At 73.2% G+C, this 57,671-nt stretch carries 37 protein-coding genes (1 of these 37 only partly in view); 11 read left to right on the top strand and 26 right to left on the bottom strand.

The features are described 5' to 3' along the window. The 5 genes from ACZ4NB_RS13135 to ACZ4NB_RS13155 form a co-directional block, all read right to left on the bottom strand. A protein-coding gene (locus ACZ4NB_RS13135; protein WP_467660897.1) for a nitrosuccinate lyase crosses the window boundary here: on the bottom strand, positions 1 to 1,379 show its 5' portion. The gene continues 70 nt to the left of window position 1, outside the view; only the first 1,379 of its 1,449 coding nucleotides appear in the window; it begins with the start codon at positions 1,377 to 1,379; its stop codon lies off the left edge, out of view. A 199-nt stretch (positions 1,380 to 1,578) separates the two neighbouring features. Further along, a complete protein-coding gene (locus ACZ4NB_RS13140) occupies positions 1,579 to 2,796 on the bottom strand; it encodes an MFS transporter (protein ID WP_467660899.1) in 1,218 nt (405 codons plus the stop codon). Positions 2,797 to 2,882: 86 nt separating this feature from the next. Further along, positions 2,883 to 4,436 carry a class I adenylate-forming enzyme family protein gene (locus tag ACZ4NB_RS13145; RefSeq protein ID WP_467660901.1) on the bottom strand — a complete coding sequence of 518 codons (1,554 nt, stop codon included), beginning with the start codon at positions 4,434 to 4,436 and terminating at the stop codon, positions 2,883 to 2,885. 23 nt (positions 4,437 to 4,459) lie between these two features. After that, complete coding sequence (locus ACZ4NB_RS13150; RefSeq protein WP_467660903.1) at positions 4,460 to 4,927, bottom strand: acyl-CoA thioesterase; 468 nt, start codon at positions 4,925 to 4,927, stop codon at positions 4,460 to 4,462. A gap of 151 nt (positions 4,928 to 5,078) precedes the next feature. Further along, positions 5,079 to 6,047 (bottom strand): helix-turn-helix transcriptional regulator, encoded by a 969-nt coding sequence (locus tag ACZ4NB_RS13155; protein ID WP_467660905.1) that lies wholly within the window; start codon positions 6,045 to 6,047, stop codon positions 5,079 to 5,081. Between the two features lie 1,105 nt (positions 6,048 to 7,152). Here ACZ4NB_RS13155 and ACZ4NB_RS13160 point away from each other — a divergent pair. After that, entirely contained in the window at positions 7,153 to 7,914 is a 762-nt protein-coding gene (locus ACZ4NB_RS13160; protein ID WP_467660907.1) for a thioesterase II family protein, read from the top strand. Positions 7,915 to 7,956: 42 nt separating this feature from the next. Here ACZ4NB_RS13160 and ACZ4NB_RS13165 read toward each other — a convergent pair whose 3' ends face one another. From ACZ4NB_RS13165 to ACZ4NB_RS13185, 5 genes are all read right to left on the bottom strand, one after another. Then, complete coding sequence (locus ACZ4NB_RS13165) at positions 7,957 to 8,721, bottom strand: GNAT family N-acetyltransferase (RefSeq protein ID WP_467660909.1); 765 nt, start codon at positions 8,719 to 8,721, stop codon at positions 7,957 to 7,959. Between the two features lie 245 nt (positions 8,722 to 8,966). Next, on the bottom strand, positions 8,967 to 9,596 hold the full coding sequence (gene grpE / locus ACZ4NB_RS13170; RefSeq protein WP_467660911.1) for a nucleotide exchange factor GrpE: 630 nt from the start codon (positions 9,594 to 9,596) through the stop codon (positions 8,967 to 8,969). Beyond that, positions 9,593 to 11,482, bottom strand: coding sequence for a molecular chaperone DnaK (gene dnaK / locus ACZ4NB_RS13175; protein ID WP_467660913.1), 1,890 nt, complete (start codon positions 11,480 to 11,482; stop codon positions 9,593 to 9,595). The genes grpE and dnaK overlap by 4 nt, the downstream gene beginning before the upstream one ends. A 173-nt stretch (positions 11,483 to 11,655) precedes the next feature. Further along, positions 11,656 to 12,720 carry a type III polyketide synthase gene (locus ACZ4NB_RS13180; protein WP_467660915.1) on the bottom strand — a complete coding sequence of 355 codons (1,065 nt, stop codon included), beginning with the start codon at positions 12,718 to 12,720 and terminating at the stop codon, positions 11,656 to 11,658. Positions 12,721 to 12,909: 189 nt separating this feature from the next. Then, positions 12,910 to 14,115: a cytochrome P450 gene (locus ACZ4NB_RS13185; RefSeq protein WP_467660917.1), complete on the bottom strand. Its 1,206-nt coding sequence runs from the start codon at positions 14,113 to 14,115 to the stop codon at positions 12,910 to 12,912. A gap of 366 nt (positions 14,116 to 14,481) precedes the next feature. On the opposite strand from ACZ4NB_RS13185, the gene ACZ4NB_RS13190 reads away from it, so the two are divergent. The 5 genes from ACZ4NB_RS13190 (at position 14,482) to ACZ4NB_RS13210 (ending at position 19,797) form a co-directional block, all read left to right on the top strand. Next, positions 14,482 to 15,291: an S-methyl-5'-thioadenosine phosphorylase gene (locus ACZ4NB_RS13190; protein WP_467660919.1), complete on the top strand. Its 810-nt coding sequence runs from the start codon at positions 14,482 to 14,484 to the stop codon at positions 15,289 to 15,291. Between the two features lie 105 nt (positions 15,292 to 15,396). Further along, positions 15,397 to 16,614 carry a PP2C family protein-serine/threonine phosphatase gene (locus ACZ4NB_RS13195; RefSeq protein ID WP_467660921.1) on the top strand — a complete coding sequence of 406 codons (1,218 nt, stop codon included), beginning with the start codon at positions 15,397 to 15,399 and terminating at the stop codon, positions 16,612 to 16,614. A gap of 133 nt (positions 16,615 to 16,747) precedes the next feature. Further along, positions 16,748 to 17,716 (top strand): quinone oxidoreductase family protein, encoded by a 969-nt coding sequence (locus ACZ4NB_RS13200; RefSeq protein WP_467660923.1) that lies wholly within the window; start codon positions 16,748 to 16,750, stop codon positions 17,714 to 17,716. Between the two features lie 161 nt (positions 17,717 to 17,877). Further along, complete coding sequence (locus tag ACZ4NB_RS13205) at positions 17,878 to 19,002, top strand: oxidoreductase (RefSeq protein ID WP_467660925.1); 1,125 nt, start codon at positions 17,878 to 17,880, stop codon at positions 19,000 to 19,002. A gap of 192 nt (positions 19,003 to 19,194) precedes the next feature. Beyond that, entirely contained in the window at positions 19,195 to 19,797 is a 603-nt protein-coding gene (locus tag ACZ4NB_RS13210; protein WP_467660927.1) for a CGNR zinc finger domain-containing protein, read from the top strand. A gap of 83 nt (positions 19,798 to 19,880) precedes the next feature. Here the strand turns inward: ACZ4NB_RS13210 and ACZ4NB_RS13215 are convergent, their stop codons facing one another. Beyond that, the gene (locus tag ACZ4NB_RS13215; RefSeq protein ID WP_467660929.1) at positions 19,881 to 20,414 is read right to left on the bottom strand and encodes a hypothetical protein; all 534 of its coding nucleotides are present in this window, start codon (positions 20,412 to 20,414) and stop codon (positions 19,881 to 19,883) included. A gap of 63 nt (positions 20,415 to 20,477) precedes the next feature. After that, on the bottom strand, positions 20,478 to 21,545 hold the full coding sequence (locus tag ACZ4NB_RS13220) for a hypothetical protein (RefSeq protein WP_467660931.1): 1,068 nt from the start codon (positions 21,543 to 21,545) through the stop codon (positions 20,478 to 20,480). A 459-nt stretch (positions 21,546 to 22,004) separates the two neighbouring features. Between ACZ4NB_RS13220 and ACZ4NB_RS13225 the strand changes: the two genes are divergently transcribed. The 4 genes from ACZ4NB_RS13225 to ACZ4NB_RS13240 all read left to right on the top strand — a co-directional run bounded on the left by ACZ4NB_RS13225 (position 22,005) and on the right by ACZ4NB_RS13240 (position 25,050). Further along, positions 22,005 to 22,145 (top strand): hypothetical protein, encoded by a 141-nt coding sequence (locus ACZ4NB_RS13225; RefSeq protein ID WP_467660933.1) that lies wholly within the window; start codon positions 22,005 to 22,007, stop codon positions 22,143 to 22,145. Next, positions 22,142 to 23,077, top strand: coding sequence for an ATP-binding cassette domain-containing protein (locus ACZ4NB_RS13230; RefSeq protein WP_467660935.1), 936 nt, complete (start codon positions 22,142 to 22,144; stop codon positions 23,075 to 23,077). Before ACZ4NB_RS13225 ends, ACZ4NB_RS13230 begins: the two co-directional genes overlap by 4 nt. Then, positions 23,037 to 23,900 (top strand): ABC transporter permease, encoded by an 864-nt coding sequence (locus tag ACZ4NB_RS13235; RefSeq protein WP_467660937.1) that lies wholly within the window; start codon positions 23,037 to 23,039, stop codon positions 23,898 to 23,900. The genes ACZ4NB_RS13230 and ACZ4NB_RS13235 overlap by 41 nt, the downstream gene beginning before the upstream one ends. A gap of 124 nt (positions 23,901 to 24,024) precedes the next feature. Continuing rightward, positions 24,025 to 25,050 (top strand): threonine aldolase family protein, encoded by a 1,026-nt coding sequence (locus ACZ4NB_RS13240; RefSeq protein ID WP_467660939.1) that lies wholly within the window; start codon positions 24,025 to 24,027, stop codon positions 25,048 to 25,050. A gap of 118 nt (positions 25,051 to 25,168) precedes the next feature. On the opposite strand, the gene ACZ4NB_RS13245 is transcribed toward ACZ4NB_RS13240, so the two are convergent. Beyond that, a complete protein-coding gene (locus ACZ4NB_RS13245) occupies positions 25,169 to 25,882 on the bottom strand; it encodes a TetR/AcrR family transcriptional regulator (RefSeq protein WP_467660941.1) in 714 nt (237 codons plus the stop codon). 123 nt (positions 25,883 to 26,005) lie between these two features. Between ACZ4NB_RS13245 and ACZ4NB_RS13250 the strand changes: the two genes are divergently transcribed. After that, entirely contained in the window at positions 26,006 to 27,535 is a 1,530-nt protein-coding gene (locus ACZ4NB_RS13250) for an MFS transporter (protein ID WP_467660943.1), read from the top strand. Between the two features lie 260 nt (positions 27,536 to 27,795). Here ACZ4NB_RS13250 and ACZ4NB_RS13255 read toward each other — a convergent pair whose 3' ends face one another. The 13 genes from ACZ4NB_RS13255 to ACZ4NB_RS13315 form a co-directional block, all read right to left on the bottom strand. After that, positions 27,796 to 31,656, bottom strand: coding sequence for a non-ribosomal peptide synthetase (locus ACZ4NB_RS13255; protein ID WP_467660945.1), 3,861 nt, complete (start codon positions 31,654 to 31,656; stop codon positions 27,796 to 27,798). After that, on the bottom strand, positions 31,653 to 32,699 hold the full coding sequence (locus tag ACZ4NB_RS13260; RefSeq protein WP_467660947.1) for a TauD/TfdA family dioxygenase: 1,047 nt from the start codon (positions 32,697 to 32,699) through the stop codon (positions 31,653 to 31,655). The genes ACZ4NB_RS13255 and ACZ4NB_RS13260 overlap by 4 nt, the downstream gene beginning before the upstream one ends. Beyond that, positions 32,696 to 33,745, bottom strand: coding sequence for a TauD/TfdA family dioxygenase (locus ACZ4NB_RS13265; protein ID WP_467660949.1), 1,050 nt, complete (start codon positions 33,743 to 33,745; stop codon positions 32,696 to 32,698). Before ACZ4NB_RS13265 ends, ACZ4NB_RS13260 begins: the two co-directional genes overlap by 4 nt. 60 nt (positions 33,746 to 33,805) lie before the next feature. Then, positions 33,806 to 34,612, bottom strand: a complete 807-nt coding sequence (locus ACZ4NB_RS13270; RefSeq protein ID WP_467660951.1) for a thioesterase II family protein — start codon at positions 34,610 to 34,612, stop codon at positions 33,806 to 33,808. A gap of 103 nt (positions 34,613 to 34,715) precedes the next feature. Then, on the bottom strand, positions 34,716 to 36,047 hold the full coding sequence (locus tag ACZ4NB_RS13275) for an aminotransferase class III-fold pyridoxal phosphate-dependent enzyme (RefSeq protein ID WP_467660953.1): 1,332 nt from the start codon (positions 36,045 to 36,047) through the stop codon (positions 34,716 to 34,718). Continuing rightward, complete coding sequence (locus tag ACZ4NB_RS13280; RefSeq protein ID WP_467660955.1) at positions 36,037 to 37,833, bottom strand: fatty acyl-AMP ligase; 1,797 nt, start codon at positions 37,831 to 37,833, stop codon at positions 36,037 to 36,039. Before ACZ4NB_RS13280 ends, ACZ4NB_RS13275 begins: the two co-directional genes overlap by 11 nt. After that, on the bottom strand, positions 37,830 to 38,039 hold the full coding sequence (locus ACZ4NB_RS13285) for an MbtH family protein (protein ID WP_467660957.1): 210 nt from the start codon (positions 38,037 to 38,039) through the stop codon (positions 37,830 to 37,832). Before ACZ4NB_RS13285 ends, ACZ4NB_RS13280 begins: the two co-directional genes overlap by 4 nt. Further along, positions 38,036 to 38,878 (bottom strand): methyltransferase domain-containing protein, encoded by an 843-nt coding sequence (locus ACZ4NB_RS13290; protein WP_467660959.1) that lies wholly within the window; start codon positions 38,876 to 38,878, stop codon positions 38,036 to 38,038. Before ACZ4NB_RS13290 ends, ACZ4NB_RS13285 begins: the two co-directional genes overlap by 4 nt. Further along, positions 38,875 to 43,272 carry a non-ribosomal peptide synthetase gene (locus ACZ4NB_RS13295; RefSeq protein WP_467660961.1) on the bottom strand — a complete coding sequence of 1,466 codons (4,398 nt, stop codon included), beginning with the start codon at positions 43,270 to 43,272 and terminating at the stop codon, positions 38,875 to 38,877. Before ACZ4NB_RS13295 ends, ACZ4NB_RS13290 begins: the two co-directional genes overlap by 4 nt. Then, on the bottom strand, positions 43,269 to 46,235 hold the full coding sequence (locus ACZ4NB_RS13300) for a type I polyketide synthase (RefSeq protein WP_467660963.1): 2,967 nt from the start codon (positions 46,233 to 46,235) through the stop codon (positions 43,269 to 43,271). The genes ACZ4NB_RS13295 and ACZ4NB_RS13300 overlap by 4 nt, the downstream gene beginning before the upstream one ends. Further along, positions 46,219 to 52,725, bottom strand: coding sequence for an amino acid adenylation domain-containing protein (locus tag ACZ4NB_RS13305; protein ID WP_467660965.1), 6,507 nt, complete (start codon positions 52,723 to 52,725; stop codon positions 46,219 to 46,221). The genes ACZ4NB_RS13300 and ACZ4NB_RS13305 overlap by 17 nt, the downstream gene beginning before the upstream one ends. After that, positions 52,722 to 57,038: a type I polyketide synthase gene (locus ACZ4NB_RS13310; protein WP_467660967.1), complete on the bottom strand. Its 4,317-nt coding sequence runs from the start codon at positions 57,036 to 57,038 to the stop codon at positions 52,722 to 52,724. Before ACZ4NB_RS13310 ends, ACZ4NB_RS13305 begins: the two co-directional genes overlap by 4 nt. 162 nt (positions 57,039 to 57,200) lie before the next feature. After that, positions 57,201 to 57,623 carry an ester cyclase gene (locus ACZ4NB_RS13315; RefSeq protein WP_467660969.1) on the bottom strand — a complete coding sequence of 141 codons (423 nt, stop codon included), beginning with the start codon at positions 57,621 to 57,623 and terminating at the stop codon, positions 57,201 to 57,203. Positions 57,624 to 57,671: the final 48 nt, after the last annotated feature.

Raw genomic sequence — 57,671 nt, forward strand, 5'->3', positions numbered from 1 at the left:
GTCGGGTCGGTGAGCGCGGTGAGCGCCGCACCGTCCAGATGGTCGGCGACCTGCGGGAACGTCAGCAGGGCGGTGGCGAGCGAACAGCCCCGTTCACCGGCCAGCCGCGAGGCGTCGGTCAGCACCTTCTTGGCCTCGGCCTTGCCGAGGTGGGGCGCGAGGACCGCGGCGACGCGCTCCGAGACGATCCGGCTGCCGGTCAGGCCGAGGTTGCGCAGCATCCGTTCCGGCTTGACGCGCAGGCCCTCGGTCAGTTCGACGGCGGTGTGCGTGGCACCGGCGGTCAGCCGCAGGCACTCGCGCAGCAGCTCCCATTCGGCGTGCCAGGCGCCCGCGGAGCGCTCGTCCTCCGACAGCAGGCTCTGCGTCAGCCCCAGCGCCATCGGCGGGACCTGCAGGGCCGCGGACCGCAACAGCGTGGCCAGGACCGGATTGTGCTTGTGCGGCATGGCGGAGGAGGCGCCGCGGCCCGCCACCGGCGCCTCCTCGACCTCGGCGATCTCGGTCCGGGTGAGGGTCTGCACGTCGATGGCGAGCTTGCCCAGGGCCGCCGCGGTGAACGACAGCGCCGCGCCGAGATCCGCGAGGGGGGTGCGCAGCGCGTGCCAGGGCAGCGCCGGCCGGGCCAGTCCGGTCTCCCGTGCGAAGGCGTCGGTCAGCTCCTCGGCGTACGACCGGGAAGCCGGGCGCGCGTCCGCCTCGGCGGTGTCGATCCGCGCGTACTCCAGGTACCCGGCCAGGGTGCCCGCCGCGCCGCCGAGCGACACCGGCAGGCCGCCGTCCTCCAGCAGCCGCCGCAGCCGTTCGTCGGCGTCCAGCAGCAACTGCCGCCAGCCGGCGGCCTTCAGGCCGAAGGTCGTGGGCACCGCGTGCAGCGCGAGGGTGCGCCCGGCCATCGGGGTGGCGCGGTGGTGCAGCGCGAGGCGGGCCAGCGCCGTGGCCGCGCGCCGCAGGTCCGCGCGCATCAGGCCGAGGGACCGGCGCGCCACCAGCATGCACGCGGTGTCGAGGATGTCCTGGCTGGTCGAACCGCGGTGGACGTACTCGGCCGCCCGCGGGTCCCTGGCGGCGACCTCGCGGGTGAAGGCGGCGACCAGGCCCACCACCGGGTTGGCGGTCTCGCGCGCCGCGAGGGCGAGGGCGCGCGGGTCCAGCAGCTCCGCCCGCGCGGTGTCGGTGATCGCGGCCGCGGCGCCGGCCGGCACCACGCCCAGGCTCGCCTGGGCCCTGGCGAGCGCCGCCTCCGCGTCCAGCATCGCCTGGAGCCAGGCCCGGTCGCCGACCACCCGCTCGACGGGGGTGCCGGCCCGCACCGGCGAGAGCAGCCCAGAGTCGGTCTCGCCGGCCGCCTCCGCGGTCACGGATGTCGTGTCGGTCATGCGCCGCCCTCCCTGGGATCTGTGCACCGGCCGCTCCCACTGTGCGTGCCGAGTGCGGTGTGATCGCCGCGGGCGGCAACTTGTTGCCGGATTACGGTCAAACCTGGCAACTTGCTGTTGCACATTACTTGCATCAGCCGAAGACCGGGCCGGTTTTCCGGGTCCGCTCGGCCTCGCAGCAGGTCGGCGTCGAGATGAGTCAGGCCACCGCCCTGGTCCGGGTCGCGACGGTGACCGTGATGCTGAGCGCGGCGAGCAGGCTGATGATGATCGCGAAGACCACCGCCGCGGTGAGCATCGGCAGCTCGGTGACCATCACGCCGATGCCGAGGACCGGCAGGGTCAGGCCCAGGTACGCGGCGGCGAAGTAACTGGAGACGACCTGGCCCACCCGGTCGGGCGGGGCCTGGTGGGACACCAGGGCCAGACCCGCGCGGAAGGCGAGGCCGCTGCCCGCACCGCCGATCACCGACCCCGTCAGGAACAGGGCGAGCGAGGCCGCCGGCAGCGCGGCCACGAACAGCCCCAACCCGACCGGGACCGCCACCATGCCGAGGACGGATCCCACCCTGGGCGCCAGCCGGGCGCCCAGCAGTTGGGCGAGCCCCGCGGAGCCGAACGCGCTGAAGGCGACCACGCCCACCATCAGATGGCTGCTGATGTGCAGCCCGCTCGTGAGGAACTTGCCGGCCAGCGCCGCGAGCAGCCCCAGCAGGGCGAAGGCCCCGAAGACCGCGACGGCCATGGCGGTGAACACCGGCCGCATCTGTGCCGGAACCCCGAGCCGCTGCGGCCGGAACCGCGCCCTGCCCTCCCGCCGCACGGTCTCGGGGAGCAGCAGCAGCGCGAACCCGGGCAGCAGCAGACCGCCCAGCACCAGGTACGAGACGGTCAGCGGCGCGGGGACGTACTCCACCAGCGCCCCGGACAGCAGCGCCCCGACCCCCAGGCCCAGCATGTTGGCGGCCGACGACGTCAGCGCGGCCCGCCCGCGGTCCTGGAGGAGTTCACCGAGGTAGGCGGTGGCGGCACCGTTGGCCAGGCCCACCGACAGACCGCACAGCAGACGCCCGGCGATGATGCCGGGCAGTGTGGGGGAGAGGGCGAAGGTCGCGCAGCTGCACACGGCCAGGCACAGCGCCGGGGCGATCGTCGCCCGCCGTCCGATCTGGTCGGACAGCGAACCGAACAGCACCAGGGAGGACAGCGCGCCGACCGCGAAGGCGGCGAAGACCGCGGAGACCGTGACCGGCGAAAGATCGAGCCGCTGCGCGTACATCGAGTACATCGGGGTGGGCACGGTCCCCCCGAGCAGCAGGGTGAACACGATGTAGGTGACCGTCCAGGCCGCCGCCGTACGGGGCTCGGTCCTGGCGTGCGCGCTGCCCACCCGGGTGCGCAGCTGGGGTGTCGGCATAGTGCTTCTTTCCTTACCTGAACGTAACGAAAAGGGCCCGGGCGCGCCGTTGGGGGGTGGGCGGCGCGCCCGGGCGGGCGGAGGTGTCACACGCTCTGGTAGGCATCCCGCATGGTGCGCTTCAGGGCCTTGCCGGTGATGCCGACGTGGTCGTCCGACTCCTTGACCACGATCCGGTCGACGACCGGGAGCCGCGCACGGGACAGCGCCGCGTTGATCCGCGTGCGCAGCGCCTCCAGGTCTGCCCCGGCCGACGGCAGGTCGACGGTGAGGACCAGGCGCCGCGGCGCGTCGGCGGTCGCCGAGGAGTGCACCAGGGAGCAGTCGAACACCTCGGGGATCTGACGCAGGATCAACTCTTCGATCTGGCAGCTGTAGATGGTGCCCCGCGGCGTGGTGATGCTGTCGGAAGTGCGGTCGACGTGGTAGAAGCGGCCCTCCTCGTCGCGGTAGGCGAGGTCACCGGTGAGCCAGTAGCCGCGCACCCGGTTCTTCTCGCTCAGCAGCGAGTTGTTCCAGTAACCCGCCGTGACGGTGGGGGACTTCAGCGCCAGCCGCCCCACGGTGCCGTGCTCCGCGGGCTGGTCGGTGTCGTCGAAGACCTGGGCGTCGATCCAGTCGAAGGGCCGCCCTATGCACCGGCCGTAGCGGTCCGTGGCCGGCGAGTGGACCTGCCGGAACATCGCGAAGCCGAACTCCGAGGAGCCGAAGTTGTCGATGAACAGGGAGCCGGGGGCCATGGTGCCGCTGCGGTCGCGGTGGTTGCCCAGCCGGACCAGCCGCCGGATGTGCCGCTCGTGGTTGGCGTCACCGGTGGACATCCAGCGGGCGACCGACCCGAAGTCGTAGCGGTCCAGGTCGAGGCGGCACAGATCGACGAAGACCTTCGGGAAGGCGGCGACCAGTTCGGGCCGGAACTCCTCGATGCACCCCGCCAGTTGCTCCGGCTCGCGCCCGGTGGCCAGCCGGACCCGGCTGCCGCGTGCCACGCAGGACATCAGCACCGAGATCGCCGACGCATGGCTCTGCGGGAGCGCGGAGAGCACGCGGGCCCCCAGCTCCGCGCCGATCTGCTGCCGGATGCCGAAGAAGAAGCCCTGGTGGTTGAACTGGACGGCCTTCGGTACGCCGGTGGTCCCGGAGGTGTGCGCGATCAGGACGGGGTCGTCGTCGGCGTGGGTGAACACCCGGAAGGGGCCGTCGGCATACGGGTCGGCGTCGTAGCGGGGGATGTCCGGCGCGCCCTCGCCGAGCCTGCCGTCGCAGACCACCGCCACCGCGCCGACCCGGGAGATGAACGTGGCCGCGATGTCCGGCGGCAGCAGGCTGTTGAGGAATACCGGAATGGCGCCGATCTTCGTCAGGGCGATGTAGTGGATCAGATAGCGCACGCTCTCGTCCAGGAAGACCGCCACCGGGTCCTTGGGCCCGATGCCGTCGCGCTGGAATCCGGCGGCCACCCGGTCGGTGAGCGCGTCGAGTTCGGCGAGCGTGAACTCCCGGACCGTGTGGCCCTCGGGGTGGTGGTAGTCCTTGTCCAGCTCGATGACGCTCTTGCCGGCGACCGCGCCGGCCGCGGCCGCGATGCGGAAGAAGTTCCCCGCTCCCACGCCCTCGGTGAGCACCAGTTCGTCTGCCATCTCTCGCTTCCGTCCTTCCCCTGTCACGTGGTCGCCGGGTCGGCCGCCGGGTTCAGCCATTCCTGCATCGCGGTACGGATGTCGTCGGGAATCGGCACCGGCCGGTGGGAGTCGAGCGACATGCACACCAGGACGGCCTTGATCCGCACGCGTACGTCGGCCGGATCGGCGCCGGTGCACGAGAACGCGAGGTGGAACGAGCTGGTCTTGATCCGGTCCACCTCAAGGGCGAACCGCACGGTGTCACCCAGCCGGCTCGGCGCGAGGAAGTCGCATTCCAGCCGCACGGTCGGAATGCCGAGCCGCCGCTTCTGGAAGAGCCCGGCGTAGTCGGTCCGCAGTCCGGTTTCGAACCATTCCTGGAGGATCTCGTTCATCAGCAGCAGGTACTGCGGATAGAACACGATGCCGGCCGGGTCGCAGTGGTGGAACCAGATGGTCTTGTCCCGCGCGAATATCGGCGTCGCTTCGTCGGCAGCTGTGGTGTGCACGGTCCCCGATCACTTCCGTCGCGTCGTCTGCGCCCTGCCCTGCAGGGGAAACCCCTCGGGGAACCCCTCCTGGGAAGCGTAGGCCGGGCCCGCTCCGCCCCCGCCCGCGAGGCAGCAAGCTGCCATCGCGGTGGGCGGGGGCGGAGCCGGATCACCTCGGGCACCAGCGGGCGGCGGCCCAGGGAGCGGTGGGGGCGCCACTGCGGCGGGGCCGCCGCAGCGCCAGGGAGGCGACGCCGCAGCCGGGTTGCTCGTCCGACGGGTCGCGGTCGCTGGTGATCTCCGGGGCGGCACCGGGGCCGCCCCGCTGGGCCGGGACCGCCGGCACCGCCCCGCGCCCGGGCGGCGCGGCGGGACGGGGCGAGCCACCGCGGATGTCGACGCCGATGAGCCCGAGCGCCGCCGCCTTCACCCCGGCCTCGAACCGGGACTCGGCACCCAGCATCTCCATCAGGCTCGCGACATGCCGGCGGTAGGTCCGCACCGAGACGCCGAGCTGGCGGGCGGCGACCTCGTCCTTGCGGCCCGACCCCAGCAGCCGCAGGATCTGCGGGGTCTTCTCGTCCAGGATGTTCTGGTGGTAGCGGACGAACGTCTCCAGGTCGCACGCGCTCTCCCAGCTGGCGTCGAGCAGGGTGAGCAGCGGTTCGACGAGGACCGGGGAGTGCACCAGGAGGCAGTTGCGGCCGTGCTTGGCCGGCCACATCAGCACGCGCCTGCGGTCGATGACCAGCATCCCGTGCAGGTCCACGGGGCTGATCCGGGTCTGCGCCCCGTGCTCCCGGCCGATCCGCTCCAGGAACTCCTGCCGCCCGTGCCCGTCGAGCTCGTCGGGGTGGCAGATCACGGACACGGCGATCGACCGCTCGCCCAGGGCGGCGAGACCGGCGCGGAAGCGGTCGATGTCCTCCCGGCGGAAGCCGTTCATCTGGCCGTTGACGAGCAGTACTTCCCTGCGGGCGGTCCGGAACAGGTGGTCCGCCAGCTCGAAGTACTCGACGCCGGAGTGCCGGTCGGCCAGCTCCCCTCTGGTGGGCGGTCCGGCGACGCTCTCGATCGGCGGTCCGATGCGGCGGTCGGCCCGACGCAGTAATTCCTCGACCTGCTGTATGCCAGTCACTGGATACCTCTCTTCAACGTGCGCAGTGCGACCGTCCGGACCGTCCGTCAGTCGGCGTACGGGGGCCCGGCGGTCCTGTTCAGTTGAGCGGAAAGCAGTGGGGGGACTGGTGGTTCACACGGGCGCGCCCATCAGGTGGTGGCGTGTGGGGGGAGGCGGAGATGACATGCGTGGCGGTAGGTGGAAAACACACTGCGAGGTAGTTCGGTAACCCCGCAGGGCAGCGCTTCTCGCAGGTGTCAGCAGTCGGCCGAGTTCATTTCAAGTCCCCCGTCGAGTTCTTGTGAGCAGGTGCGCCGGCCACCGGCGGCGCGGCCACGTGCGGAAAATGCGGCGACGTCCGGAAAGGCGGCCGCATCGGGAGTGGAAAAGAAATGTGTAACGCGCGGAAATGCGCGGAGCGGAAAGCGGTTTCCGCAGTACTGGACCGTGCCCTGCGGCACACACGTCAGCGGGGTGTCCACCCCGTCCCGCACCCCCGTCACGCCTTCCCCCAGAACCCCGTTGACACGGACTCGCCGCGGGCCGCGCGGCCGGCCCGGGCGCGCGGCCCGGGCCGGCTCCACGTCAGCCACCCCCATCGGCCGCGCCGCCCCACAAGATCGTGCGGCTTTGCGGCAGCCCTGAAGCTATCTTCGGCTCAGTAATGTCGTCAAGATTATTCCGGCGCGATGCATTGTGAGTCGGAACTCAGCAGGTGGGAGCCGTGGTGAAGCCGCTCACCTGCAGAGAATTGCACCCCGGATGCAGCTGCAAAAAATTTCACCTCGGGCCCTGCGGTGTTTATCCGCCGGGCGATGTGCAAAAAATTGCAGTCAAGCTTTGGGAAAGTCCGGGGCGGCCCGCGGACAGCCCCTGGGCGATGCCGGATCGCGGGGTGTGCGGCCGGCCGCGCAGTGCGCGTTTTCGATAAACGCGGCACGCCGCTCACGCACGGAACGTACACTCCACGGCGCGGAGTTGTACGCCGCTCACCGCGGCCTTCCCGGATCGATCCCGGAACCCCTCTCGGCGCCCGGCGCACACGAAGTCCGCCGTGCGCCCTGTCGGCACCTGGCCGACCCGAGCAGTCCGAGCGAGCGAAGAGACAAAGGAGTTGCGGTCGATGAACACCACCGAGGACAACGAGCTGTGGGTGCGGCGCTTCCACCCGTCCCCGGAAGCCGGCGCCCGCCTGGTCTGCCTGCCGCACGCCGGCGGCGCGGCCAGCTTCTACTACCCGGTCTCGGCGGCCCTGGCCCCCCGCGTCGATGTCCTGGCCATCCAGTACCCCGGCCGCCAGGACCGCCGCCGGGAGCCGTGTGTCGACTCCCTCCCCGAGCTGGCCCGGCAGGTCGTCCGCCGGTTGCTCCCGTGGACCGACCGCCCGCTGGCCCTGTTCGGGCACAGCATGGGCGCCTCGCTCGGCTTCGAGGTCGCCCGGCTGCTGGAGCACCAACACGGCGTCGTCCCGGCCGCGTTGTTCGCCTCCGCGCGGCGGGCGCCGTCCGTGCACCGGGACGAGTTCGTGCACCGGCAGAGCGACGATCAGCTGATCCGCGAGGTCGAGGAGCTCAGCGGCACCGACTCGCAGCTGCTGCGGGATCCCGAGATGCGCAGCATGGTCCTGCCGGCCCTCCGCGGCGACTACAAGGCCGCCGAGACCTACCGCTATGCGCCCGGCCCCGACCTCGACTGCCCCATCACCGCCCTGATCGGTGACACCGACCCCCGGGTGACGGTGGAGGAGGCCCGCGCGTGGGCCGCCCACACCACCGGGCAGTTCGCGCTCAAGGTCTACGGCGGCGGGCACTTCTACCTCAACCAGCACAGCGATGCCGTCGTCCGGGAGATATCCGGCCGACTGCCGTCCGCCACCGGCGTGTAGGGCGCCCCGCCGGCCGACCGCCGCCCGAGGGCGGCCCCGGCCTCAGGCCGCGCCGATGCGGGCGGCCACGCAGGGGTCCTCGTTGCGGTATCCGAGGCGGGTGTAGAGGCGTTCGGCCGGGGTGTTGTCGGCGAGCTGCCACAGGGTGCAGAACCCGTGCCGGCGCACCGCGAGCCGGGTCAGCCAGGCGGTCAGCGCGGCGCCGAGCCCCTGGCCGCGCAGCGCGGCGTCGGTGGCCACCGACGCCATCAGCGGGGCGCCGCTGTCCCGCAGGCTGCTCAGGGCGCCGCAGGCCACCAGCCGCCCGTCGGCGTCGTCGCGGATGCCGGCCCACAGGCTGACCTCCGAGGAGCCGGGGCCGGTGGAGTGGGCCGGGCTGTGCTCGCCGAGGAAGGCGACGAGCTCGTCGTGGTGGGTCTCGTCGAGCGCGGCCACCCGCTCCTCGCCCCGTTGGACCGGCGGCTCTTCCAGCGTCCAGCGGAAGACCCACTCGACGGCGTCGGTCACCGCCAGGTGGCGGCCGACCAGGGCCTCGGTGCCGCGCGGGCCGGTGAACTCCCGCACATCGTCGGCGAGCCCGTGTGCGGCGCGCAGGACGAGTCCGGCGGCGGCGTCCGGTGTGCCGACGCTCCATACGTGGCCGCGGGGGCCGTCGAGCCAGGCGGCGGCGCCGTCGCCGGACCAGCTGACCCGGTCGGCCGGGCGCTGCCGCGCGGCGCCGAAGCGCAGCAGGGCGGACCCGGCCTGGCGCTCCAGGCCCTGGTCGAACAGGTCGGCGTTCCGGGGGACGAGGGTCGTTGCCTGCATCGCTCTCTGGGAAGGGCGTAGGGGACACGTACGGGTCCGGCGGCCCCGCGCGCGAGGCGCGCCCGGAGTCGTCGGTATGCGGTAGGGGAGCCCGGCAGCGGCTGCGCGCGCGGCGGGCCCGGCCGACCGGGCCGCCCACTGTCGCACACCGCCCCAGGTCCGGGGCAAATGCGCCGCCGACGGGCCGGACGAGCACACCGCGCCGCGGGCGGCCCGCCCCGCACCGCCCACGGCTCCGGTCGGTCTCAACGTGCCCTGGCACAGGGCGCGTTGCCGCCTCGCGGACCCTGCGCGCCCGGCGCATCCGGGTCCGGGGGTGCGGCGACGGTCACCTGGGCGGGGCGCAGCAGCTGCCCGCCGACCCGGTAGCCCTGCCGGACGACCGCGGAGCAGGTGGCCGCCCCGACCCGGTCGCTGCGGGTGCAGGTGAGGGCCTCGTGGACATGGGGGTCGAAGGGGGCGCCGGGCCCGGCGACGGGCTGCAGGCCCAGGGCCGCCAGCTCGGCCTCCAGCGCGTCGGCGACACGCCGGAAGCCGCCGGTCACCTCGCCCCGCTCGGCGGCCTCGGCGAGCGCGTCGAGCACCGGCAGCAGCCGGCCCAGCACATTGGCCACGGCGATCTCGGCGACGGCCTGGCGGTCGCGGCGGACCCGCTTGCGGTAGTTGTCGTACTCGGCCTTGAGCCGCTGCAGGTCGGCGGTGCGCTCGCGCAGCTCGGCGCCCGCCGCCGCGGACTCCGCCGGCGGGCCGGTGGCGGTCCGCTCCCTACCGGTGGCGGTGCGCGAGGGGAGCACGGCGGGGCCGTCCTGCGGCCCGCGTCCGACGAGTGCCAGCCGCGGGCGGGCGGGGCCGCGGACGTGGGGCGGGCGGTTCATCGGGCGCCCCCCTCCTTCTTGTCGTCGTCGACGATCTCGGCGTCGACGACATCGTCCTCGGCCCCGGCCTGCTGCCCGCCGGCGGCGCCCCCGGTACCGCCCCCGGCGGCCTGCGCGGCCTGGGTGTCGGCGTACATGGCCTGGCCGAGCTTCTGGGAGACGGTCGCGACCTTCTCGCTGGCGGTGCGGATCGCCGCTGTGTCGTCACCTTCGGCGGACCCGCCCTTGAGCTTCTCCTTCAGCTCGCCGACGGCCTCCTCGACCTCGGACCTGATGTCGCCGGGGACCTTGTCCTCGTTGTCCTTGAGGAACTTCTCGGTCTGGTAGACCAGCTGCTCGGCCTGGTTGCGGGTCTCGGCGGCCTCCCGCCTGCGGCGGTCCTCCTCCGCGTACTCCTCGGCGTCGCGGACCATCCGGTCGATGTCGTCCTTCGGCAGCGAGGAGCCGCCGGTGACGGTCATCTTCTGCTCCTTGCCGGTGCCCAGGTCCTTGGCGGTCACGTGCATGATGCCGTTGGCGTCGATGTCGAAGGAGACCTCGATCTGCGGGACGCCGCGCGGGGCCGGCGGAAGGCCGGTCAGCTGGAACATCCCGAGCTTCTTGTTGTAGACCGCGATCTCGCGCTCGCCCTGGTAGACCTGGATCTGCACGGAGGGCTGGTTGTCCTCGGCGGTGGTGAAGATCTCCGAGCGCTTGGTCGGGATCGTCGTGTTCCGCTCGATGAGCTTGGTCATGATGCCGCCCTTGGTCTCGATGCCCAGGGACAGCGGGGTGACGTCCAGCAGCAGGACGTCCTTGACCTCGCCCTTGAGGACACCGGCCTGGAGGGTGGCGCCGATGGCGACGACCTCGTCGGGGTTGACGCCCTTGTGCGGATCCTTGCCCGTCAGCTCCTTGACCAGCTCGGTCACCGCCGGCATCCGGGTCGAGCCGCCGACCAGGATCACATGGTCGACGTCGGAGACCTTGATCCCGGCATCGTTGACCGCGTTGTGGAACGGCGTCTTGCAGCGCTCCAGAAGGTCCGCGGTCAGCTGCTCGAACTGCGAGCGGGTGAGCTTCTCGTCCAGGTGCAGCGGACCCTCGGCCGACGCGCTCAGGTACGGCAGGTTGATCGTCGTCTCGGTGGCGGCGGACAGCTCGATCTTGGCCTTCTCGGCCGCCTCCCGCAGCCGCTGGGTGGCCATCTTGTCCTGGGACAGATCGATGCCGTACGCGTTCTTGAACTGCTTGGTCAGATGATCGACGACCCGCTGGTCCCAGTCGTCGCCCCCCAGGTGCGTGTCGCCGTTGGTGGCCTTCACCTCGACCACGCCGTCGCCGATCTCCAGCAGCGAGACGTCGAAGGTGCCGCCACCGAGGTCGAAGACCAGGATCGTCTGGTCGTTCTCCTTGTCCAGGCCGTAGGCCAGGGCGGCGGCGGTCGGCTCGTTGACGATCCGCAGCACCTTCAGCCCGGCGATCTCCCCGGCTTCCTTGGTGGCGGTGCGCTGCGCGTCGTTGAAGTACGCCGGAACCGTGACCACGGCGTCCGTCACGTCCTCGCCCAGGTACTGCTCGGCGTCGCGCTTGAGCTTCTGCAGCACCCGCGCGGAGATCTCCTGGGCGGTGTAGCGCCGGCCGTCGATCTCCCCGCCTCCTTCGGGGAAGCGCCACTCCGGGTCGCCCATGTGGCGCTTGACCGACCGCGCGGTGCGCTCGATGTTGGTCACGGCCTGCCGCTTGGCGATCTCCCCCACGAGTACGTCGCCGCCCTTGGAGAACCCGACCACCGACGGAGTGGTACGGGCCCCCTCGGCGTTGGCGATGACCGTGGGCTCACCGCCCTCCAGCACGCTGACCACCGAATTCGTCGTCCCGAGGTCGATACCCACTGCACGTGTCATGGTCCTCTCCTTACCTGGCCGCAGGCCCTCTCACCTGCTGGTATGGAGAGAGCACCGCCTCCACCCTCTGGATAGATCGCGCCGTGCCGCGTGTCAAGATGCGCTGGTTTGCGACATATGGACACGCGGCCGACGGCGGACGGCGAAGTGTGCGCGGTGACCGGCCGTGACGGTTACTCCGCTGCTTCCGATCCCGAGGTCCAGGTGCCCAGCGCCATCTCGGCGGTGATACCGGGACCGAATCCGGCCATCAGACCTCGGTGGCCGTCAAGGGAGGACGCCTCGTCGAACATCCTGGCCAGGGCGTCGAGGATCACCGCGCTGGCGATGTTGCCGTACTCGGTCAGCGTCGCCCGGCTGAAGCGGAACGCCTCGTGCGGCACCTCCAGGAAGCGGCTGAGGTCGTCCAGGATGCGCGGGCCGCCCGCGTGGACGAGGTAGAAGTCCAGGTTGCCCGCGTCCCAGGACTGCTCCTGCGCGACCGCGCGCAGGGCGGGGGCGAGCGGCTCCATGGTTCCCGGCACCCGCTTGTCCAGCAGGAAGTGGAATCCGGTGGACCGCACCGCGTAGGAGATCCAGTCCTCGGTGTGCGGGATGAGGTACGAGCCGTTGCGCTCCAGGCGGACGCCGGTGCCGCCCTTGCCGCGGACCACGGTGGCGGCCACCGCGTCACCGAAGAGGCCGTTCGACAGCAGCGACCCCACGCCCAGGTCGGTGGGCTGGTAGCACAGCGAGCAGAACTCGCAGGCCACGATGAGCACATTGGCGTCCGGGTACGCCGTGCAGAAGTCGTGCGCCCGGTTGATCGCGGCGCCGCCCGCGGCACAGCCGAGCTGCGCGATCGGCATCTGGCGGGTCTCCGACCTAAAGCCCAGCGTGTTGATGAGCCAGGCGGTCAGCGCCGGCATCATGAAGCCGGTGCAGGAGACGTAGACGATCAGGTCGATCTGTCGTGCTTCCAGCTCGGCCTGGTCCAGTGCCTGGCGCACCACGGCGGGGACGCGGGCCTTGGACTCCTCCTCGTAGACCTCGCTGCGGGCGTCGAGACCCGGGTGCTTGAGGACCTTGTCGATCGGCTGGATCAGATGCCGGGTGAGGACGCCGGTGTGCTCGATCAGCCGCAGCACCAGCTTCAGCTGCGTGTGGTCCCTGTGCAGCCGCCGGGCCAGTTCGAGGGTGTCCTCCTGGGTGATGACGTATTCGGGGACGGCTATCGCTGGTTTGCACAGAACTGCCATGGGATTTCACTCCTTGCAGACCGTGGTCCGCCAGTGCACATCCCTGTGCTCAATTCGATTCGGCGGGCCTGCCTTCGAAGAAGGGACTCTCCCCGAGGGATGAACTCTCCTTGTCCAGATGGGCCAACTGTTCGAAACATTACGGTAAGCCAGGCGGGCAAAAACCGCATGCCCGCCTGTGGCGCACCGTCACCAGGTGACCGGCAGCTCCACCGGATAGCGCCAGATCGAGGTCTTGTTCCAGGGCACTTCGTCGGCCGGCTTGGCCAGCCGCAGCTCCGGAAAACGCTTCAGCAGGGCGCTCAGGGCCACTTCGAGCTCGGTGACGGCCAGCGGGGCGCCCAGGCAGTGATGCCCGCCCCAGCCGAACGTCATATGGGACGGCCCCTGGCGTTCCAGATCCAGCTCGTCGGGCCGCTCGAATTTCTCGCCGTCCCGATTTGCCGTCAGATACGAAACGTGCACGATGTCCCCGGCCCGGATCGTCACCCCGCTCAATTCGACGTCCTCCAGGGCGACCCGGGGGATGCCGACGCCCTTGCGGAAGGGGATGAACCGCAGCATCTCCTCCATCGCCTGCGGGAGCATCTCGGGGCGCGAGCGCACCAGCTCCAGCTCCGCGGGCCGGGTGAGCAGCGTGTAGGCGAGGTTGCCGATCTCGTAGGTGGTGGTGTCCTGGCCGGTGATCAGCAGCACCATGGCCATGACGGTCAGTTCCCGCTCGTCGAGCAGCTCGTCGCCGTCCCGCGCCGTGGCCAGGGCGCTGATCAGGTCGTCCCCGGGGTTCTGGCGCCGTTCCGCGGTCAGCTCCGCGAAGTACTCCCGCATGTCGGCCTTGGCCCGTACGGCGTTGTCCTTGTTGTCGAGGCCGACGTCCATCATCGTCCGGGCGTGGGCGCGCAGCTGGGCGCGGTCGGCCTCGGGGATGTCGAGGACCTCGCAGATGGTCGTCAGCGGCAGCGGGGAGGCCAGGTGCTCCATCAGGTCGGCCGGCGACCCGTGCCGCTCCATCTCGTCCAGCAGCTCGTCCACGACCAGCTGGGTGCGGGCCCGCATGCGCTCGACCTGACGCGGGGCGAACGCCTTGGACACCAGGCTCCGCAGGCGGCTGCTGGCGGGCGGGTCCATCACGTTGATCGCCTCGTCCTGGACGATCGGCTCCGGCGTCATGCGGGGGAAGTCGTGGCCGATGATGGCGTGGCGGCTGAAGCGCCGGTCGGTCGTCACGGTGCGCACGTCGTCGTACCGCGTGACGAGCCAGGCTTCGCCCTCCCCGTACGGCAGCTTGATGCGTGCGACGGGTTCTTCGGTCAGCAGACGCTTGAGCGTCGGATCGAATTCAAGGGCCTCGGCGTAGTCGAAGGGACAGTTCCAGACCTTGGATCCGGATTCCATGATGAACTCCCGACGTCAGAGGTTGTGGCACCACTTGCGATCTCATTATCGTGAAGCGGGAGATGCCGGGGCGGCCCGGCATCGCTTCCGTTGCGCCGAACGGGTGGTGAACCCCGTTTCCCGCCGACACCGCGTTCCGGCCGGAATCGGAACCCACCGCACTCCTCGTTTCCGCATTCTTTGCCGAGTTGCCGACCCCGCTGATTTCTGCATTACCCGCCGGCCGGTCACCCGGCGAAGCGCCGAGCGATGCCCACCCGCTCCCGCCGCCCCTGGACCCGATGCCCGGACAGGTATCGCCACAGCCTTGCGACGCATTTCCTCCACTAATGTGGAGCAACTTCATGCCGCAGCGGGAATGGACCCATGACCACCACCCCCACCGCCGAACTCGCCGTCATCGGCGGCAGCGGTTTCTACGAACTCCTCGCGGACGCCGAACACGTCACCGTCGACACCCCTTACGGCGCGCCGTCCGACGCGATCGCCCTGGGCCCGGCCGGCGGCCGCCGGATCGCCTTCCTGCCCCGCCACGGACGCGGCCACGCCGTGCCCCCGCACCGCATCAACTACCGCGCGAACCTGTGGGCGCTGCGCTCGCTGGGCGTCCGCCAGATCCTCGCCCCCTGCGCGGTCGGCTCGCTCCGCCCCGAACTGGGCCACGGCACCGTCGTCGTCCCCGACCAGCTGGTCGACCGCACCAGCGGCCGCGCCCAGACCTTCTACGAGCAGGGCGCGGTGCATATCTCCTTCGCCGACCCCTACTGCGCGCACGGCCGCCGGGCGGTGCTGGCGGCGGCCGCCGCGACCGGCACCGAGGCCACCGACGGCGGCACCATGGTCGTGGTCCAGGGACCGCGGTTCTCCACCCGGGCGGAGTCGCAGTGGTACGCCGCCGCGGGCTGGTCGCTGGTGAACATGACCGGGCACCCCGAGGCCGTGCTCGCCCGTGAACTCGCGCTCTGCTACACCGCGGTGGCCCTGGTCACCGACCTCGACGCGGGCATCGACGCCCGCCGGAGCGTCTCCCAGGAGGAGGTCTTCGGCGTCTTCGCCCGGAACACCGAGCGGCTGCGCGGCCTCGTCCTCGAAGCCCTCGGCCGACTCCCCCAGGAGCGCTCCTGCGCCTGCGCCGGGACGCTCGCCGGCATGACCCTCCCCTTCCCGCTGCCCTGACGGGACCCGCCGGATGACATGCCGCCGATGGCGTAATGGCCGGGCGGGGCCGTTCGGGCACGCGAGGCTGTGGCCCTTGTGCACGGTCGTATCGGGAGTCCGTGAGTGAACAGATCGGATGAGACGGTCTTCGAACGGATACACCGCGACCGTCGGCCGGACCGCGGCCGACCCGCCGGCGGCTGGGCGCCGATGGTGGAGAACAGCGGCTTCGAGGTCCCCCGCCCGCCCGCGTGGATGCGCTGGCTGCCGCTCGCCTACGTCGTGTTCGTCATGCTCCTCGAAACGGTGACCCCCACGGGGTGGGCGGTGAGCTTCCTGCTGATCGCGCTGCCGGTGGTCGCCGCCTACACCCTCGGCCCCCTCAGCGTCGGCCTCGTCACCGTCGTCGCCGTCGTGCTGCTGGGCGTGGTGGCCGGCACGCCGTGCTGCACCGGCCACAACCTCCACCAGCTGTGGGAGACCCATCACGTCGCCGCGTACGTCGCCACCGGGCTGGTCGGCGTCCTCGGCATGGCGCTGGCCGCCCACCGCCAGCGCCAGGAGCGGTATCTGGTCCGCGCCAACTCGGTGGCCGAGGCCCTGATGCGGACCCTGCTGCGGCCGGTGCCGCACCAGGTGGGAGGCGTGCTCGCGGCCGGTCTCTACCGGGCCGGCGAGGTCGGCACCATGGTCGGCGGCGACCTCTACGACATCCTCGCCACCGCGGCCGGTGAGCGCGCCATCATCGGGGACGTCCGCGGCAAGGGGCTCAGGGCCGTGCGCACCGTCGCCGACACCCTCGGCAGCTTCCGCGAGGCCGCCGACGACCAGGGGGACCTGCTGTCCGTCGCGGCCCGTCTGGAGCGGCGCCTCGCCCGCGAGGCCCAGGAGATCCGCGACGACGAACTGTTCGTCACCGCCGCCCTGGTCGAGTTCGACGCGTCCGCCGGCCTGCTGACGATCGTCAACCACGGGCACATCGAACCGGTCCTGATCTCCGGCGGCGAGGTGACGGCCCTCACCGGACCGCCCGCCCTGCCGCTGGGCCTGGCCACCCTCGCCGACGAAGACCCCGTCGCCTACACCCACCCCTTCGCCCCCGGTGACGTCCTCCTGCTGTGCACCGACGGCCTGATCGAGGCCCGCGACCACAACGGCGCCTTCTACCCCCTCCTCGACCGCCTCCGCCACGGCTTCGCCGACCGGCCCGCGCCCGGCCCCGGCGACGTGATCGACTTCCTCAACACGGATCTGCCGCTGCACACCCGCGTGTTCCACGACGACGTCGCCGTCCTGGCGATCGCACCGCACACCGCCGAGAGCGACGACCGCCCGCGCTGAGCGGTCCGGGTCGCCGCACGGCCGGGGGCTTCGGCCTCCGCGAAGTCGCCCCGGCCGCGGCGCCCAGACGACTTCCTCCGCCACGTAGTTTGGCGACGGAACGGCGATCGGTCGCGATCTGAGAGGGGCATGCATGCGCGCCATGCGGTTCGAGCGGTTCGGTGGTCCGGAAGTACTGGCGGAGGCCGAGGTACCGGACCCGGTGGCGGGGCCGGGGGAGACACTGGTCGAAGTGGCGGCCGCGGGCGTCAACTTCGGGGACATCAAGCAGATCGCGGGCGAGCACACCGACGGCCCGTACGCGCCGAAGGGGCCGCTCCCGCGCATTCCCGGTCTGGAGGTCGTCGGCCGGACTCCGGACGGCCGACGGGTCCTGGGCGCTCTGCCGCAGGGGGGATACGCCGAGAAGGCGGTGGTCGCCGACCGCGACCTGGTCGAGGTGCCGGAGGGGGTGCGTGCGGGCGAGGCGCTGGCCCTGCTCGTACAGGGGCTGACGGCGTGGCACCTTTTGCGGTCGGCCGCCCGGATGGCGCCCGGCGAGAGCGTGGTGGTCCATGCCGCCGCGGGCGGAACGGGCAGCCTCGCCGTCCAACTGGCCCGGGAGTTCGGGGCGGGGCGGATCATCGCCACCGCATCGTCCGAGGACAAGCGGGCCTTCGCCCTGGAGCTCGGCGCGGACGTGGCGATCGACGGCGCGGCGGAGGGCTACCGCGAGCGGGTCCTCGACGCCAATCACGGCCGCCCGGTCGACATCGTCCTGGACGCCGTCGGCGGCCCGGTCCTCGACTCCGCCCTGGGCGCGCTCGGCTACCTCGGGCGGCTGGTCACCTACGGTGCCTCGTCGCGGCAGGCCGCCTCCGCCATCGCGCCGGGCCGGCTCGCGCTGGAGAGCCTGACCGTCGCCGGCTTCTGGCTCATCCCGCTCCTCGCCCGCGACGGGGCCGGCGGCCCGGCACTTGAGGAACTGCTCGACCTGACGGTGCGGCGTCGGCTGCGGCCGCTGGTCGGCGCGGAGTACGACCTCGCGCGGGCGCGCGACGCGCACGAGGACCTGCTCGCCCGCCGGACGAAGGGGAAGCTGGTCCTCCGCCCCCGGAGCTGAGCCCCGGCCGCCCGGGAGTGAGCAGCGGCACACGGCAACGGCAGAGGTGTAGCGTGTGGCGAAAGAGGTGTATGGCTTACGCTTCTGTCAAAGATCCGTCATGGATCTTCTGTCGAAGATCTTCTGCCGAAGGTCGAGTTGCTGCACCTGAGGAGCGCACCATGGCGATGACGACATACGGGGACCCGCGGGCGGCGCGGCTGCTGGGGCGGCCGTTCACCCTCGGGGGCCTCACCCTCCGCAACCGGATCGCCATGGCACCCGTGACCCGGTGCTGCTCGCCGGGCGGGGTGCCCGGGGCGGACGTGGCGGCCTACTACGCGCGCCGGGCGACCGGCGGGGCCGGGCTGATCATCACCGAGGGCACCTTCATCGGCCGCGACGCCGCGGCCGCCTACCACGACGTGCCGCACTTCTACGGCGAGGCCGCGCTGGCCGGCTGGGCGCGGGTGGTCGACGAGGTCCACCGCGCGGGCGGCCGCATCATGCCGCAGCTGTGGCACACGGGGGTGTCGCGCGGCCCCGGGAGCCTGCCGGCCGGCGTCCCCGCCGAGGGCCCGTCCGCGGTGGGGCTGGACGGCCGGCCCCACGGCACCGCGATGACGCCGCGGGACATCGACGCGGTGATCCGGGCCTTCGCCGAGGCGGCCGCGGCCGCCGAGCGCACCGGCTTCGACGGCATCGAACTCCACGGCGCCCACGGCTACTTGATCGACAACTTCCTGTGGTCGCGCACCAACCGCCGCACCGACGGCTACGGCGGCGCCCCGGCCTCCCGCGCCCGCTTCGCCGCCGAGGTCGTCGCCGCGGTGCGCGCCGCCGTCTCGCCCGGCTTCCCGGTCGTCTTCCGGCTGTCCCAGTGGAAGACCGGCCACTATCAGGCCCGGATAGCCGAGACCCCCGAGGAGCTGGAGCAGTTGGTCGCCCCGCTCGCCGCGGCCGGCGTGGACGCCTTCCACGCCTCCACCCGCCGCTACTGGCTGCCGGAGTTCGGCGGCAGCGAGCTGAATCTGGCGGGGTGGATCAAGAAGCTGACCGGCCGGGCCGTGCTGACCGTGGGATCCGTCGGCCTCGACCAGGAGTTCTCCGACCCGCGGAACCGGACCCAGCGATCCGCGGCCACCGGAATCGACCTCCTGCTGGACCGCCTGGAGCGCGACGAGTTCGACCTCGTCGCCGTCGCCCGCGCCCTCATCGCCGACCCCGACTGGCCGGCCAAGGCGCTCGGCGGCCGCCTCGACGAGGCGATTCCGTACGACGCGGCCGTGCTCGACACATTGCGGTGAGCCCGGGGGCGGGCGGTCCGGGGCGCGGGCAGCTGGGGGCTGGAGATCGGGGGCGCCTGGGGCGGTTCCGGTAAGGGGTCACCGCATGACGTATATGTTCTCTTCGCGGGGCCGCATGCCCGCAGCCCCTGTGAAAAGATGGACCGCCCGACCGCCCGACCGCCCGACGTCCAGCCAGGAGGGGTGAACGCGATGACCTGGCCCGCAACCACCCGCTACCGCCAGGACCCCGCGCCCGGCGGGCTGGGCCTCGTCCAGGACCTGCTCAACACCGTCGCCGCGGGCGCCCCGCGCCGGCCGGACCTCCTCGCCACCCTGGAGGACGCGCGGGCCTGGGCGGACGAGGTGATCGCCGAGTGGTCGGCGGTCACCGGGCAGCCCGTTCCGCCCGTGGTGCTGGACGCCGACGGCCTCGACGGGCTCCGGGCCTTCCGCGACGACCTGCACGAACTGACCGCCACGGCGCAGGCCGCCGGAGCCGAACCGGCCGCCGCCGTCGCACCCGTCCTGCACAGTGCCAGCGCCGCGCTCCAGATCGGGGAGGACGGACTCGTCCGCCTGGAGCCGCGCGGCAGCGGCTGGCGCCGGCTGGTCTCGCTGATCCTCACCGCCGCCTTCGAGGCGCAGCAGGCCGATACCCGCCGCCGCCTCAAGACCTGCCGCAACCCCCGCTGCCGGGTGGCCTTCTACGACCGTTCCCGCAACAACAGCGGCGTCTGGCACGACGTCAAGATCTGCGGCAACGCCGCCAACCTGCGCGCCTACCGTGCCCGCCGGAAGGCCGAGAACGCCTGACCGGCCGAGCGAGCGCGCTCGGTCCGTCCGATCGGTCCTGCCGGTCGGTCCGTCCGCCTGCTCCGTCTGGTCAGACCGACTGGTCAGTCGGTCTGATGGGCGTCCCGCGCCGTGTCCACGAAGCGTTCCAGCGCCGCCCAGAAGGGGCGGTAGGCGGCGTCGAACGCACCGCGACCGCCGGTGTCACCGTCCAGTTCGGCCTTGACGGCCGCATAGAAGGGGCCGGTCGCCTTCTGGAGGGCCAGCGCCGCGGCCGCGGCCGACGGCGGGCCCTCCAGTTCGACGACGCGAGCGCAGCGGCGGATCTTGGCGTACTCGGTGACCTCGCGGTCGTGCAGCTCGCCGAGCGTGGCCGTGCGGGCATCCGAGCCGGGCAGCCGCAGCGTCGCGGAGATCTCCCAGTACAACTCGCCCATCCGGTGGGTCTGTTCGATCAGATCCAGATAGGCGGTGCGCCGGCTCTCCCGCAGCCGCTCGGCGCGCTGCGAGCGCGCGGCGATCTCGGCCTGGATCGTGGCGGCCTGCGTGCTGCCGCGGCTGGTGACCCAACTGGCGAGCACGGCCGTGCCGCCGGTCACCGCCGCGATTGCCAGAGTCCACCATGTGCTGTCACCCACGTGGCGCCACAATACCGAGCGGCTCCGCCAAGGGCTGTCCCGCCAGGGATTACGGGACAGCCCTCAGGACGGGAATTCGCCCGGCGGCACCGTGCTCGTGCTCGCATTGCCGCCGAGCACCTTGTTCAGCGTGAACGTCAGCACGGTGTACTGCGTCCCACCGGACACCCGGACGGTCCGGAAGTTCGCCTTGTCGTCGAACTTCTCGAAGCTGCACTCGCGGGTGAAGGAGCTCTTCGCGCCGTTCCAGTCCTCTCCCGTCGTGAAGTACACCGTGTACGAACCGCTGTCGACGCTGCGTATGGTGGTGTTCGAGCCCTGGCGCACATATACGGAGAACGCCGTCCGCCCGCCGCGGGTCAGCGTGACCACCGCATCCGAGCCGGTGCCGTTGTTGACCGTCAGCCGCCCCAGTCCGCCCCGGCTGCCGTCGTGGAGGAAGGCGCCGTTGGTGAGCCTGCGGTGCTTGGCCCGCTCCGTACGCGGCAGCCGCAGCGCGGCGTCATAGCCGAGCGCACCGAGCGCGCGGGTGGCTTCTTCGACGCTCTTCGGGCTCTGGGCCGCCGCCAGTTCGACCCGCGGTGAGGTGGCGCAGCGGCCGCCCTGGCCGCGGGCGCTCTTGAGGTCCTGCCCCAAAGCGCGCAGGGCCGTGGCGAGTCGGCTGTTGCCCGCGCCGGCGTTGTCCGGTGTGCGGGTGGTCTGCAGCGCGTCCGCGGCGGCGTCGGCCTTGGTGGCGGCGGCGTCCAGCGCCGCCTCCAGCGAGCCGCCCTCGTGTGCCCGGTCCACCGTGCGCAGCGCGCTGTCGAGCGGCGCGAGGGTGTGGGCGAGAGCCTTGCGATAGGCGTCGGGGGCGACGGAGGGCGTCGGGGGCGGCGCCGACGAGGGGGAAGTGCCCGGCGAGCTGCCGCCGGAGCCGCTCGCGCTGTCCCCGCCGCCCCCGTCCGACGCACAGGCCGCCAGCACGAAGCAGAGCGCGAGAGCCGTCGCGCCGAGACCGGCCGTCCGGCGCGTTCGCCGCCGCCCCAGCCGCCGCTCCCCGCTCGCGGCGCGCGCCCCGTCCTCGTATGCCGACGCACCGTCCTCGTACGCCGATGTCCCGGCCGCCGGACGCGCAGACGTGTATCCCACCATGAGCCCCCCGATTCCCCCGATACCTCAGGTACTCCCGCTACCTTCGGATTCCCCCGACTTCCGACAATCGCCGGAAGAACCAGACTTCTCCGCCTACAACATGACTGTCAAGGGCGGAAGTTGAGGCTGTGGACAACGTACGGCCGCCCGGAGTCCCCGCGTCGTCATCGCGCCCGGATGCGCCCTCGCGCAGCTGCCGGCGGAGCCGGGGCACGGCGGCGGTGGCCACGACGGCGGTGGGCACGGCCCCCGCCCACGCGAAGATCGCCCCGCCCACCGGGAGCGCCGACTCCGTCACCGGGAGCGCAGACACCGCAACCTGGGGCGCCGACTCCGACTCCGCCCCCGGGAGCGGGGTGAGCAGGCCGATTCCCTTGGCGTCGGCCACGGGGCGTGATGCTCCGGCGTGCCCAGCGCGTTTCCTGGCCGCCGCCGCTCGCCCAGAACTAAAATCGGGGCATGGCTGCAGGGGAGTGCCCCGACTCGCTCGCCGACGTGCCGGCCGATGACCCGGCCGGTGTCCTGGCCGGTGTCCGGCGGCCGGTCCGGCGCCGGTCGCGGTCCGGCCGGCCGCGGCGCGAGAAGGCGGCGGGCACATGACCACCGACGACGGGCGCAGGCCGGGACCGGCCGCCGCAGCGGCGTCCGCCGCCCCCGCTCCCGACGCCGTGACCTGCCGCGCCCTCCACTACGCCTTCGGCGAGACCCGGGCCGTGGACGGCGTGGACCTCTCCGTACGCGCCGGTGAGGTCTTCGGGCTGCTCGGGCCGAACGGCGCGGGCAAGACCACCACCATCCGCTGCATCACCACGCTCCTGCCCGTCCCGGCCGGCATGGTGCGGGTATTCGGGCACGACGCGGCGAAGGAGCGGATGGCGGTCCGCCGGCTGCTGGGCTACGTGCCGCAGCAGCTCTCCGCCGACGCCGGACTGACCGGCCGCGAGAACGTCGCCCTGTTCGCCCGGGTCTTCGACGTCCCCCGCCGCGAGCGCGCCGCCCGCGTCACCCAGGCGCTGGCGGCGGTCGGCCTCGGCGACGCCGCCGGCCGGCTCGCCAAGACGTACTCCGGCGGCATGATCCGCCGGCTCGAACTCGCCCAGGCACTCGTCAGCGCCCCGCGCCTGCTGATGCTCGACGAGCCGACGGTCGGTCTCGACCCGATCGCCCGTACCAGCGTCTGGGAGCACATCAACGCGGTACGGCAGGCCACCGGCATGACCGTGCTCGTGACCACGCACTACATGGACGAGGCCGACCAGTACTGCGACCGCGTCGCCTTGATGCACCGCGGCCGCATCCGTGCCCTCGGCACACCGGACGCCCTCAAGTCCGCCCTGCGCGCCCGCCTCCGGGCGGCCCGCACCCCGCCCCCGTCCGCCCCACCGAGCCCCGCCACCGCATCGCGCCCGTCGGACGCCGCGCCGACCCTGGAGGACGTCTTCCGGGACGTCGCCGGCAGCGGCCTCGACGCGCAGTCAGGAGACTTCCGCGATGTCCGAAGCACCCGCCGCACGGCCAACCGGGTCGGCTGACACCCCCACCGGCGCCGACGGACTGGATCTGCTGCTGGTCCCGCCGCGCTCCCGCACCGGCTGGCGGGTGCTGCCCGCCCGGGTCGTCGCCATGTGCGTGGTCGAGGTGCAGAAGCTGCGCCACGACCGCACCGAGCTGTACACCCGCGCCGTCCAGCCGGCCCTGTGGCTGCTGGTCTTCGGCGAGACCTTCACCCGCATCAACGCCATCCCCACCGGCGGCATCCCGTACATCGACTATCTGGCGCCCGGCATCATCGCGCAGTCGGCCATGTTCATCGCGATCTTCTACGGCATCATGATCATCTGGGAACGGGACGCCGGCATCCTCACCAAGCTGCTGGTCACGCCCACCCCACGAGCCGCCCTGATCGCCGGCAAAGCCTTCGCCGCCGGGGTGAAGGCGCTGATCCAGGCCGTGGTGGTGATCGTCATCGCGGCGCTGCTCGGCGTGGCCATGACCGGGAACCCGCTGCGGCTGATCGGGGTGGCCGTCGCCGTGGTCCTGGGGTCGGCCTTCTTCTCCTGCCTGTCCATGACGATCGCCGGGATCGTGCTCACCCGCGACCGTCTGATGGGCATCGGCCAGGCCATCACCATGCCGCTCTTCTTCGCCTCCAACGCCCTCTATCCGGTGGCGGTCATGCCCGGCTGGCTCCAGACGGTCAGCAAGGTCAACCCGCTGAGTTACCAGATCGATGCCCTGCGCGGTCTCCTCCTGGGCACCCACGCCCATCTGGCCCTGGACTACGCGGTACTCGTGGTGGCCGCGGCTCTCGGTATCGCCGCCGCGGCCTCCCTCCTGGGCCGTCTGGCCCGCTGAGCGGGAAAGCCTCCGGGCGTATCCCGGCCCTGATTCCCGGCGCGCGGAGATCTCGGCCACCAGGCATCGAAAAATACGGCAAAAGCCTGTGCCGGCACATCATTTGTGTGTTTGGTTGGTTCCCATGAATGGTTCTCGACCTATTGATCTGCGATCTGACACAGTGACCAAGCCCGACGCCGAAATGCGCGCCGCAATGGCCTCCGCGGAAGTGGGTGACGATGTCCTCGACGGTGATCCCACGATGCGCGAGCTGGAGGAGCGCACGGCGCAACTTCTCGGTATGGAAGCCGCTTTGTGGGTGCCGACCGGCTGTATGGGCAACACCATTGCGCTGATGCTGCATCTGAAGCGGGGCGACCGCTTTCTGGTGCCCCGGGCGGCGCATGTACTGGACAATGAACTGGGCACCGCCGCATGGCTTGCCGGCGGTCTGCCGGAGCCGTTGGCGTGGGACGCGGAGCCCGGCCGCCCGTCGCCGGAGGCCGTGACGAAGGCGGCGGGTTCCAGCGGGCCGTACTACCGGCTCCGCACCCCCCTGCTGTGCCTGGAGAACACCCACAACGCGGCGGGCGGCGCCGTCACACCGCCTGCCGAGCACGCCCGGCTCGTCGCGGCGGCCAACGCCGCGGGCCTCAAGGTGCACTTGGACGGTGCGCGCATCTGGAACGCCGCGGCGGCTCTCGGTGTGAAGCCGGCGGAGCTGACGGCCGGTGTGGACAGTGTGCAGGCATGTCTGAGCAAGGGGCTCGGCGCTCCCGTCGGTTCGCTGGTCGCGGGCCCCAGAGCCTTCACCGACGAGGCGCGGCGGGTGCGCAAGATGCTCGGCGGGGGAGTGCGCCAGGGCGGTGTCCTGGCGGCGGCGGGGCTGGTGGCGCTGAACCGCCTGGACCGTCTGCACGAGGACCATGGGGCCGCCAGGGAGCTGGCCGACGGTCTGACCGAACTCGGCCTGCGGGTGCGCGCTCCGCGCACCAACATCGTGCTGGCCGAGGTGGACGACCTCCAGCAGTGGCTGACGCGGCTGCGCGCGGCCGGGGTGCTGGCCTCGTCGATGGACGGCTGCGTACGGTTCGTCACGCACCGGGACGTGTCCCGCGCGGACATCGGCGAGACGCTGCGGCGAATAGCGGCGGTCATGCGGGGCTGATCCTCGCCCCCCGGGGCGCCGGTCGGAATTCCACGGTGTATTGGCCCTTCACGACGAAGGGTCAATACACCACGGAGATCCGCGGAGATCCACGGAGTTCTTGGAGACCCCGCGGAGATCACTTCTTCAGGTCGTTGCTGATTCCGGCGAGTAGCCGGTCCAGCCCGAATGCAAAGCTCTCGTCGTCGTTCGCCTTGACGAGCAGACCGCTGAGTCTGACGAAATTCGGGAAGTCCTCGCTCGGCAGCGACTCCACGAACGACTGCATGGTGTCGGCGTCTTCGGAGGCGTCCTCGGAAGGACCGCCGGATTCGGCGAGCCGCTGCCGGGAGAGTTCCACCAGCACACCGCCGATGGTGTAATCCGCGATCAGGTTGTAGGCGTAGGCGATGGATTCCTCGGGGTACCCCGTCCGCAGGAGCGCGCCGAGGGTGTACTCGACGACGCGCAGCGCGCGCGGGCCCAGCGTCGGACGGCTCGCGGCCAGCCGCGCGGCCTCGGGGTAGCGGCTCAGCACCCGCCGCACCTCGTGCATGACCCGGCGGAGGTCCTCCAGCGGCTCGCCGTCCTCGTCGGGGAGGCGCACCTCGCCGAAGATCTCGTCGAGCACGAGGTCGAACAGCTGGTCCTTGGTTGCCACATGCCAGTACATCGATGTCGCCGCGGTGCCGAGATGGGCGGCGAGCTTGCGCATGCTCAGCTCCTCCAGCCCGTGCCGCTCCAGGTAGTCCACCGCACCGCGGACGATCTGCTCCCGGGAGAGCGGCTGCTGCCTGCGGGGCGGCTTGTCCGCCACCCAGGCCGCGCTCACCTTGTGCCTGCCGTCCGTCACTTCGCCTCCATGAGTCCGGGGGGTACCTGCCTGCGTGTGCTGGTGGTGCCGGCGTGCGATCTAGAGTACAGTGCCCGAGAGTCGTACGCTGTACCGGCAATCGAACGCCGTACTGGAGGGGATATGGAACGGGGACATCCACGCCGATGGGCCATCCTGGCAGTGCTGTGCCTGGCCGTCTTCGTGGTCTCGATCGACACCACCGTGCTCAATGTCGCGCTGCCGACGATGAGCCGTGAACTGGGCGCGGGGACCGAAGAACTCCAGTGGATCGTGGACGCGTACACGCTGGTGCTGGCCGGCGTCCTGCTCACCGCGGGCAGCCTCTCGGACCGCTTCGGACGCAAGAAGATGCTCATGGTGGGCCTGGCCGTCTTCGGCATCGCCTCCGGCCTGGGCGCCTTCGCCCAGGAGCCGTGGCAGGTCATCGCCGCCCGCGGCCTGATGGGCGTCGGCGGGTCGTTCTTCATGCCGGGGACCCTGTCGATCCTGGTCCACGTCTTCTCCCCCGAGGAGCGCGCCTCCGCCATCGGGCGCTGGGGCGCGGTCACCGCGCTGGGCATGGTGCTCGGCCCGCTGCTGGGCGGGCTGCTGCTGGAGCACTTCTGGTGGGGCGCCGTCTTCGTCCTCAACGTGCCCGTCGTGGTGCTGGCGCTCATCGGTGTCGGCTGGATCGTTCCGGAGTCGTCGGACCCCGTGGCGCGCCGGGCCGACCTCCCGGGCACCGTGCTCTCCACCGTCGGGATGGGCGGCGTCCTCTTCGGCGTCATCTCCGCGCCGACGCGCGGCTGGGGCTCGGGCATCGTGCTCACCGCGCTGCTCGGCGGACTGGTGGTGCTGGCGCTCTTCTTCCTGCGCCAGGCCACCGCCAGGGAGCCCATGCTCGACCTGCGGCTGATGTTCTCCCGGCAGTTCCTCGGGGCCAGCGGCACCATGGCCTTCCTGATGTTCTCCCTGCTCGGTGGGGCCTTCGTGGTCACCCAGCAGCTCCAACTGGTCCTGGACTTCTCGCCCATGTCCGCGGGGCTGGCCACCGTTCCGCTCGCCGCCGCCATCGTCGTCTCCTCCCCGTTGTCGCCGCTCGTCGCCAGGGCGATCGGCGCCCGGATCACCATTGCGCTCGGCCTGGCCACGATGGCCGCGGGCCTGGCTGTGCTGGCCTTCTTCGCTCCCGGCGCCGGGTACCCGCCCGTCGCCGTGGGACTGGTCCTGCTCGGCGCCGGTATGGGCCTGGCCGTGGCCCCGGTCAACGACGTCCTCATGAGCGCCGGCCCCCCGGAGAGTTCGGGACGGCTGTCCGCCATGAACGACACCGTGCAGGAGCTCGGCTCGGCGTTCGGCATTGCCGTCATCGGCAGCGTGCTGGCGCTGGCGTACGGCAACGCGCTGCCCGGTACGGTCCCGGCGGGGATGCGCCACTCCCTCGGCGAGGCGGCCGACGCGGTGCACGGTATGCCCGCCGGGCAGGCCGACTCGCTGCTCGGCGCGGCCCACCGCGCCTTCGCCCACGGCATGACCCTGTCCATGGCCGTGTGTGCGGCGACCGCCCTGCTGGGTGCCGTGATCGCACTGATCCTCATCCCCGGTGCCCGGCACGCACACCCCGGCCACCAGGCCGCCGCGGAGCCGCAGGGGGAGAGCGTGCCCGCGTGACCTGCCGCCCGCCGACCGGCGGGCCCCGGACACCGGTTCGGTGTGCTACCCCCGTGCACACCCGCACATCGAGCCGGTATGGCCGGGCGGTGGTGTCGTAGCCCGCGCGACGACTGTGGAGGCCGCCACGGCGTCGAGCCGCTCCGCCACCGCCCGGCGCTTTCGCTCGAAGAGACACGCCCCGGGCGAAGTGCACGGCGAGTGGCCGGTGGGGGAGGGACACCCCCACCGGCCGTTCACGCACCCGACGAAAGGCAGGGCTAATGCGCCGGCGTGGCCTCCGTCAGGACCGTGCCCTCGGCCTCGGCCAGTTCACGGATCGTGGTGCAGCTGAAGATGTCCCGCAGCTGGACCTCCAGCCCCCGGCCGCGGGCCGCCACCTGCACCTGGATCGCCCGGATCGAGTCCCCGCCGAGGCGGAAGAAGTCGTCCTGCACGCTCACCCGGTCCAGCCGGAGCGCCTCCTGCCACACCTCCGCCAGCACCTCCTCGGTACGGCTGCGGGGCGCCACCACCTCCGCGCCCGCCCGGTCCCGCTCGGCGGGCTCGGGCAGCGCCGCACGGTCGACCTTCCCGTTGCGGGTCAGCGGGAAGGCGTCGAGGGTGACCACCGCGCCCGGTACGAGATGCGCCGGAAGGCGCTCGGCCAGCCAGTCCCGCAGCATGACGCCGTCCACCGGCGCCTGGGTGCGGGCGTCGGCGACGACGGGGCGCGGGTCGTCGGCGTACGCGGCGCGCACCGCGAACAGGGAGTGCCGGTCGGTGCCCTGCAGCAGGCTGTCCTGCTCGGCCGTGACCGCGAAGCCCTGCTCCTCAAGGAGGGCGACGATCTCGCCGAGGCGCCCCTCGGTGGCGGTGCCGGCGCCGTCGTGCACCTCCATCACGACCTGGTGCACCATGCCCCAGTGCCGGGCGTCGATGCCCCGCAGCACGTCCAGTTCGGCCCGCTGCACATCGACCTTGAGCAGGTCGATACGGGTGAGCCGCTCCTCGTCGAGGACGTCGGAGAGCCGCCGCACCCGCGTGCGCAGCTCCTCGCCCCGGAACCGCTCCGCCAGCAGCTCGTCGGCCCGGTCCAGGAGCTGGTCGCGGTCCTGCAGGCCCTTCTCCCGCTCGTTGGCCAGATAGCGCTTGATGACCTCGACTTCGGAGGCCGAGTCGGCGTACGCGCTGACACCGGACATCATCGAGTAGCCGGGGTAGTAGGTGAACGACAGCTCGCCGTCCGCGCTCCCCAGTCCGAGCGGGAAGGTCTTCGCCGGTACACCGAACCGGGCGGTGTTGCGCCGCAGATGCTCGTACACCGGTGCCAGCGGCTCGAAGGCGTAGAGCGAGGCGCTCGGGCACAGCTGGTGGACGTAGAGCGAGAACATGCCGATGTTGGCGCCGATGTCGACGACGACGGCGTCCTCGCGGAGCGTCACCTCGCCGCGCAGGTAGGTGCCCTGGAGGAAGATCTCGTCGTACAGGTACCGGGTCTCGTGCGGATTGACGCCCGAGACCCGGTCCAGGTCGAGGGCCGCCACCGCGCCGGCGGCCGGCTGCGCGTAGCCGGTCAGAGAGGTGCCGTCGGCGCTCTTGCGGGCCACGACCAGCGCCTGCTCGACGCCCGGGTGCGTGCCGAGGACGGCCTGCACCTCGCCGGGCTCGACCCGGAAGCCGCGGACCTTGACCTGGTCGTCGGTACGGCCGAGGTAGGCGAGAGTGCCGTCGGCCAGGAAGCGGACCCGGTCACCGGTGCGGTAGACGCGCCGCTCGCCCTCCGGCAGCCCCTCGACGGTCACAAAGCGGCGCGCGGTGGCCTCGGCGTCCCCGAGGTATCCGCGGGCCAGCTGCGGGCCCGCGACGCACAACTCGCCCGCCACGCCCGGCGGTACCGGCCGCAGGTCCTGGTCGAGGACCAGGACGTCGTTGCCGGGGAGCGGCCGGCCGATGGTGGGCCGGGTGCCCGCGGTGATCTCGGCGGCGGTGGCGTCGACGGTGCACTCGGTCGGGCCGTAGACATTGACGGCGCGTACGCCGTCGAGGGCGGCGAGGGTGTCCCACAGCGGCTGGTCGACGGCCTCCCCGCCGATCAGGACGGTGGCCGGCAGCGCGGCCGCGCCGTCCCGGGTGCCCGCCAGGACCGCGCGCAGATGCGAGGGCGTGCAGTCGAACACATCGACCCGCTGCTCGGCGAGGTAGGTCAGCAACTCCCCGCCGTGGTAGCGGATCTCCTCCGGTACCAGGCACAGGGTGTGCCCGTCGGCGAGCTGGATCAGCTGCTTGACGGAGGCGTCGAAGGTCAGCGGGGCGTTCACCGCGACCCGCAGCCGCGGCCCGGAGCCGGTGTGAATCGTCGCCTTCAGCGCCCTCGACAGATGGGCCACCGCGCGGTGTTCGACGACCACGGGCCGCGGCGCGCCGGTGGAGCCGGAGGTGAAGATGACGTAGGCGGCGTGGTCCGGGCGGACCCGCGGCAGCGCGGCGGGCGCCGGGGACTCGGCGGAGTGCGGTGCGAGCACCTCGAACTCCTCGGGCAGCCCGCTCGGCACACCGCGCCCGTCCGGGGCGACCACCCGTCGGGCCTCGACCGCCCGCAGCAGCGTCAGCTGCCGCGACAGGGGCGCCGCGGTGTCCAGCGGTACGTAGACGGCACCGGCCCGCAGCACACCGATCAGCGCCGCGACGGTCCGCCAGGAACGCTCGGCGGGCACCGCCACCGGCTCCTCGGCGGCGACGCCCGCCCCGACGAGGGCGGCGGCCACGGCGGAAGCGGCGCGGTCCAACTCGGCGAAGGAGACGGTGCCGTCGGCGGACACCACCGCGGGCGCGGTGCCGTCGGCGGCCGCGAGGGCCGCGTCGAACGCCTCGACGAGGGTGGCGGGGCCGTCCTCGGCCAGGGAACCGCCCTTGCTCCACCGTGCCAGCAGCGCGGCCTCCCGGGCGCCGCAGACCCGGAGGGCGCGCTCGTCCTCGAACGCCTCGGGGAGCGTGGCCAGGATCTCGACGGTGCCGTCCAGCAGCCGTTGTACGGCCTCGCCGGGGTAGCGGGAGCCGTCGTGGTGCAGCGCGAGGCGGATCGCCTCCGGGGCGATCTCGACGCTCAGATGGAGCGGGGACACCGGCGGCGGACCGTCCACGGTCAGATCCGCGACGGGCAGGCCCGCCCACTCCGCCAGGACATCCGGCTCCGACGCGGCGAACCCGGCCGCGAGCCCCTCGTCCCCGGTGGGACCGGTGTACCGGGCCGCCTCGACGGCCTGGTCGACCTGCCGCTGCACGACGTCGAGCAGCTCCTTGGGCGCCGCGGGCAGCGGCAGCGGAACCCCGACGGCGAGCCGGCTGCCCAGGGGGCCCACCACGCGGTCGGTTCCGGGCGCGGAGCGGCCGTCGACGTGCAGACCGAGCGGGAGCACCGCGTCGTCGGCCTCGGTCTCGGTACGGCTGGACAGGGCCAGCGCCCAGGCCGCCAGCGCCAGCGACCGGGCCGGTACGCCCTGGACCGCGGCCCGGCGGTGCAGCGCCTCGGTGGCCTCACGCCCCACCTCGGCACGCAGCACCGTCGGTGTCCGCGCCGGCTCGCCGTCGGAGAACGGCAGGGACGGCCGCTCGATCACCGTGCCCGAGACGGCCGGAGTGCTCGGCGCCCCGGCCTCGTCGGCCTGCTCCAGCAGCCACTCCGAGACATCGAGGAACTGGAGCCGCTCCGGGTCGTCGTCGAGCGCACCGCCCTGGTAGGCCGTGGCCAGTTCGCCGAGCAGGACGCGCAGTCCGGCGGAGTCGGTGAGCAGCGCGGACGCCCGCAGCAGGAGTTCCTGGCCGCCGTCGGCCAGGTCGACCAGGGCGGCCTGGAACAGCGGACCGTCGAAGAGGTCACCGGCGGTGGGCTCTTCGCCGTCCTCCAGGGTGACCGCGGCGCCCTCGTCGATGTCCTGGAGGGGAACCCGCACGCCGGGGTACCGCAGCAGCCGCAGGCGCAGTACTTCGTGCCGCGCGACGACGGTGTCCAGTGCGCGCTGGAGCCGGTCGCGGTCCGCCGGGACGCACAGCCGCAGCCGCGCGGTCAGTCGGCGATCGCCGCCGCGCTCCCACTCCCGGAGCTGGGCGGGCGAGAGGCGGTAGCCCTCGACGCTGGTCATCGGTTACCTCGATTCACGTAAAGGTCGGACATGGCGACGAGGATCCGGCGGTCGCCGGAGAAGGGCTCACGCGCATGTGTGGCAAGGAAGTTGTCGACGACGAGGACGTCGCCGCGCTCCCAGGGGAAGGACACCGCGGCCTCGCGGTAGAGGCCGCGGATCAGCTCCGCGACGTCGTCCTCGATGGCGGCGCCGTCGCCGTAGTAGGCGTTGCGCGGCAGCCCTTCCGTGCCGAACTCCCCAGTGAGCGCGGTGGACACCTCGGTGGGGAGGTTGGAGACATGGAAGAGATGGGCGTGGTTGAACCAGGCCGTCTCGCCCGTGCGCGGGTGCCGGACGGTGGCCTGGCGGACGGAGCGGGTGCGCAACCCGTCCCGGCCGGTCCAGGTGAACTCGGTGCGGGAGGAGCGGCAGTACGCCTCCACCTCGGCCCGGTCGGTGGTCTGGAACACCTCCTGCCAGGGCAGGTCGAGATCGGGGCTGTAGTTGCGGACGTAGGCGACGCCGTGCCGCTCGAACCGCTCGCGGACCTCGGCGGGGATCCGGGGCACGACCGCGCGTTCACTGGCCAGCGGGGTGGCGCCGCGGTCGGCACTGGGCAGATCGCAGTAGAAGTACAGCCTGCTCGGCCAGTTGTGGGAGTAGGACATCTCGTGGTGGAAGGGGATCCACTGGTCCTCGTTGAACTCCGTCGAGGTGAAGACCTTGTCCGCGACCTCGGTGCGGGGCGCGGCGCGCTCCAGGTAGTCCAGCAGATCGGGGGAGACGGCCCGGGCCGCCCGCCCGAAGGCCGCCGGCCCGTCGACGGAGAAGCCCCGGAAGAGGACGGCGCCGTACCGGTCGAGTGCGGCCGTCACCCGCGCGTGGTTGCCGGCGATCCACCGGTCCAGCTCCAGCCCCTGGACCACGGCGTCCACCCGCAGCAGGAACGGCTCGTCGTGCAGCGGGCGGCTGCGGACCAGTTCGGTGGCCGGCCCGGTGCCGGTGCGCCGGCGCCGCGGACCGGGTCCGGCGGCGGCGGGGTGGGTGGTCATCGCGGTCATGCGGTCCTCCCGTTCGTGTCGAAGTCGCCGATCGGATCGGCCATGGCGGTGAGGATGCGGCGCGGGCCCTCGAAGGGCTCCCGCGCATGCGCGCTGAGCATGTTCTCGACCAGCAGGACGTCGCCGGGCCGCCAGTCGAAGGACCGGGTCTCCGCGTCCAGCGCGGCACGGATCTCGGCGAGGGTGTCGTCCTCGATGGGGGACCCGTCGCCGTAGTAGGTGTGGTACGGCAGGTCCTCCTGGGGCAGGGAGTCCAGCAGGCCCCGGGTGACCTCCTCGGGCAGCGAGGTGACATGGAAGAAGACCGCGTGGTTGAACCAGGTGCGCTCGCCGGTCACCGGGTGGGTGCGCACGGCGGGGCGGATCTGGCGGGTCCGCAGATGGTGCTCGCCGACCCACTCGGCGGTGATGCCCGACCCGGCGCAGTAGGCGGTGACGTCCTCGCGCCGCTCGGTCTGGAACGCCTCCTGCCAGGAGAGGCTGATGCCGGGCAGGTAGTTGCGGACGTAGGCGACGCCCAGCCGCTCGAAGCGCGCCACCGTTTCGGGGCGCAGCCTGGCCAGGACCTTGCGGGAGTCGGCCAGCGGGGTGCGTCCGCCGCTGGTGGCCGCCCGCTCGCAGCAGAAGACGATGCGGACCGGCCAATTGGTGGTGTAGGACTGCTCGTTGTGCAGCAGGATGTGCTGGTCGGCGGGGTGCTCGGTGGAGGTGTAGACGCCGGAGGCGACCTCGCTGCGCGGTGACGAGCGCTCGCCGTAGTCCAGGACGTGGGAGGACAGGGCGTTCATCGCCGACTGGAACTCCGCGGCCCCCGGGACCTCGAAACCGCGGAAGAGCACGGCCGCCGCCCGGTGCGCCAGCTCGTCGACGGTGTCCTTGTGAGCGGTGATCCAGGCGGCGAGGTCCAGGCCCGGGACATCGGCGCGGACCAGCGCCGGCAGGGTGGCGCCGTTCCACTCTTCGGAAACCGAGAACAGGGCGCGGGCGCCGGAGCGGCGTCTGACGGCCGGGGCGGGGCCGGGTGAAGCGGGCTGGGTGTGCGTCATGGGGTTCCTCCGTCGTGCGGTGGCGTGGTCGTACGGGTGCGCAAAGGGAGCGGGTGCCGCTCAGGTCCGGGGCTCAAGGGGCGGGAGCGCGCCGCTTCCGGACGGCACGGCGAACCGCGGCAGCAGCAGTTCGATCAGCTCCTGGGCCCGGGGGGCGAGGAAGAAGTGGTCACCGGGCAGGGTGAGGAGCCGGAAGCCGCCGCCCGCCACATCGGCCCAGGCGCGGCTCTCCTCCTCCGGGTGGGCGTGGTCCAGATCGCCGCGCACCGCCGTGACCGGGCACTCCAGCACCGGAGTGCCCCTGGGCTGGTAGGTCTCGATGAGCCGGTAGTCGCTGCGCATCGGCCGCAGGACGAGGTCGCGCAGTTCGCGGTGGTGCAGCACCTCCTGGCTGATGCCGCCGAACGCCGCGAGCTCCTGGAGGAACTCCTCGTCGTCCAGGAGGTGGACCGTCCCGGGACGCTCCAGGGTGGGGGACATCCGGCTGGAGGCGACGAGGTGGTGGGGGGTGCGACCGCGCTCCTGGAGCCGCCGGGCGACCTCGTAGGCGATCGAGGCGCCCATGCTGTGGCCGAAGAGGATCAGCGGTCGGTCCGCCAGGGGCAGCAGCACCTCGGCGATCCGGTCGGCGAGCGGATGCAGCTCGCCGATGCACTCCTCGCCGATACGGTCCTCGCGGCCGGGGTACTGCACCGTGAGGTGGTCGTAGGTCTCGGGCAGGAGGGCCGCCCAGCGCCGGTAGAAGCTGGCGCCGCCGCCCGCGTGCGGGAAGCAGACCAGGCGCGCCGCGGCGTGCGGGCGCTCTGGGCCGTAGCGTCGCAGCCAGTCCCGGGACGTGGACGGTGCGGGGGAAAGTGGAGCACTCATGTGAACAGATCGCCCTCCTGAGGCGAGTCGGGTGGGGAGGGGGAGGGGAGAAGGGGCAGGCGGGCGGCGGCGGTCCGGCCGGGTGGCACGGCCGGACCGGCCCTCACCCCGTGACGTAGGCGTCGGCGGTGTCCAGGGCGGCGTCGACGGCGTCGAGCCCCCAGCGCAGCTCCTCCTCGGTGACCACCAGCGGCGGTGCGAGGTGGATGCGGTTCATGTGGCATATCGGCCAGGCGCCCTCGGCGACGCAGGAGTTCATGACCCTGGTCATCGGCTCGTTCTGTGCGCCGGAGGCGTTGAAGGGCACCAGGGGCGTCCGGCTCGCGCGGTCGCGGACCAGCTCGATCGCCCAGAACAGGCCGCGGCCGCGCACCTCGCCGACGCTCGGGTGCTTCTCGGCGAGCTTCGCAAGTCCCGGCGCCATCACCTCCCGGCCCAGGCGCCGCACATGCTCCAGTACGCCGGTCTCCTCGAACACCTCGATGGTGGCGATGCCCGGCGCACAGGCCAGCGGGTGCCCGGAGTAGGTCAGGCCCCCGGGGTAGACCCGGTCCTCGAACGCGGCCGCCACCCGCTCGGAGACGATGACCCCGCCCAGGGGCACATATCCGGAGTTGACGCCCTTGGCGAAGGTGATCAGGTCGGGGGTGACGCCCCAGGCGTCGACGGCGAACCACTCGCCGATGCGGCCGAAGCCGACCATGACCTCGTCGCAGATGAGCAACGCGCCATAGCGGTCGCACAGTTCACGTACGCCCTGGAGGTAGCCGTCCGGCGGAACCAGTACGCCGTTCGTGCCGACCACCGTCTCCAGCAGCACGGCGGCGACGGTGTGCGGGCCCTCCAGGCACAGCACCTCCTCCAGGTGGGCCAGCGCCCGCTCGCACTCCTGCCGTTCGTCCTGTGCGTGGAAGGCCGTGCGGTAGGCGTACGGCCCGAAGAAGTGCACCACTCCCGGCAGGCCCGGCTCGTTGGGCCAGCGGCGCGGGTCCCCGGTGAGCGTGCTCGATCCGGCGGTCGCTCCGTGGTACGAGCGGTAGGCGGTGAGCACCTTGGACCGGCCGGTGGCCGACTTGGCCATCCGGACGGCGTGTTCATTGGCCTCGGTGCCGCCGTTGGTGAAGAAGACCCGGTCCAGGTCGCCGGGGGCGCGCTCGGCGATCAGCTGGGCCAGCCGGTCGCGGGTGTCGTCGGAGAAGTGCGGACCGATGGTGCACAGCCGCCCGGCCTGTTCGGCGATGGCCGCCAGCAGGCGCGGGTGCTGATGCCCCAGGTTCACATTGACCAGCTGGGACGCCAGATCGAGATAGCGGTTGCCCTCGCGGTCCCAGAACCAGCTGCCCTGGGCGCCGGCCACGGTCATCGGGGGGCGCTCGCCCTGTGCGGACCAGCAGCGGAACACCTGTCCGCGGGTGTCGAAGGAGTCAGGATCCATGGGGTCCGCCCTCGCCGCCGCGATCGTCGTGCCGGGCGTACTGGAGCGTGCCGTCCAGGTAGCTCTGCTTGCACGCCCGGCGCTGGATCTTGCCGCTGGTGGTCTTGGGCAGACTGCGGCGGCGGACCAGCACCACCTCGGCCGGCAGCACCTCATGGCGCCGGCCGACGGCGGCACCCACCCGGGCGGGAAGGTCGTCCCCGGAGGCGGCCGCCTGGGGATTGGTCTCGACGAGCACCACCAGCTGCTCCCGCCCGTCCCGCTCGATCGGGAAGGCCGCGGCGCAGGCGGGGTGCAGCGCCGGGTGGGACCTCTCCACCGTCAGCTCGATGTCCTGCGGGTACAGATTGCGGCCGTCGACGATGATCAGGTCCTTCCAGCGGCCGGTCGGGTACAGCTCGCCCTCGTGCACGAACCCGAGGTCGCCGGTGCGCAGGAACTCCCCGGAGTCCTCGTCCGCGATCCTGGCCCGGAAGGTCTCCCGGGTCTCCGCGGGCCGCCGCCAGTACCCCTTGGCCACGCTGCCGCCCTGCACCCAGATCTCACCGATCTCGCCCTCCCGGCGGGCGCGGCGGGTGACCGGGTCGACGATGCGTACGGTCGTGCCGGTCTGGTGGGGGCCGTTGCAGACGACCGGTACGGCTCCGGGCGCGTCCGCCCCGACCGGCTCGGCACGCCCCGCGGCGAGGGCGCTGTCGGAGATCCACAGCGTGCGGTAGTCCCGGTCGGCGGGGGTCGCGGACACCTTCAGCGTGTTCTCGGCCAGCCCGTAGCCGGGCGCCAGCGCCCGGTGGGCGAACCCGGCGGGGGCATGCGCCTGGGCGAAGCGCTCCATGCTCGGCATCCGCACCGGCTCGGCCCCGCAGACCGCCATCCGCCAGGACGACAGGTCCAACCCGTCGCACCCCTCGGCCTCGGCCACCCGACTGCACATGTCGTAGGCGAAGTTGGGGCCCGCCGACAGCGTGCCGCGGTAGCGGCTGATCGCCTCCAGCCAGCGGCGGGGCCGCCGCACGAACGCCTGCGGCGCCATCAGGTAGACCCGCATACCGCGCCACAGCGGCATGACCACGCCGTACATCAGCCCCATGTCGTGGAACGTGGGCAGCCATGAGACGCCGATGTCGTCCTCGCTGACGTGCCAGACCTCCTGGTTCTCGGCGGCCTGCACACAGAAGTTGCGGTGCGAGACCATCACGCCCTTGGGATGGCCGGTGGAGCCGGAGGTGTACTGGAGCAGGGCGGTGTGCTCGGGGTCCAGCTCCGGATCGACCCACTGCTCGGCCGCGCCGGCGTCCACGGTGTCCGTGGTGAGCCAGGTCAGCTCCGCCAGCCCCGGGGCGTCGCCGAACCGGTCGAGGAGGTCGTCGCGGGTCTCGGTGTCCGTGAGCACGACCGGGGAACCGGTGTCCTGGACGACCCGCAGCAGCCGCTCCACCCCCGCGGCGTTGTGCGGTACTTGGAGCGGTGCCCCGGCCGTCCCGGCGTAGAGGCAGCCGGCGAACGCCCTGACGAACTCCAGGCCCGGCGCGTGCAGGAGCACCGCGTTGCGGCCGGCCAGACCGGCGTTCTCCAGCGCGACCGCACGCGCCCGGGCGGCCGCGTCCAGCTCCTGGTAGGTCAGCTCCTCGCCGATCTCCTCACCGTTGTGCAGGAAGGTGTACGCCACCCTGTGGGGCTGCTTGCCGCTGCGGGTGCGCAGCGCCTCCACCAGCGTGCTCGGGGCGAAGTGCCGGATCTCGTCCACGTCTCCCCCTTCGGGCCGGGCCTCGGTGCCGTCGGTCATGCCGGCCCCTCCGTTCGGCTGCGCAGGCTCAGCGGCCGCATATCGGTCCACACCTGGGCGATGTGCTCCAGGCACTGCTCGCGGGTGGTGTGGCGGCTCTCCTCACGCCAGCCCGCCGGAGCCGGCCGGTCGCCGGGCCACACCGAGTACTGCTCCTCGTGGTTGACCACGACCGCCCACGCGGTCGCGGCGCCGCCGGCGCTCATCGGTGCTCACCGTCCTGCTTGACGCCGCTGTAGAGGAACATCAGCAGCATGAAGGAGGAGGCGGGGTCGGCCAGGAACTCCTGGACCTCGGCCTCGGTGCGGGCCACCTGCTCCTCGGAGATCACGCCCTCCTTGACCATCAGGGCGGTGCGGGCCCGTACGTCCAGCTGACCGGCGAGGGCGTCCATGCCCAGCTCGTCACTGGTGACGGCCACGGCCTCGACCGTGATGTCGGTGAACCCGGCGGCGCGCATCATGGCGGGCACGGCGCGCCCGACGTAGCGGTTGCCGCCGCGCTGCGCCTGGTGCTGCCGCCGCAGCTCCATGACGCCGGCGAGTCCGGGGATGCCGGGGTGGATGCTGCCCCACAGGGCGTCGTCGGCGTCGGCCACCACGAGGCGGCCGCCGGGGCGCAGCAGGCGGCCCAGCTCGCTCAGGGCGCGGGCGGGCTCGGCGATGTGCTGGAGCACGAGCCGGGCCAGCGCCAGGTCGAACCGGCCGTCCGGCAGCGGGGCTTCGGTGATGGACCCCTGGAGCAGGCGCAGCCGGCGGTTGCCCTCGGGCACCAGGCGGCCGCGTGCCTGCGCGAGCAGGGCCTCGTCGAGTTCGAGTCCGGTCACGGTGCCCTCGGGCAGGCTCTCCAGCAGCGCCTCGGTGATGAAGCCGGGGCCGCAGCCGGCGTCGAGCACGTCCATGTCGGGGCGCAGCCCCAGCTGGTGGAGGATGCGCAGCTCCTTGGGCCAGAACATCAGGGCCTGGGCGCGCAGTCGCTCCAGTTCGTACTCGGGGTGGGGGTGCTCACCGGCGCTGTAGTAGGAGGAGCGGGTCGCTGTGGTCATGAGTGGTTCCTCGTGGTGTCGTGGTGGTGGTGGACCGGGGCCGGCAGGAACCCGGTGTCGACGAAATGGCTCAGATAGCGGTGCAGCAGCTCCGCGTCGAGGGCGGCGCACCGGAGAGCGGATGGTTCGAGCAGCGCGGCCGTCTCGTCCTGCGCGAAGCGCAGTTCCCCGGCGGCCTCGGTGCTCGACTCCAGCACGCCCAGCAGGGGGTAGGCCGCGTTGTCCGGGTCCGCGGCGACGGTCCGCGCCCAGCGCGCGAAGGGGAGACCGGTCAGCTCGTAGCCGAAGGCGCGGACGTGGTCCAGCACCTCGCTCAGCGGCACCGGGCGCGGGTTGACCAGGTGGTGTGCCCGGCCCAGCGCCCTGGGGTCGTGGGACAGCGCGACGATCGCGGCCCCGACGTGGTCGACCGGCACCAGATCGGTGAGCACCCGCACGTCGTCGGGGTGGGCACCCGCCTGGACGCAGCCCTTGACCACCCGCCACAGGTAGTCGTCGGTCTGGCAGGCGCCGCTGCGGCTGTCGCCGGCGATACGGCTCGGGCGGTGCACGGTCACCGGCAACCCGGCCGCGGCGGCCCGCCACACGATCTGCTCGCCGACCCACTTGCTCTGCGTGTAGCCCTGGCGCAACCGGTCGGCGGGGCCGGGCGGATCGGTCTCCCGGACCGGCCCGCCGTGTGCGGGCACGGCGCCGAAGACCCCGACGGTCGAGACGTAGTGCAGCGGCGCGCGCCGGGTGCGGCCGGCCAGCCGCACCAGCTCCGCGGTGCCGTCCACGTTGGCCGCCTTGAGCTGCTCGTACGGGTAGACGAGGTTGACGTCGGCGCCGCAGTGGTAGATCGCGTCCACGGTGTCCGCGAGCCGGTCGAGTTCCCGCGGCGCCAGGCCCAGACCGGGGGCCGCGAGGTCGCCGGCGAGCGGTACCACCCGGCTCTCTGCGCCCGGGTCGCCGAGGCCGTAGCGGCGGGCGGTCTCCGCCAGCCGCCGCCGGGCCTGCGCCTCGTCCCCGGCGCGCACCAGGCAGTGGACGTCCGCGTCCGTGGTGCGCAGCAGTTCGCGCAGGAGGAACGCGCCGAGGAATCCGGTGGCGCCGGTGAGCAGCACATGGGCGGGCTTGGCGAGCAGATGGGGCGCGGGGGCGTCGAACCCGGCCAGGCCGGCGGGCAGTACGGCGTCCGCGGCCAGGTCGCGGACGGTGTGTGCGGGCCTCTCGCCGTCGTGCTCCTGCGCCGCACGGACGGCCGCGGCGATGCCCTCGACCGTGGGCACCTCGAACAGGGCGCGCAGGGGCAGTTCGGTGCCCAGCTCGGCGCGCAGCCGGAAGACCAGCCGGGTGGCCAGCAGCGAGTGCCCGCCCAGCTCGAAGAAGTTGTCCGACCGGCCCACCCGGTCCAGCCGCAGCACCGCGGCGACGGCCGCGGCCACCGCCCGCTCCATGTCGTCGCGCGGCTCCGCGTACGCGGCGGCCACGGCCGGGCGGACGCTGTCGGGGGCCGGCAGCGCGGCGCGGTCCACCTTGCCGTTGACGGTCAGCGGCAGCGCGTCGAGGACCACCACCCGCCAGGGCACCATGTAGCCGGGGAGCCGCTCCTCCAGCAGGGCCCGCAGCTCGTCGCCGGACACCGGGGCACCGCCCCCGGTCACGTACGCGATCAGCCGCAGATCGCCGCCCGGGTCCGGCCGGGGCACCACGACCGCGGAGTCGACGGCGGGGTGGTCGAGCAACCGGGCCTCGATCTCGCCGGCCTCGACGCGGTAGCCGCGGACCTTGATCTGGTGGTCGGAGCGGCCCAGATACTCGATCTCGCCGTCGGGGGTGATCCGCGCCAGGTCGCCGCTGCGGTACAGCCGTGCGCCGGGGGTGCGGCCGAACGGGTCCGGTACGAACCGGTCGGCGGTCAGGGCGGGCGCGCCGAAGTAGCACCTGGCCAGCCCCGGGCCGCCCACATACAGCTCGCCGGTCGTTCCGGTGGGCACCGGCTGGAGCTGCCCGTCCAGGACGTACATGTCCAGGTCCGGCATGGGGCGTCCGATGGGGCTGCGCCGGGCCATGGTGACGTCGTCCAGCGTCATCTCCCGGAGGGTGACGTGCACCGTGGTCTCGGTGATCCCGTACATGTTGACCAGCCGCGGCATCCGGTCGCCGTGCCGGGCGAACCAGCCCTTCAGGCTGCCCGGCTCCAGTGCCTCACCGGCGAAGACGACCAGGCGCAGGGCGAGTTCGGCCGGGTCGCGCAGGGCGTCGGCGGCCGAGAAGTGCACGAACGCCGACGGGGTCTGGTTGAGGACGGTGACGCCCTCGGCACGCACCAGTTCGCGGTATGCCTCGGCGTCGCGGGCCGTCTCGTCCGGCACGATGACCAGCCGCCCGCCGTGCAGCAGCGCCCCCCACAGCTCCCACACGGACACGTCGAAGGCGTAGGAGTGGAACAGCGGCCACACGTCGCGGTGGTCGAAGCGGTAGCGGGAGCGGGTCGCCGCGAAGAGCCGCAGCACGTTGGCGTGGGTGATCTGCACGCCCTTGGGCGTGCCGGTCGACCCGGAGGTGTAGATGACGTACGCCGCGTTGTCCGGGCACCCGGGGCGCGCGGCCGGCGCGGGCGGTGCGGGACGGGCGGCGGGCCGGTCGATGCCGTCGAGCACCAGCAGGTGCCCGTCGAACTCCGGCAGCCGGCCGCGCAGCCGCTCGTGGACGACGAGGACGGGCGGGCGGGCGTCGGCGAGGATGCGGGCCACGCGGGGGCCGGGGTAGGCCGGGTCCATGGGGACGTAGGCGGCCCCCGCCTTGAGCACGGCGAGGATACTGATGACGGTGTCGAAGCCGCGGTCCAGATAGAGGCCGACCAGGCTTTCGCCGCCGATGCCCAACTCGGCCAGCCGAAGGGCGAGTTCCTCCGCGGCGGCGTTCAGCTCGGCGTAGCTGAGATGGCGGTCTCCGCAGGTGAGCGCGGTGGCGTCGGGTCGGCGGGCGGCCTGCTCCGCGAAGCCTTGGTGCAGGCTGCCGCGCACCGGGAAGTCCTGGCCGCCCCGGCCCAGCGCCAGCAGCCGCTCGGCCTCGTCGGCGTCCAGGAGCGGAAGCCGGGAGACCGGTGTGCGGGGGTCCGCGGCCGCGCCCCGCAGCAGCGTCTCGTACTGCTCCAGCAGCCGGACGGCGGTGGCCTCGTCGAAGAGCGCGGTGTCGTACTCCAGCGTCACGGTCAGGCCCTGGGGCAGCCGACTGACCGACATCTGCAGGTCGAAACCGGCGGTGCCGTTGTGCACCTGGAGCGGCGAGACCGCCAGTCCTGGCAGCCGCAGCCCCTCCAGCGGGGCGTTCTGCAGCACGAACAGGGTCTGGAAGACCGGTGCGCGGCTGTTCTCCCGGTCGGGGGCGAGCTCCTCGACGATCTTCTCGAAGGGCACGCCCTGGTGGGCGTAGGCCCCCAGCGCCTTCTTGCGCACCTGGCGCAGCAGTGCGTCGAAGCCCGGGTCGCCGGACAGGTCCAGGCGCACCGCCATGGTGTTGACGAAGAACCCGACCAGGTCCTCCAGGTCCTCGTCGGTACGGCCGGCGATGGGGCTGCCGACGACCACGGAGGGCCGGCCGCTCCAGCGGCCGAGCAGCGCGGCGTACCCGGCGAGCAGCACCATGTACGGCGTCACGCCATGGGCGCGGACCAGCTCCGTCAGCGCCTCGGTGGTGTCCTGGGGCAGCGCCCGGCTGACGGTCGCGCCCCGGTAGGCGGGAGTCTCCGGGCGGGTGCGGTCGGTGGGCAGCTCCAGCACGGGCAGCTCGCCGGCCAGCTCGTCCCGCCAGTACGCCAGATCGCCGGCCATCTCGCCGGCGTCGAACGCGGCGCGTTGGCGGACGGCGAAGTCCGCGTAGTTCAGCGGGAGTTCGGGCAGCTCGGGGTCGCGCCCGGAGGTGTGGGCGGTGTAGCGGTCGCCCAGTTCCCGCATCAGCACCCCGACCGACCAGCCGTCGAAGGCCAGGTGATGCACCGTCACGGCGAGCAGGTGCTCGTCCTCGGCCACCCGCGCCAGCGCGGCCCGCAGCAGGGGAGCCCGGTCGAGGGGGAGGGGCGTCTGCGTCTGCCGGCGCAGCCAGTCCCCGGCGGCCGCCTCCGTCCGCGCGGGGTCACCGCCGCGCAGGTCGGTGAGCGGCACGGCGAGCGGCCCGGGGTCCTCGACGCGCTGGACCGGGACGCCGTCCACGACGGTGACCGACGAGCGCAGCACGTCATGGCGGCGCACGACGCCGCGCAGCGCCTCGGTCAGCGCGGCCACATCCAGCCGGCCGGTCAGCCGCACGGCCAGGGGGATGTTCTGCCGCGCGGTGCCGGGGGTGAGCTGTTCGAGGAACCAGACCCGCTCCTGGGAGAAGGAGAGGGGGCCGGTGGGTGACGGTGTCATCGCTTCTCCGTGGGGTCCGTTGAGGCGTGGTCGAGCGCGCCGCCGTGGGCCGTGACGAGCTTGGCCATCCGCTCCAGGGACGGCTCGTCGAGGAGCTCGTCCAGGGGCGGCCGGACGCCGAAGGCGCGGTGCATGCGCGAGGCCAGGCGGGTGGCGAGCAGGGAGTCGCCGCCGAGGGCGAAGAAGTCGTCCCCGGGCGCGATGTCCACGACGCCGAGCAGTTCGCTCCACAACCGCCGTGTCCGGACCAGGACGTCGTCCTCCGGGGAGACGCCGGCGCGGTGGGCCGGGACGGGCGGCGCGGCGCCGGTGCCCGCCTCGTCGGCGGCCTTCGTCGGGCGGTCGTCCTCGGGCGCCCCGGCCCAGTGCGTCCGGCGCTGGAAGGGGTAGGTGGGCAGCGGGACGGTGTGCCGCTCCTCGGGCGCGGCGAACGCCGCCCAGTCCACCTCGACGCCGTGCTCCCACAGCCGGGCCACCGCGCTCAGCAGCATCCGGTCGTCCGGCCCGGCCTGCCGCGGCCCGCGGACGGCGGCGACCGCCACCGTGCCGGGCCCGGCCACCTGCGCCGCGAACCGGCCCAGCGCCCGGCCGGGTCCGGCCTCCAGCAGCACGGGCGCTCCGGCGTCCGCGAGCGTGCGCAGGCCGTCGGCGCAGCGCACCGGGCGGCGCGCCTGCTCGGCCCAGTAGGCGGGGTCGGTCGCCTGGGCATCGGTGATCCATGTGCCGCTCACCCCGGACACGAAGGGGGTGCGGGGCGCGTGCCGGGGCACCTCGGCGACGAGGGCGGCGAACGGGGCGAGCATCGGGTCGAGCGAGGGCGAGTGGAAGGCGTGCGAGGTCGCAAGCAGCCGGGTCGGCACTCCCCGCCGGGCGAGTTCGCCGGCCGCGGCCGCCACCGCTTCCGAGGTGCCGGACAGTACGCACTGGCGCGGGGCGTTGACCGCCGCCAGCACCAGGCCGGGCCGCTCCAGCGCCCGGGCCTCGTCCTCGGGCAGCTGCACCGCCAGCATGTCGCCCGGCGCCATCGCGGCCATCAGCCGACCGCGCGCCGCCACCAGCCGCAGGGCATCGTTCAGCGAGAACACGCCGGCCAGCGTGGCCGCCACCCATTCGCCGAGGCTGTGCCCGAGCATCCCGACCGGCTCCACGCCGAGCGCCCGCACCGTACGGGCCAGGGCGTACTCGACCGCGAACAGCGCGGGCTGCGCCAGCTCGGTCGAGGTCAGCGGATCGGGCCCGGCCCCCGGCACCGGGGGCGCCAGCAACTGCCGCAGGTCCCGGCCGGTCTCCGTATCCAGGACCCGGGCGCACCGGTCGATCTCCGCGGCGAAGACCGGCTCGGTCTGCAGCAGCCCGGCGGCCATACCGCTGTACTGGCTGCCCTGCCCGGGGAAGAGGAAGGCCACCCGGGCCGGGTCGGCGGCCCGGCGCCCGGCGGCCTCGCCCAGCGCCGCCGCCGCGTCCGTCCCGGTGGCGCCGACGACGGCCATACGGTGGGCGAAGTGCCGCCGGCCCCGCTGCAGGGTGTGGGCGACATCGGGCAGGGCGCCCAGGGCGTCCCCGCGCAGCGCGGCCACCAGCCGGTCCCTGGCCTGCTCCAGCGCCTCGGGGGTGCGGGCCGACAGCGGGACGATCTGGTGCGCGCGCACCCGGCGGGCGCCGCTCGGGGTGCGGGCCGGCGGCTCCTCCAGGACGACATGGACGTTGGTCCCGCCCACCCCGAAGGAGCTGACGCCCGCTCGGCGCGGTGCGTCCCGGCGGGGCCAGGGCCGCGCGGTGTCGTTGACCGTGAACGGGCTGTCGGTCGCGGTCCTCGGATTGCGGGTCCGGTAGTGCACGGTCGGCGGCACCTGGCCGTGGCGGACCGCGAGCACCGCCTTGATCAGACCGACCACCCCGGAGGCCGCGTTGAGGTGGCCGAGGTTGGACTTCACCGACCCCACCAGCACCGATCCCACGGCCGCCCCGGCGGCGCCGAACACCTCGTCCAGCGCGGCGAGTTCGATGGGGTCCCCGACCGGTGTCCCGGTGCCGTGGGCCTCGACGTAGCCGACCGTGGCCGGGCTGACCCCGGCGGCCCGGTAGGCATCGGCGATCACCTCGGCCTGACCGTCGACGCTCGGTGCCGCATAGCCGACCCGGCGCGCCCCGTCGTTGTTGACCGCCGCGCCGAGGACGACGGCGTGCACCGTGTCCCCGTCCGCCAGCGCGTCCTCCAGCCGCTTGAGCGCCACGACCCCGACGCCGCTGCCGAACACCGTGCCGCCGGCGTCCGCGTCGAACGGCCGGCAGTGGCCGTCGGCCGACTGGATGCCGCCCTCCTCGTGGACATGCCCCCACTCCTGGGGGAGTTTCAGGGCCGCGCCACCGGCCAGCGCCAGATCGCACTGGTAGTCCAGCAGCGACTGGCATGCCTGGGCGACGGCCACCAGCGAGGTGGAGCAGGCGGTCTGCACCGACAGGGCCGGGCCGGTCAGCCCGAGCCGGTAGGCCGTACGGGTCGCCAGGTAGTCCTTGTCGTTGCCGTGCAGCAGCGCGGCCGGGTACTCCCGCAGCAGGTCCGAACGCCGGTACTGGGGCAGCACGTTGAGGACGAGATAGCTGTTGACGCCGCAGCCGCCCCACACGCCCACCCGGCCGTCGTAGCGGGCCGGGTCGCAACCGGCGTGTTCCAGAGCCGTCCAGCAGTGTTCGAGGAACAGCCGGTGCTGGGGGTCGGTCAGCTCCGCCTCGCGCGGCGTCATCCCGAAGAACTCCGCGTCGAAGTCGCCGGGGCCCTCGATCGGTGCCGCGGCGGGCACATAGCCCTCCGGCTCGTCGCCGGTGACCGGGAGCCGGATGATCGACTCCTGCCCGGCCAGCAGGTTCTGCCACAGCCGCTCGGTGTCGTCGGCGCCGGGCACCCGGCAGGCCAGTCCGACCACCGCGATCCGGTCGAGCCCGTCGTCAGGCGTGGTGTCCACCGGTGTGCTCCTCTCTCAGACGGCGCCTGCGCTGCGCCCGCCGGTCGTTCCTGTGCGCCGCGTCGGCGGCCGCGCGCTCCGCCCGCGCCGCGCCGTCCGGGGCGTCGTCGCCGAGCGCCCGGGCCAGGGCGGCGACCGTGGGGTGGCGGAAGAGTTCGACGACGCTCAGCGTGCGGCCCAGCTCGCGTGCGAGGAGCCCCTGCAGCCGTACGACGAGCAGGGAGTGCCCGCCGAGGTCGAAGAAGTTGTCCGCCCGGCCGACCTGTTCGGTGCCCAGCAGGCCGCGCCACAGCTCGATCAGCCGGTGCTCCAGATCGGAGGCGGCCGCGGCGGCCGGTGCGCCGCCCGCCGCCTGGTGTGCCGGCAGTCGGCGCAGGGCGCGCTCGTCGAGCTTCCCGTTGGGGGTCAGGGGGAAGGCGTCGACGACGGTGACGGTCGCGGGGACGAGGTGGGTCGGCAGCCGCTCGGCGGCGTGGGCGCGCACGGCGCGGGCTTCGAGGTCCGCGCCGCTGCCGCGGCCCCTGACGTAGCCGTGCAGCACGGTCTCGCCCGCGGAGTCGGCGGCCGCCAGCACCCGTGCGTCGGCGACACCCGGGTGGGTGCGCAGCACGGCCTCGGTCTCGGCCGGGTCCACGCGGTAGCCGCGCACCTTGACCTGCCGGTCGGCGCGGCCCGCGAAGACCACCGTGCCATCGGGCCGCAGCCGGCCGAGGTCGCCGGTGCGGTGGAGGCGTTCGCCGGGGCCGGTGTGCCGGCCGGTGGTGAAGCCGCGGGCGGTGGCCTCCCGATCGCCCAGGTAGCCGTCGGCCAGGTGGGCGCTGCGGACGGCGATCTCGCCGAGTTCGCCGACGGCGGCCGGCTCGTCCCCGCGCAGCACCAGCAGCCGGCTTCCGTCGATACCGCGGCCCAGGGGCTGATCGCCCACGGGGTCGTCGCCGACGACGTGGTACGCGTGCGCCTGCGGGGTCTCGGTGGCGCCGTAGAAGTTGACGACCGTGACGCCGGGGGCGAGCCGCCGGATCACCCGGACCTCGTGTGCGCCGAGGACGTCGCCGCCGAAGAAGGCGTAGCGCAGCGACGGCAGTGCGCCCTTCGGCAGCCCCGAGAGGAAGCGGGCGGTCGGCGGGGTCAGATGCAGCACGGTGACGTCGTTGGCGGCCAGCCAGGAGGCGAGCGCCTCGGGGGCCGCCAGGTCCTCGGGGCCGGGCACATGGACCGGGGCGCCGACCGCCAGCGGTACGAACAGGTCCCGCAGCAGGGGGTCGTGGCTCAGCCCGGAGGTGAGCGCGAACCGGTCCTGGGCCCCGATCCCGAAGGTGGTGGTGTACCAGTCCACGAAGTGCGCCAGCGGCCCGTGCGGGCCGACGACGGCCTTGGGGACGCCGGTGGAGCCGGAGGTGAAGGCGAGGTAGGCGGTGTCCGCCGGCCCGGTCGGGGCGCCGAGCGGACCGGGCGCCGGCGTGCCCGCTACGGGCACGGTGCCGTCCGCGCCGACCCGGAGCACGACCTCCGGACGGGCGCCGAGCGCCGCGGGCCCGTCCGGAGCGTCACCGACCTCGATCCAGCCCCGGGCGGCCACCACTTCGGCGCTCGCCGTGCGGCGGGCGGCGGGGTGCTCCCGGTCGAGGACCGCGAAGGCCGCCCCGGCGCGCAGCACACCCAGCAGGGCCACGACGAGCCCGGCGCAGCGCGCCCCGTGCACGGCCACCCGGTCGCCGGGCCCGATGCCGGCGGCCCGCAGCGTGTCGGCCAGCGCGGCCGAGTCCCGATCCAGGCTCGCGTAGTCGAGCCGCCCCGCGGGGTGGAGCAGCGCGGCGGCCTGCGGGTGGCGGCGCGCCGCTTCGGCGAACTTCTCGTGCACCCCGCTCGTCCAGGGCAGTGTCGGCAGCGCCGCGGGAGCGTCGTCGGCCGGTGCGGCGTCGGACCGGATCGTGTCGATCGGCCGGTCCGGATCGTGTGCGACCTGGACCAGCAGTCCGTGGAGCTGACCGAGCAGCGCCCGCATGGACTCGGGCCCGAAGAGGTCGGCGGAGTAGACCAGTTCGAGGTCGATGCGGCCGTCGCGCGGCTTGGCGTACAGGGTCAGGTCGAACTTGGAGGTGGTGTCCTCCGCCTCGACGAGCCGTGTGCGCACCCCCGGGATGTCGATCTCGAAGTCGTCCAGGTTGTGCATGTTGAACAGGACCTGGAACACCGGGGTGCGGGACATGTCGCGCTGCGGTGCCAGACGCTCCACCAGCTCCTCGAACGGCACGTCCTGATAGGCGTCGGCATCCAGCGCCGCACGGCGCACCTGGTCGAGGAGCGCGGTGAAGGTCGGGTTGCCGGAGGTGTCGCTCCTGATGACGACGGTGTTGACGAAGAGCCCGACGAGGTCCTCGACCTCCCGGCGGACCCGCCCGGCCACCGGCATGCCCACCAGCACGTCGTGCTGCCCGGCCCAGCGGGAGAGCACCAGCTGGAAGGCGCCGAGCAGCACCATCGACGGGCTGGCGGCGTGCCGCGTGGCCAGCTCGTGGAGCTTCGCGGTCAGGTCGGCGTCGAGCGGCTGCACGGCGCGCTCGGCGGTCCGGCCGGAGAGTTCGCCGCGCGGGAAGTCCGTGGGCAGCTCCAGCGCGGGCGGGCCGCCGGCCAGCCGCTGCTGCCAGTGCGCGAGCGACCGCTCCCCTTCGGGGGTGCGGTGCCGGGCGCGCTGCCAGGCCGCGAAGTCGGCGTACTGCACGCCCGGTTCCGGCAGCGGCGACGGCCGACCCGCACCGAACGCCGTGTACAGCGCGGCCAGTTCGCGCAGCAGGATGCGCAGCGACCAGCCGTCGGCGGCGATGTGGTGCAGCGCCAGCAGCAGTACGTGCCGACGGGCGCCGAGCCGGACCAGCTCCGCCCGCAGGGGCGCGGCGGACAGGTCGAACGGCCGGACGGCGAAGGCGGCGGAGCGCTCGCCGAGCCGCTGGGGATCGGCGAGTTCGCACAGCGGCAGGACATCGGCCGGGACCGGGGCCACCACCTGGCGCGGTTCGCCGTCGACGGTGGTGAACACCGTGCGCAGCGCCTCGTGCCGACGCACCACCTCGGTCAGGGCGGCGCCCAGCGCGGTGACGTCCAGCTCGCCGTCCAGGTGGAGTTCGCCGGCCACGTGGTAGGCGGGGTTGCCCGGTTGCAGTTGTTCGAGGAACCACAGCCGGCGCTGGGCGAAGGAGAGCTGCATCCCCCGCGGATCGCGCGCCACCACCTCGATGGGCGCCGCCGAGGCCCCCTCCGGGCCGGCCCGGTGCTCCTGCACCCGTGCGGCGAGCGCCTCGATGGTGCGGGCCTCGAACAGTTCGCGGAGCGGGAGTTCGACCCCCAGCGTGTCGCGCAGCCGGGTGCCCACCCGGGTCGCCAACAGCGAATGCCCGCCCAGTTCGAAGAAGTTGTCCAGGACACCGATCCGCTGGACGCCCAGCACCTCGCGCCACACGGCGGCGATGTCCCGCTCCAGCGGCGTACGGGGCTCGCCGCCGGCCAGCGTCTGCGCCGCCCGCTCCAGATCCGGCTCCGGGAGCTTGGCCCGGTCCAGCTTTCCGTTCGGGTTGAGGGGGAAGTGCTCCAGTACGACGAGGAAGGCGGGGACCATGGCGGCGGGCAGCCGCTCGGCGAGGTGGGCCCGCAGCGCCGCGGCGTCCACCGGGCCCCGGGGCGCCTCGCGCAGGGTCGCATAGCCGACGAGCTGCAGGTCTCCGGTCCGGGACGGCCGGGCCAGGACCACGGCACGGCGCACGTCCGGATGGCCGGCGAGGACCGTCTCGATCTCGCTCGGCTCGATCCGCACGCCCCGGATCTTCACCTGGTGGTCCGTGCGGCCCAGGTAGTGCAGCACTCCGCGCTCGTCCCAGCGCACCCGGTCACCCGAGCGGTAGAGCCGGCCGCCCGGCTGGGCGCCGAAGGGGTCGGGAACGAAGCGGTCGGCGGTGATGTCGGGGCGACTCTGGTAGCCCCGGCCGACGCCGAGGCCGCCGATGTACAGCTCGCCGACCGCGCCGACCGGCACCGGCTGCAGGTTCTCGTCGAGGACGTGGAGTTCGGTGCCCGGTACGGTGCGGCCGATCGGCGGGGTGCTGCCGTCGTCGACCAGCGGCGCCATGGTGGTGCAGAAGACCGAGATCTCGGTGGGCCCGTAGGCGTTGACCATGCGCCGGCCGTCCCGGGCCCAGCGCGCGACCAGCGCGGCCGAGCAGGGCTCGCTGGCCGAGGTGACCTCGGTGACGGACGGCAGGTCGGCGGGGTCGAGGGTGGACAGGACCCCGGCGGTCAGGTTGAGCGTGGTGATCCGCTCCCGCGCCACCAGGTCGATCAGCGGGGGCCCGGGGCGCAGCTCCTCGCGCGAGGCCACGTGCAGGGAGCCGCCGGTGGTCAGCGCGAGCATCCACTCCCAGGTGAAGTAGTCGAAGCTGATCGACGCGAACTGCAGCACCCGGCGGCCCGGTTGCGGCGGCAGCGCCTCGCGGTGGACGAGGTCGAGGTTGACCAGCCCCTGGTGGGTGATCATGGCGCCCTTGGGGCGTCCGGTGGTGCCGGAGGTGTAGATCACGTACGCCAGGTCGTCCGGTGCGGGCTCCGGGCCGGTGAGCCGTCCCCCGGGCGCCGGGCGCAGCTCGTCCAGGAACAGGACCGGCAGGTCCGTGGGCGGGAGCTGCCCGGCGTGGCGGCGCAGGGTCAGCAGCAGCGCCGCCCGGCAGTTCTCCAGCATGTACGTGAGGCGGTCGTGCGGGTAGGCGGGGTCGAGCGGCACATACGCGCCGCCGGCCAGCAGCACCGCCAGCATGCCGACGACCAGCTCCAGGGACCCCTCGGCGCTGAGGCCGACGCGTACATCCGGTCCGACGCCCCGGGCCTGCAGCTCGGCCGCCAGGTCCGTGGCCCGCTCGACCAGTTGGCGGTAGGTGAGGCTGCTGCCGCCGTGCACGACGGCCGGGGCGTCAGGGGTGCGGGCGGCCTGCTCCAGTACGAGGTGGTGGGCGCAGCGCCCGGTGCTGCGGGCGCCGTCCTCCAGGCGGTTCCACCCCGCCAGGAGCCGCTGGTCGGCGTCCGGGACGGCGTCCAGCAGGGCGTGGTCGCGGTCCGGGGAGGCCAGGCACTGGGCGGTCAGGGCGGCGAAGGAGTCGGCCAGCCGCCGCACCGTGCTCCTCTCGAAGAGGTCGGTGGCGTACCGCAGCGAGCAGCACAGCTCGCCGTCCACCTCCTCGACGAACAGGGACAGATCGTGCTCCGTCCCCTGCACGGCGAGGGGGTAGGGCCGCAGCGTGAGATCGCCCAACGGCAGCCGGGCATCGGTGAATCCGGTGCCGAACAGCGACAGGCCGCGCTGGGCGGACCATGCGGCCGACTCGTAGTAGAAGGCCACGTTGAACAGCGGCGAACCCCCGGACCGGCGCAGGCCGGAGAGCCGCTCGGCGAGCAGCGGGAAGGGGTGGTCCTGGTGCTCCAGCGCGCCCAGCGCGGTCTCGCGCACCTCGTCGACCAGCTCGCCGAAGCTCTGCCGCCGGCCGATCCGGGTACGCAGCACGGTGAGGTTGGAGAAGTACCCCAGGACCTCCTGGAACGCGGCGCGGCTGCGCCCCGAGGAGACCGAGCCGATGCAGATGTCCCGCTGTCCCGTCCAACGGTGCATCACCAGGTTGAAGGCCGACAGCAGCACGACGTACGGGGTGGTGCGGTGCTCCTTCGCCAGGGCGGTGACCCGCGCGGTCACCTCGGAGCCCAGCCGGAAGGTGTGCACGGATCCCAGGTGGCCGGGCACCGCCGGGCGGGGCCGGTCGGTCGGCAGGTCCAGCACCGGGACGGCGTCGGCGAGCCGTTCCTCCCAGTACGCCGCGTCGGCCGCGGCCCGCTCCCCTTCGAGCATCTCGGACTGCCAGCGGACGTAGTCGAGGTAGCCCTGGCCGGGGTGGGCCGGCTCGGCTGGACGCCCCTCGACCGCGGCCGGGTAGCAGCGCTGCAGGTCGTCCATGAACAGCCCGAAGGACCACAGGTCCATGGCGATGTGATGGGCCGACAGCAGCAGGAGCGGCCCGTCCGCGTGGCGGATCGTCCGGACGCGCAGCAGCGGGCCGCGGGACAGGTCGAAGGGCAGCGTGCAGAACTCCGTGACCGCGGCGTCGACCTCCTCGGCCGAGCGGTGCGTCAGGTCCGTCTCGGTGAACTCCAGCGTGCCGTGGCGGGCGATCTGCTGGCGCACCTCGCCCTCGTACTCCACCAGCGTGGTCCGCAGACCGGCATGATGGTCGACGATCTGCGTAAGGGCGGTGCGCAGCGCGCCGGTGTCCAACGGGCCGTCGACCCGGGCGGCGAAGCTGAGATTGTAGGCCGGACTGCCCGGATGGAGCTGGTCGAAGGTCCACAGAGCCCGCTGGCCCCGGGATGCGGGCTGCGGCTCGGCGGAGCGGCGGGCCCGGTCGCGCAGCAGCGCGCGCAGGGCCTCGCGGCGCTGGTCCTGTGAGAGCTCGGTCGTCATGACTGTTCCGCTGCCTGCGGCGCGAGCCGCTGGAGCAGCGAATCCACCTCCTCTTCGGGCAGGTCGTCCAGTTCGGCCAGGAGCCGTTCGATGTCCCTGGGGTCCTCCAGTTCCGCGTGGCGGGGAGCCCCGGTGTCGTCCTCCGGCCGCTCGGGGCCGGAGCCGAGCGATGCGGCGAGTTCGGCGGCGATGTCCGCGGTGGTGGCGCCGCGCAGGAAGCGCACGACGGGGACCTCGATGCCCAGCGCCGCCTCCAGCCTGCGGTGCAGCTCCAGACTCATGATCGAGTCCAGCCCGAGGGTGTTCATGGGCATCGCGGCGTCGATCGAGGAGGCGGGAGCGCGCAGCACCCGGGCCGTCTCCCCGCGCAGGTAGTCGGTCAGCAGGCCGACGCGCTCCTCAGGGCTCGCGGCCGCCAGGTCGTCGAGCGGGGCGGCGGCGACGGCCAGCACGGCCTCGTCCTGATGGAGCAGCGCCGCCGCCGCGGCCGTCTCGGCGTCGGTGAGCGGGGACAGGGCGAGGCGCCCGATCTCCGACAGCGCCCGCCCCTCGGCGTCGACCAGCCGCACACGGAGCGCCAACTCCTCCGCCGTATCGGTGCTTTGGCCGTCCAGCGGGACGACATGGGCCCACACGGGCGCTGGCTGGTCCGCGGCACCGGGAACGAAGACGCCCTCCAGCCGGGCCGGTACCCAGGCCGCCGGCCCCCGGTCCGCCAGGTGCGCGGTCACCACCGCCGCCAGCACGGCGGCGTCGAGCAGTGCGTGCCGGCTCCGGGCGGTGGCCCGCAGCCGGATCAGCGCCCCCTCCGGCCCGTGGTGCACGGCGTCGATCCGCTCGGGCTCGGGCAGGTCCCAGCCGCTCGTGGCGAGGGCCGTACGGAGCGCCGCGCCATGCGTGTGCCGCGGGAGCCGGCCGAGGAGCGCGGCCACGTCCACGGCCCCCTGCGGTGCGCCGAGGGCCGGGCGTCCTTCGGCGGCGGTCGCCTCGGCGTACGGGAGCCACTCCGCGGCTCGTTCCGCCCGGGTGTGCAGGGTCAGGCGGGCTCCGGCGCCGTCCGGCAGCAGCGCCAGCTGCGTCCCGGCGTCCTGTGCCACCCGGACGCTCCCCGGCCCCGGCCGCACACCGACGGTGAACTCCCGCCCGGGCAGGAGCGCTTCGGTCGCGTCGAGCGCCGCGGCCGCCAGGGTGTCCGGCAGGTGCAGCGGGACGCCCGCCAGGCGGTAGCGGCCCGCCCGGCACGCCGCGAGGCCCGGGGCGTGCGGAGCCAGCGCGCCCTCCCAGTAGTGCACATCGCCCGACGCCGGGCTGAGCCGACGGCCCAGCAGCCCGGCGGGCGCGGCGGAGACCTCCCGGGCCATTCGGGCCGCCAGGTGCGCCCGGTCGCCGAACCGCTGCCTGCTCCACCGCCGCACCGGAAGCCGGAGCACACCGGCCGCGCCGTGGTTGACGGCGGCGAGGTCGATCCCGGTGCCCGACTCGTACAGCGCGGCCGCGGTGTGCAGGAGAGCGGTGCGCGACGGCTCACCGCGGCGCAGGGTGGGCACCGCCGTGATGTCGGCGCCGGCGTCCGCGGCGGTCTCCAGGAGGGCGGGGGTGAGGGTGGGGTGCGCGCCGATCTCGACGAACGTCCGGCAGCCCGCGTCGGTCAAGTGCCGTACGGCCTGGGCGAACCGTACGGGCTCGCGCAGGTTGCGGCCCCAGTAGGCGCCGTCGAGTGCGCCGCCGTCGACGGGGCGTCCGCTCACGGTGGAGACCAGGGCGGCGGTGACGTCCTGGGGCGCCAGGTCCCGCATCCGGTCGGCGAGCCGGTCGTGCAGCGGTTCGACGAAGCGGCTGTGGAACGCCGTGGTGCCCGGCAGGACGCGGGCGAAGGCACCGTCGGCCGCCGCTTGCCGGACGAGGCGCTCCACCGCCGGGCCGTCGCCGGCGATCAGGGTCGAGCGGGGGGCGTTCCACGCCGCGATGTCGACCGCGCCGCCCAGCGCCTCGATCCTGGTGCGGACCTCGTCGGCGGTCAGCCCGAGCAGCGCCGTGCTGCCCGTGCCGGTCGCCTCGCGCATCACCTCGCCGCGGGTGACGGCGAGGAACAGCGCCTCCTCGGTGCTCAGCGCACCGGTCGCGGCCGCCGCGGAGATCTCCCCGAGGCTGTGGCCGACGCAGGCCCGGGGCGCGACGCCCCAGCTCTCCAGGAGGCGGGCCACCGCGAGTTGGACGGACACCAGGACCGGCTGGAGCACGGCCGGGTCGTCGTACCCGGCGGCCGGCTCCTCGTCGGAGGCGAGCCGCTCCAGCAGGGACCATCCGGTCAGCTTCTCCAGGATGCCGTCGCACTCGCCGAGTACCGCCGCGGCCACCGGCTCGTCGCGCAGCAACTCGCGCCCCATGCCGGCCCATTGGTTGCCCTGCCCGGAGAAGACGAAGGCGATCGGGCCGGGGCGGCCCGAGGGGACCGGCCGGTCCGGTGGCTCCGCCGCGACGCCGGCCAGCAGCGCACCGGCCTCCCGGGCGTCGCCCGCCACCAGCGCCCGGCGGAAGCGGTGCTGGGTGCGGCGGGCGCCGGCGGTGTGCACCAGCGCACCCCACCGGGCGGGATCGGCGTCCAGCAACTGTCGGTAGCCGTCGGCCTGCCGACCGGCATCGGCCGGGTCGGTGCCCGAGACGGGGAGCAGCAGCGCGCCACCCGGCTCGTGCTCCTCCTGGTCGGCCCCCTCGTACGGCGTGGCGGTGGCGGGCGGCTCGCCGAGCACGATGTGCGCGTTGGTGCCGCCGAAACCGAAGGAGCTCACTCCGGCGATCGCCTCGTCGTAGCCCTCGGGCCAGGCCACCGCCGCGTCCGGTACCCGCAGTCCGAGATCACCGAAGTCGATGTCGGGGTTGGGCGTCCGATAGCCGGCGGTGGGCGGGATCGTGCGATGGCCGACGCACAGCGCCGCCTTCACCAGCCCCGTGATGCCGGCGGCCGCTTCCAGATGTCCGACGTTGCTCTTGACCGAGCCTACGTACAGGGGCGCTCCGGCCCGTCGCGACCCGCCCAGCGCCCGGCCGATCGCCCGCGCCTCGATGGGGTCGCCCAGCGCGGTGCCGGTGCCGTGCGCCTCGACGTAGCCGACGCCGGCGGGCGCCACACCGGCCCGGCGGTAGGCCGCGGTGAGCAGGTCCTCCTGCGCCGTGCCGCTGGGCGCGGTCAGCCCGTTGCTGTGCCCGTCCTGGTTCACCGCCGTGCCCTTGACGACCGCGTGGACCGGGTCGCCGTCCGCCAGGGCGCGGGACAGCGGCTTGAGGACGACCACGGCGCAGCCCTCGCCCCGCCCGTAGCCGTCGGCGGCCGCGTCGAAGGTCTTGCACCGTCCGTCGGGCGAGAGGAATCCGGCGCGGGCGAAGGCGTCGCCGACCGCCCCGTCGAGGATGACGTTCACCCCCGCCGCCAAGGCCAGCTCCGATTCGCCCTCCCACAGGCTGCGGCAGGCGAGATGGACCGCCACCAGCGACGACGAGCAGGCGGTGTCCACCGACATGCTCGGGCCGGTGAGGTGGAAGGCGTACGAGAGCCGGTTGGCCGCGATGCTCAGCGCGCTGCCGGTGCCGATGTGCAGATCGGCGTCCGGGGTGCCGAAGTGCAGCCGCCCGTGGTCGTATCCGGAGATCCCGACGAAGACACCGGTGGCGCTGCCGGAGAGCGCGGCCGGGACCTGGCCCGCGTCCTCCAGCGCCTCCCAGGCCGTTTCGAGCAGCAGCCGCTGCTGCGGGTCCATGCTGGCGGCCTCACGCGGGGAGATCCCGAAGAAGGCCGCGTCGAAGGAGTCCACATCGTCGAGGAAGGAGCCTTCCAGCCGGGCGGGCGTCCCGTCGCAGGTGTGCAGCTCCAGCCCGTCGGCGGTCGTCCGGCCGGCCAGCAGCAGTTCCCAGAGCTGCTCGGGTGTCGAGGCGCCCGGCAGCCGGCAACCGATACCGATGATGGCCACCGGCTCCCGGCCGGCCGGCCCGGCCTGCGCCGTGGACCCGGACGGCTCCCGGCGCCCGACGGGCCGACCGCGGTCGAGGACCCGGTCCACGACCCCTCCCAGGGTGGGGGTCTCCCAGAACACGCTGGTGGGCACATGGCGGCCGGTCCACTCCGCGAGCGCCTCGCTCAGCGCGACCGCGTGCAAGGAGGTCAGCCCCAGGTCGGAGAGGGGCGCGTCGGGGTCCACCGACGCCGCCGGGATGTCCAGCAGTTCGCCGGCGCGCCGCAGGAGACGGCCGGTCAGGTCGCTTGCGGAGAGCGGCTCGGAGGAAGCGGGGCCATGGCGGTCCGCAGGTCTGGCATACATGGACGCTCCGTCGGACAGGGTCCGGTTGGTTGGGTCACGAATGTGGGGTGGGAGCCGGGTCCCCGGCTCCGACCAGCGGCCGTGCGCACTGCACGCGCTGCGGCCTCCTACCGCCGCTCGCCCGGCCCGGCGTCGGGCGTCGGACCGGCACCGGGGCAGCGGTCACGCGCTGAGGAGGGCGGCGAGCTTCTGCTCGTCCCACTCGCTGCGGGCGGCGATGATCCGGCCGTCCTTGAAACGGGCCCAGTTGGGATAGCTGAAGGTGAACCGCCGGTTGGTGGGCGGGAAGCCCATCAGCGTGCCGGTGTGGACTCCTTCGACGGTCCATTGCATGCGCAGGACCTCGCCGTCCCACCGCATCTCGGTGCAGGTGTAGCGGAGTTCGGCGACCTTCGACCGCAGCTCGACCATGAAGTCGCGAGCCGCCTTGATGTCCTCGCCCTGGGTTTCCATCTCCAGCGCCGACTCATCCGTCTCACCACGGAAGTCGGGGTGCAGGATCTCGGTCAGCAGGTCGTCCCGGTGTCCGTTCAGGACCTCGTCCTGGTAACGGATGATCAGGTCTTCAAGGGATTTCTTGTTCATTAAACTTTCCACCTTTCACGGCCCATGCCGGCCAGCGGTCAATTTCCG

It is taken from the genome of Streptomyces sp. NPDC026575, from assembly GCF_055567415.1.

What these genes read in the sequence shown, in the direction of transcription:
- ACZ4NB_RS13140 (WP_467660899.1), bottom strand. Translation starts at nt 2,796, where the DNA reads ATGCCGACACCCCAGCTGCGCACCCGGGTGGGCAGCGCGCACGCCAGG.
- ACZ4NB_RS13145 (WP_467660901.1), bottom strand. Translation starts at nt 4,436, where the DNA reads ATGGCAGACGAACTGGTGCTCACCGAGGGCGTGGGAGCGGGGAACTTC.
- ACZ4NB_RS13160 (WP_467660907.1), top strand. Translation starts at nt 7,153, where the DNA reads ATGAACACCACCGAGGACAACGAGCTGTGGGTGCGGCGCTTCCACCCG.
- ACZ4NB_RS13165 (WP_467660909.1), bottom strand. Translation starts at nt 8,721, where the DNA reads ATGCAGGCAACGACCCTCGTCCCCCGGAACGCCGACCTGTTCGACCAG.
- grpE (WP_467660911.1), bottom strand. Translation starts at nt 9,596, where the DNA reads ATGAACCGCCCGCCCCACGTCCGCGGCCCCGCCCGCCCGCGGCTGGCA.
- dnaK (WP_467660913.1), bottom strand. Translation starts at nt 11,482, where the DNA reads ATGACACGTGCAGTGGGTATCGACCTCGGGACGACGAATTCGGTGGTC.
- ACZ4NB_RS13180 (WP_467660915.1), bottom strand. Translation starts at nt 12,720, where the DNA reads ATGGCAGTTCTGTGCAAACCAGCGATAGCCGTCCCCGAATACGTCATC.
- ACZ4NB_RS13185 (WP_467660917.1), bottom strand. Translation starts at nt 14,115, where the DNA reads ATGGAATCCGGATCCAAGGTCTGGAACTGTCCCTTCGACTACGCCGAG.
- ACZ4NB_RS13190 (WP_467660919.1), top strand. Translation starts at nt 14,482, where the DNA reads ATGACCACCACCCCCACCGCCGAACTCGCCGTCATCGGCGGCAGCGGT.
- ACZ4NB_RS13200 (WP_467660923.1), top strand. Translation starts at nt 16,748, where the DNA reads ATGCGCGCCATGCGGTTCGAGCGGTTCGGTGGTCCGGAAGTACTGGCG.
- ACZ4NB_RS13205 (WP_467660925.1), top strand. Translation starts at nt 17,878, where the DNA reads ATGGCGATGACGACATACGGGGACCCGCGGGCGGCGCGGCTGCTGGGG.
- ACZ4NB_RS13210 (WP_467660927.1), top strand. Translation starts at nt 19,195, where the DNA reads ATGACCTGGCCCGCAACCACCCGCTACCGCCAGGACCCCGCGCCCGGC.
- ACZ4NB_RS13220 (WP_467660931.1), bottom strand. Translation starts at nt 21,545, where the DNA reads ATGGTGGGATACACGTCTGCGCGTCCGGCGGCCGGGACATCGGCGTAC.
- ACZ4NB_RS13225 (WP_467660933.1), top strand. Translation starts at nt 22,005, where the DNA reads ATGGCTGCAGGGGAGTGCCCCGACTCGCTCGCCGACGTGCCGGCCGAT.
- ACZ4NB_RS13230 (WP_467660935.1), top strand. Translation starts at nt 22,142, where the DNA reads ATGACCACCGACGACGGGCGCAGGCCGGGACCGGCCGCCGCAGCGGCG.
- ACZ4NB_RS13235 (WP_467660937.1), top strand. Translation starts at nt 23,037, where the DNA reads ATGTCCGAAGCACCCGCCGCACGGCCAACCGGGTCGGCTGACACCCCC.
- ACZ4NB_RS13240 (WP_467660939.1), top strand. Translation starts at nt 24,025, where the DNA reads ATGAATGGTTCTCGACCTATTGATCTGCGATCTGACACAGTGACCAAG.
- ACZ4NB_RS13250 (WP_467660943.1), top strand. Translation starts at nt 26,006, where the DNA reads ATGGAACGGGGACATCCACGCCGATGGGCCATCCTGGCAGTGCTGTGC.
- ACZ4NB_RS13255 (WP_467660945.1), bottom strand. Translation starts at nt 31,656, where the DNA reads ATGACCAGCGTCGAGGGCTACCGCCTCTCGCCCGCCCAGCTCCGGGAG.
- ACZ4NB_RS13260 (WP_467660947.1), bottom strand. Translation starts at nt 32,699, where the DNA reads ATGACCGCGATGACCACCCACCCCGCCGCCGCCGGACCCGGTCCGCGG.
- ACZ4NB_RS13265 (WP_467660949.1), bottom strand. Translation starts at nt 33,745, where the DNA reads ATGACGCACACCCAGCCCGCTTCACCCGGCCCCGCCCCGGCCGTCAGA.
- ACZ4NB_RS13270 (WP_467660951.1), bottom strand. Translation starts at nt 34,612, where the DNA reads ATGAGTGCTCCACTTTCCCCCGCACCGTCCACGTCCCGGGACTGGCTG.
- ACZ4NB_RS13275 (WP_467660953.1), bottom strand. Translation starts at nt 36,047, where the DNA reads ATGGATCCTGACTCCTTCGACACCCGCGGACAGGTGTTCCGCTGCTGG.
- ACZ4NB_RS13280 (WP_467660955.1), bottom strand. Translation starts at nt 37,833, where the DNA reads ATGACCGACGGCACCGAGGCCCGGCCCGAAGGGGGAGACGTGGACGAG.
- ACZ4NB_RS13285 (WP_467660957.1), bottom strand. Translation starts at nt 38,039, where the DNA reads ATGAGCGCCGGCGGCGCCGCGACCGCGTGGGCGGTCGTGGTCAACCAC.
- ACZ4NB_RS13290 (WP_467660959.1), bottom strand. Translation starts at nt 38,878, where the DNA reads ATGACCACAGCGACCCGCTCCTCCTACTACAGCGCCGGTGAGCACCCC.
- ACZ4NB_RS13295 (WP_467660961.1), bottom strand. Translation starts at nt 43,272, where the DNA reads ATGACACCGTCACCCACCGGCCCCCTCTCCTTCTCCCAGGAGCGGGTC.
- ACZ4NB_RS13305 (WP_467660965.1), bottom strand. Translation starts at nt 52,725, where the DNA reads ATGACGACCGAGCTCTCACAGGACCAGCGCCGCGAGGCCCTGCGCGCG.
- ACZ4NB_RS13310 (WP_467660967.1), bottom strand. Translation starts at nt 57,038, where the DNA reads ATGTATGCCAGACCTGCGGACCGCCATGGCCCCGCTTCCTCCGAGCCG.
- ACZ4NB_RS13315 (WP_467660969.1), bottom strand. Translation starts at nt 57,623, where the DNA reads ATGAACAAGAAATCCCTTGAAGACCTGATCATCCGTTACCAGGACGAG.